Annotated in this window: 48 protein-coding genes, 2 tRNA genes, 1 rRNA gene, 1 pseudogene and 1 other annotated feature (1 of these 53 running past the window's edge); of the genes and pseudogenes, 32 read left to right on the forward strand and 20 right to left on the reverse strand. The window is 38.3% G+C overall.

Going from position 1 to position 57671, the window contains the following annotated elements; genetic code table 11:
* Positions 1 to 144: 144 nt before the first annotated feature.
* The 3 genes from rrf (at position 145) to EDC37_RS08815 (ending at position 479) form a co-directional block, all read left to right on the forward strand.
* Positions 145 to 261, forward strand: a 5S ribosomal RNA gene (gene rrf / locus EDC37_RS08805).
* 61 nt (positions 262 to 322) lie between these two features.
* Positions 323 to 397 (forward strand) — tRNA-Gln (locus EDC37_RS08810).
* A gap of 6 nt (positions 398 to 403) precedes the next feature.
* Positions 404 to 479, forward strand: a tRNA-Lys gene (locus EDC37_RS08815).
* A gap of 917 nt (positions 480 to 1396) precedes the next feature.
* Here EDC37_RS08815 and EDC37_RS08820 read toward each other — a convergent pair.
* The 4 genes from EDC37_RS08820 to alsS all read right to left on the reverse strand — a co-directional run bounded on the left by EDC37_RS08820 (position 1397) and on the right by alsS (position 7907).
* Entirely contained in the window at positions 1397 to 3283 is a 1887-nt protein-coding gene (locus EDC37_RS08820) for a type I glutamate--ammonia ligase (protein ID WP_132550486.1), read from the reverse strand.
* 331 nt (positions 3284 to 3614) lie between these two features.
* Entirely contained in the window at positions 3615 to 4949 is a 1335-nt protein-coding gene (locus tag EDC37_RS08825) for an MATE family efflux transporter (RefSeq protein WP_132550488.1), read from the reverse strand.
* A 387-nt stretch (positions 4950 to 5336) separates the two neighbouring features.
* Complete coding sequence (gene budA / locus EDC37_RS08830) at positions 5337 to 6056, reverse strand: acetolactate decarboxylase (protein WP_132550490.1); 720 nt, start codon at positions 6054 to 6056, stop codon at positions 5337 to 5339.
* Positions 6057 to 6206: 150 nt separating this feature from the next.
* Positions 6207 to 7907: an acetolactate synthase AlsS gene (gene alsS / locus EDC37_RS08835; RefSeq protein WP_132550492.1), complete on the reverse strand. Its 1701-nt coding sequence runs from the start codon at positions 7905 to 7907 to the stop codon at positions 6207 to 6209.
* Between the two features lie 146 nt (positions 7908 to 8053).
* Here alsS and EDC37_RS08840 point away from each other — a divergent pair, with 146 nt between their 5' ends.
* From EDC37_RS08840 to rfbD, 8 genes are all read left to right on the forward strand, one after another.
* Positions 8054 to 8965, forward strand: a complete 912-nt coding sequence (locus EDC37_RS08840; protein ID WP_132550494.1) for a LysR family transcriptional regulator — start codon at positions 8054 to 8056, stop codon at positions 8963 to 8965.
* Positions 8966 to 9068: 103 nt separating this feature from the next.
* Positions 9069 to 10310 carry an ABC transporter substrate-binding protein gene (locus tag EDC37_RS08845; RefSeq protein WP_132550496.1) on the forward strand — a complete coding sequence of 414 codons (1242 nt, stop codon included), beginning with the start codon at positions 9069 to 9071 and terminating at the stop codon, positions 10308 to 10310.
* On the forward strand, positions 10307 to 11008 hold the full coding sequence (locus tag EDC37_RS08850; protein WP_132550498.1) for a GTP-binding protein: 702 nt from the start codon (positions 10307 to 10309) through the stop codon (positions 11006 to 11008). Before EDC37_RS08845 ends, EDC37_RS08850 begins: the two co-directional genes overlap by 4 nt.
* Complete coding sequence (locus EDC37_RS08855) at positions 11005 to 12024, forward strand: ATP-binding cassette domain-containing protein (RefSeq protein ID WP_132550500.1); 1020 nt, start codon at positions 11005 to 11007, stop codon at positions 12022 to 12024. Before EDC37_RS08850 ends, EDC37_RS08855 begins: the two co-directional genes overlap by 4 nt.
* A 14-nt stretch (positions 12025 to 12038) precedes the next feature.
* Positions 12039 to 12731: a Crp/Fnr family transcriptional regulator gene (locus EDC37_RS08860; RefSeq protein ID WP_196589896.1), complete on the forward strand. Its 693-nt coding sequence runs from the start codon at positions 12039 to 12041 to the stop codon at positions 12729 to 12731.
* 102 nt (positions 12732 to 12833) lie between these two features.
* Positions 12834 to 14486 (forward strand): hydroxylamine reductase, encoded by a 1653-nt coding sequence (hcp, locus tag EDC37_RS08865; protein WP_132550502.1) that lies wholly within the window; start codon positions 12834 to 12836, stop codon positions 14484 to 14486.
* A gap of 582 nt (positions 14487 to 15068) precedes the next feature.
* Positions 15069 to 16367, forward strand: a complete 1299-nt coding sequence (locus EDC37_RS08870) for a dicarboxylate/amino acid:cation symporter (protein WP_279388549.1) — start codon at positions 15069 to 15071, stop codon at positions 16365 to 16367.
* A gap of 146 nt (positions 16368 to 16513) precedes the next feature.
* The gene (gene rfbD, locus EDC37_RS08875; protein ID WP_132550603.1) at positions 16514 to 17368 is read left to right on the forward strand and encodes a dTDP-4-dehydrorhamnose reductase; all 855 of its coding nucleotides are present in this window, start codon (positions 16514 to 16516) and stop codon (positions 17366 to 17368) included.
* A 70-nt stretch (positions 17369 to 17438) separates the two neighbouring features.
* On the opposite strand, the gene EDC37_RS08880 is transcribed toward rfbD, so the two are convergent.
* A complete protein-coding gene (locus EDC37_RS08880) occupies positions 17439 to 17771 on the reverse strand; it encodes a winged helix-turn-helix transcriptional regulator (protein WP_132550506.1) in 333 nt (110 codons plus the stop codon).
* Positions 17772 to 18101: 330 nt separating this feature from the next.
* On the opposite strand from EDC37_RS08880, the gene EDC37_RS08885 reads away from it, so the two are divergent.
* Positions 18102 to 18509: a DoxX family protein gene (locus EDC37_RS08885; protein ID WP_132550508.1), complete on the forward strand. Its 408-nt coding sequence runs from the start codon at positions 18102 to 18104 to the stop codon at positions 18507 to 18509.
* 63 nt (positions 18510 to 18572) lie between these two features.
* On the forward strand, positions 18573 to 19340 hold the full coding sequence (ygiD, locus tag EDC37_RS08890) for a 4,5-DOPA-extradiol-dioxygenase (RefSeq protein ID WP_132550510.1): 768 nt from the start codon (positions 18573 to 18575) through the stop codon (positions 19338 to 19340).
* Positions 19341 to 19461: 121 nt separating this feature from the next.
* Here ygiD and EDC37_RS08895 read toward each other — a convergent pair whose 3' ends face one another.
* The 3 genes from EDC37_RS08895 to EDC37_RS08905 form a co-directional block, all read right to left on the reverse strand.
* Positions 19462 to 20145 (reverse strand): NUDIX hydrolase, encoded by a 684-nt coding sequence (locus EDC37_RS08895; protein WP_132550512.1) that lies wholly within the window; start codon positions 20143 to 20145, stop codon positions 19462 to 19464.
* Between the two features lie 20 nt (positions 20146 to 20165).
* Positions 20166 to 21272 carry a metallophosphoesterase gene (locus tag EDC37_RS08900; RefSeq protein ID WP_132550514.1) on the reverse strand — a complete coding sequence of 369 codons (1107 nt, stop codon included), beginning with the start codon at positions 21270 to 21272 and terminating at the stop codon, positions 20166 to 20168.
* 122 nt (positions 21273 to 21394) lie between these two features.
* Positions 21395 to 21736, reverse strand: coding sequence for a cupin domain-containing protein (locus EDC37_RS08905; RefSeq protein ID WP_132550516.1), 342 nt, complete (start codon positions 21734 to 21736; stop codon positions 21395 to 21397).
* 97 nt (positions 21737 to 21833) lie between these two features.
* On the opposite strand from EDC37_RS08905, the gene EDC37_RS08910 reads away from it, so the two are divergent.
* The 6 genes from EDC37_RS08910 (at position 21834) to EDC37_RS08935 (ending at position 29261) form a co-directional block, all read left to right on the forward strand.
* Positions 21834 to 22592, forward strand: coding sequence for a YdcF family protein (locus EDC37_RS08910; RefSeq protein ID WP_132550518.1), 759 nt, complete (start codon positions 21834 to 21836; stop codon positions 22590 to 22592).
* A gap of 31 nt (positions 22593 to 22623) precedes the next feature.
* Entirely contained in the window at positions 22624 to 23961 is a 1338-nt protein-coding gene (locus EDC37_RS08915; protein ID WP_132550520.1) for an MATE family efflux transporter, read from the forward strand.
* A gap of 306 nt (positions 23962 to 24267) precedes the next feature.
* Positions 24268 to 25620: a phosphohexomutase domain-containing protein gene (locus EDC37_RS08920; protein WP_132550604.1), complete on the forward strand. Its 1353-nt coding sequence runs from the start codon at positions 24268 to 24270 to the stop codon at positions 25618 to 25620.
* A 36-nt stretch (positions 25621 to 25656) separates the two neighbouring features.
* On the forward strand, positions 25657 to 26559 hold the full coding sequence (gene galU, locus EDC37_RS08925) for a UTP--glucose-1-phosphate uridylyltransferase GalU (protein ID WP_132550522.1): 903 nt from the start codon (positions 25657 to 25659) through the stop codon (positions 26557 to 26559).
* Between the two features lie 181 nt (positions 26560 to 26740).
* Complete coding sequence (locus EDC37_RS08930) at positions 26741 to 28210, forward strand: glucose-6-phosphate isomerase (RefSeq protein WP_132550524.1); 1470 nt, start codon at positions 26741 to 26743, stop codon at positions 28208 to 28210.
* Positions 28211 to 28313: 103 nt separating this feature from the next.
* Positions 28314 to 29261, forward strand: coding sequence for a D-2-hydroxyacid dehydrogenase (locus EDC37_RS08935; protein WP_132550526.1), 948 nt, complete (start codon positions 28314 to 28316; stop codon positions 29259 to 29261).
* 227 nt (positions 29262 to 29488) lie between these two features.
* On the opposite strand, the gene EDC37_RS08940 is transcribed toward EDC37_RS08935, so the two are convergent.
* Entirely contained in the window at positions 29489 to 29791 is a 303-nt protein-coding gene (locus tag EDC37_RS08940) for a helix-turn-helix domain-containing protein (protein ID WP_132550528.1), read from the reverse strand.
* A gap of 569 nt (positions 29792 to 30360) precedes the next feature.
* Here EDC37_RS08940 and EDC37_RS08945 point away from each other — a divergent pair.
* Positions 30361 to 32082, forward strand: coding sequence for a methyl-accepting chemotaxis protein (locus tag EDC37_RS08945; protein ID WP_132550530.1), 1722 nt, complete (start codon positions 30361 to 30363; stop codon positions 32080 to 32082).
* Between the two features lie 275 nt (positions 32083 to 32357).
* On the opposite strand, the gene uvrA is transcribed toward EDC37_RS08945, so the two are convergent.
* A complete protein-coding gene (uvrA, locus tag EDC37_RS08950; RefSeq protein ID WP_132550532.1) occupies positions 32358 to 35204 on the reverse strand; it encodes an excinuclease ABC subunit UvrA in 2847 nt (948 codons plus the stop codon).
* Between the two features lie 466 nt (positions 35205 to 35670).
* Here uvrA and EDC37_RS08955 point away from each other — a divergent pair, with 466 nt between their 5' ends.
* The 6 genes from EDC37_RS08955 (at position 35671) to srlE (ending at position 40877) form a co-directional block, all read left to right on the forward strand.
* Positions 35671 to 36636 (forward strand): sugar-binding transcriptional regulator, encoded by a 966-nt coding sequence (locus tag EDC37_RS08955; RefSeq protein WP_132550534.1) that lies wholly within the window; start codon positions 35671 to 35673, stop codon positions 36634 to 36636.
* A 4-nt stretch (positions 36637 to 36640) separates the two neighbouring features.
* Positions 36641 to 37039 (forward strand): transcriptional regulator GutM, encoded by a 399-nt coding sequence (locus EDC37_RS08960; RefSeq protein WP_132550536.1) that lies wholly within the window; start codon positions 36641 to 36643, stop codon positions 37037 to 37039.
* Positions 37040 to 37074: 35 nt separating this feature from the next.
* The gene (locus EDC37_RS08965; protein ID WP_132550538.1) at positions 37075 to 37440 is read left to right on the forward strand and encodes a PTS glucitol/sorbitol transporter subunit IIA; all 366 of its coding nucleotides are present in this window, start codon (positions 37075 to 37077) and stop codon (positions 37438 to 37440) included.
* A 44-nt stretch (positions 37441 to 37484) separates the two neighbouring features.
* Positions 37485 to 38792, forward strand: coding sequence for an NAD(P)H-dependent oxidoreductase (locus EDC37_RS12280; protein ID WP_165874490.1), 1308 nt, complete (start codon positions 37485 to 37487; stop codon positions 38790 to 38792).
* Positions 38793 to 39340: 548 nt separating this feature from the next.
* Positions 39341 to 39850, forward strand: coding sequence for a PTS glucitol/sorbitol transporter subunit IIC (gene srlA / locus EDC37_RS08975; protein WP_132550540.1), 510 nt, complete (start codon positions 39341 to 39343; stop codon positions 39848 to 39850).
* A gap of 25 nt (positions 39851 to 39875) precedes the next feature.
* The gene (gene srlE / locus EDC37_RS08980) at positions 39876 to 40877 is read left to right on the forward strand and encodes a PTS glucitol/sorbitol transporter subunit IIB (protein ID WP_132550542.1); all 1002 of its coding nucleotides are present in this window, start codon (positions 39876 to 39878) and stop codon (positions 40875 to 40877) included.
* Between the two features lie 116 nt (positions 40878 to 40993).
* Here srlE and uvrB read toward each other — a convergent pair whose 3' ends face one another.
* From uvrB to EDC37_RS12545, 4 genes and pseudogenes are all read right to left on the reverse strand, one after another.
* Positions 40994 to 43039 carry an excinuclease ABC subunit UvrB gene (gene uvrB / locus EDC37_RS08985; protein ID WP_132550544.1) on the reverse strand — a complete coding sequence of 682 codons (2046 nt, stop codon included), beginning with the start codon at positions 43037 to 43039 and terminating at the stop codon, positions 40994 to 40996.
* A 238-nt stretch (positions 43040 to 43277) separates the two neighbouring features.
* The gene (locus EDC37_RS12540) at positions 43278 to 44132 is read right to left on the reverse strand and encodes a translation factor GTPase family protein (RefSeq protein ID WP_243642179.1); all 855 of its coding nucleotides are present in this window, start codon (positions 44130 to 44132) and stop codon (positions 43278 to 43280) included.
* A gap of 105 nt (positions 44133 to 44237) precedes the next feature.
* A pseudogene (locus EDC37_RS12675) lies at positions 44238 to 44288 on the reverse strand (hypothetical protein); the annotation flags it as partial.
* A gap of 5 nt (positions 44289 to 44293) precedes the next feature.
* Positions 44294 to 45325, reverse strand: coding sequence for a GTP-binding protein (locus EDC37_RS12545; RefSeq protein ID WP_243642180.1), 1032 nt, complete (start codon positions 45323 to 45325; stop codon positions 44294 to 44296).
* A 235-nt stretch (positions 45326 to 45560) separates the two neighbouring features.
* Between EDC37_RS12545 and EDC37_RS08995 the strand changes: the two genes are divergently transcribed.
* The gene (locus tag EDC37_RS08995) at positions 45561 to 47402 is read left to right on the forward strand and encodes an APC family permease (protein WP_132550546.1); all 1842 of its coding nucleotides are present in this window, start codon (positions 45561 to 45563) and stop codon (positions 47400 to 47402) included.
* 135 nt (positions 47403 to 47537) lie between these two features.
* Here EDC37_RS08995 and EDC37_RS09000 read toward each other — a convergent pair whose 3' ends face one another.
* The 6 genes from EDC37_RS09000 to EDC37_RS09025 all read right to left on the reverse strand — a co-directional run bounded on the left by EDC37_RS09000 (position 47538) and on the right by EDC37_RS09025 (position 53108).
* Complete coding sequence (locus tag EDC37_RS09000; protein ID WP_132550548.1) at positions 47538 to 48674, reverse strand: HD-GYP domain-containing protein; 1137 nt, start codon at positions 48672 to 48674, stop codon at positions 47538 to 47540.
* A gap of 104 nt (positions 48675 to 48778) precedes the next feature.
* Positions 48779 to 49300, reverse strand: coding sequence for a hypothetical protein (locus EDC37_RS09005; protein WP_132550550.1), 522 nt, complete (start codon positions 49298 to 49300; stop codon positions 48779 to 48781).
* 1 nt (position 49301) lies between these two features.
* Complete coding sequence (floA, locus tag EDC37_RS09010; protein WP_132550552.1) at positions 49302 to 50297, reverse strand: flotillin-like protein FloA; 996 nt, start codon at positions 50295 to 50297, stop codon at positions 49302 to 49304.
* A gap of 72 nt (positions 50298 to 50369) precedes the next feature.
* Positions 50370 to 51002 (reverse strand): NfeD family protein, encoded by a 633-nt coding sequence (locus tag EDC37_RS09015; protein ID WP_132550554.1) that lies wholly within the window; start codon positions 51000 to 51002, stop codon positions 50370 to 50372.
* Positions 51003 to 51198: 196 nt separating this feature from the next.
* Complete coding sequence (locus EDC37_RS09020; RefSeq protein WP_132550557.1) at positions 51199 to 52533, reverse strand: type II secretion system protein GspD; 1335 nt, start codon at positions 52531 to 52533, stop codon at positions 51199 to 51201.
* 8 nt (positions 52534 to 52541) lie between these two features.
* Positions 52542 to 53108, reverse strand: a complete 567-nt coding sequence (locus tag EDC37_RS09025) for a hypothetical protein (RefSeq protein WP_132550559.1) — start codon at positions 53106 to 53108, stop codon at positions 52542 to 52544.
* A gap of 330 nt (positions 53109 to 53438) precedes the next feature.
* Between EDC37_RS09025 and hpf the strand changes: the two genes are divergently transcribed.
* The 5 genes from hpf to EDC37_RS09050 all read left to right on the forward strand — a co-directional run.
* On the forward strand, positions 53439 to 53990 hold the full coding sequence (hpf, locus tag EDC37_RS09030) for a ribosome hibernation-promoting factor, HPF/YfiA family (RefSeq protein WP_132550561.1): 552 nt from the start codon (positions 53439 to 53441) through the stop codon (positions 53988 to 53990).
* Positions 53991 to 54213: 223 nt separating this feature from the next.
* Positions 54214 to 54445, forward strand: a binding site (T-box leader).
* 72 nt (positions 54446 to 54517) lie between these two features.
* Positions 54518 to 55528, forward strand: coding sequence for a 3-deoxy-7-phosphoheptulonate synthase (gene aroF / locus EDC37_RS09035; RefSeq protein WP_132550563.1), 1011 nt, complete (start codon positions 54518 to 54520; stop codon positions 55526 to 55528).
* A 1-nt stretch (position 55529) separates the two neighbouring features.
* Positions 55530 to 56426, forward strand: a complete 897-nt coding sequence (locus tag EDC37_RS09040) for a prephenate dehydrogenase (protein WP_132550565.1) — start codon at positions 55530 to 55532, stop codon at positions 56424 to 56426.
* Positions 56427 to 56663: 237 nt separating this feature from the next.
* Positions 56664 to 57602, forward strand: coding sequence for a 50S ribosomal protein L11 methyltransferase (prmA, locus tag EDC37_RS09045; RefSeq protein ID WP_132550567.1), 939 nt, complete (start codon positions 56664 to 56666; stop codon positions 57600 to 57602).
* A protein-coding gene (locus EDC37_RS09050; protein ID WP_132550569.1) for a 16S rRNA (uracil(1498)-N(3))-methyltransferase crosses the window boundary here: on the forward strand, positions 57602 to 57671 show its 5' portion. It continues 662 nt past the right edge of the window; only the first 70 of its 732 coding nucleotides appear in the window; its start codon is at positions 57602 to 57604; its stop codon lies off the right edge, out of view. The genes prmA and EDC37_RS09050 overlap by 1 nt, the downstream gene beginning before the upstream one ends.

Consider the following 57671-nt stretch of genomic DNA (forward strand, 5'->3'; position numbering starts at 1 on the left):
CGAGAGCTTAACTTAAAATCATCGAAAAAAAATGTTTGGTCTGAGATTTCTTCTGTGAAGTTTTGAGTGTGCAAGACACTCTGGTTGAAGGGCAGGGAACGTGAGAGCGTAAAACTGCGGACTTTGGCTCAAAGAGTTAAAGCATCTGGTGACGATACCTGGATGGATCCACCTGTTCCCATTCCGAACACAGTAGTTAAGCATCCACAGGCTGAAGGTACTTGGGGGGCGACCCCCTGGGAGAATAGGTTGTTGCCAGTTTGGTTTTATATCAGGTTGTCTTTTGATAACCTGATATTGCTTTTTTATTACATAATGTTATTGGGGTATAGCCAAGCGGTAAGGCACGGGACTTTGACTCCCGCATTCGTTGGTTCGAGTCCAGCTACCCCAGCCATTTTATGGTTCACTAGCTCAGTTGGCAGAGCACCTGACTTTTAATCAGGGTGTCCCGAGTTCGAATCTCGGGTGAGCCACCATTTGTAGATAAGACCTTCTTCCCATTGAAGAAGGTTTTTTTGTTTTATAACGGTTCATCGTCAATGGTTGGGGTTATGAAAAATTTCAAGATAGTACAAGAGCAGTAGGAAAATTATCCTGCTGCTTTTTTACAATTAGCAATAAACATCAATCTATTACGGAATCCTATTACGGAATCTCTTAAAAGTCCTGACAACGAAAAATATTGTCAATATTCTTTCATGAAATCATAGACTTCCTTGTTACTAAGATTAGTCAAGGATTGTCTCAGTATCGCATCCATACAGATGCCTCATATCCATATATGTTAGCGGTTCATTAATCCTATCCAGCAGTTTATCTACCGTTTTCTTCAGTTTATCATATACAGCTTTTTAGCCACGAGTTCGGCCTTTTCTAAAGCAGCGACTTTGTATTCCTGGGCGTGAATTGCTTTGAGCATGCACCCATCTCAATCAAAGCTTCATCTGCACTGCTTTCACAACACCGATAATGCTCAATGATTGTGGTCCCGAAGAATTCCTTTAAGTTTGAGAACTTTCAATGTGGTGTTTACTGAATGTAACCTGCCAATTCCGTGTATAATGACCGAAACGGGTCTGTAAGCTCGATACTTGGCATTGATCAGGGCAAGTAGCCTCCGATCCACCAGTAGGCTGTTTAGAGTCTTATCAACGCTTTACTTAACAAAAAATCCTTAAGTTCGATTTTGATTACTTATTCATTTGATTGTATAATCTGTCAGACATAGATCACGTCTCCTTTGCGGGTTTGGGTAAGCTTGAATTTTTGCTTACCCCAACATTTAGTATAGAACCCAAATAATACCTCGAATCTTTTAGCTATCATCAAACAGCCAAAAGATTCGAGGTATTTGTTTACAGAACTATATAAAACGCTAAAGCATTTAAAAGTCTCAGATCATGTTCATCTTGTAATCGGAATAGAGAGCTTTTAATTCTTCCATCTTATCATACATTTCGATTTGCAGACCGGAGGCAGTAGCAAAATCATTTTCATTGAGAGCTTTAATTAAAAGCGTGAATAATGATTTTTCATCAATACTGTCTTTTGCCAGATAGCAGCGAATACCATTGATCTTATTCCAGTTATAAGCATCCTGATCTGTTACGAACGTTGATTTTATTTCCTGGCAGGAGCTGACAATAACACGATTTTCCGGGATTATGCGGCTGATGATTTCTGTCTTCCAGCGGAGAAGTTCACCAGCAACAAAAGCATCAATGATCTGGTCGCGAAGTGCGCCGCCAGCGGTGATGACATTGCGTTTGCCTGGATAATTTTTGAGAGCCTGCATATTTTCCCATACAGTAGCAGGTGGAACGGAGAAGAGATGGTCGCGTTCTTCCTGTGTATAGTCTTCAAAGACATCATCTTCACTGCGATAAGCACGATCTTTTTCCAGATAACCTGCTGTAACACCAGCGTCTTTGGAGAGTTCAGTAAGCAATTCTGTTGTGGTTTTGTTGATAGCGTATTTTACACCATCAAGAATAGCTGAATAAATAGCCGCTAAAGCTATGTAGGTATTTGTATAAGGATTGCATGCACGTAATTCAAAGCGTGTAGCCATTGGGCTGTTGATGTCACGGACAAGACCAGCAAGAATGGTACGGTTACGTGAAGGAATTTCCGGTTTGTGGCCAAGTGAAGTAACAATACAGATAGGTGCTTCAAAACCAGGTTTCAAACGGTTGAGAGAATCATTTGTGGAAGAAACGATTGGATTAATGACTTCATAATTTTTGAGAAGGCCCATGATAGCACCATAACCGATAGCACTCAGAAAATCTTTGGTCATTTCTTTTGGAGAGAAGAGATTTATAACTTTACCGTTCTTTAATTTTGCAGCCATACCAACATGGGTATGTTCGCCGTTACCAGCAAGACCGATCATTGGCTTTGCCTTAAAGTTTACTTCCAAGCCATTGGCACGGAATACTTCTTTGACAAGAGTACGGACGAATAATTCGTTATCTGCTGCCTGAACAGCATTAGCAAATTTCCAGTCAATTTCGATCTGTTCACATACATGGCTCAGATTACCGGAAGCGTCCATTTGGCCTTTCATGCCGCCAACTTCTTTATGGCCCATTTCTGGATCTAATCCATAAGTCTGCATGGCAAGAACTGTTTGTTCCAAAGCGGAACGAACAGCACCACGGGTACGCTGCCAATACTGTTCCTGCATAACCTGGGAAGCGCTCATTTCAGGAATATCAGCTTCTGCAAGCGGTGTCTTTACCCAAAATTCGAGTTCGGTAGCTGAGGTGAAGATAATATCTTCAACATCACTGCCCTTTATATGTTCCAGACCGGAAACAGTTTCTTTTTTGGCAAATAAACCGAGCAGTTCTTTTTTTACAAATTCCAATGTGTCGGTTAAAACAGCACGTGAATCGACACGTTTGCCTTCATGGATTAAGAAAGAAGGAATACGAAGGGTACCGATAGGCTTTTCGAGTTCTTCGTCAAAATTTTCCATATTGTAATCAACGAACCATTTGACTGAAGGATCAATCGGCATATCAACTTTAGCATTGTTCAAAGTAGCAATATTAGTCAGTACGACAGAAGAACCGTCTGTCTGTACAGCAGAGCCTTCATAGAATTTATCTATATCATCTAAGAAAAGCTGGATAGGAATCTTTTCGTCTGTATCATTGCCCGCTAAATCAATGCCGACCAATGAAACAAACTTGATTTCTGGGTGTTCCTTTAATTTGCTAAGAATGTCCTCTTTTGTAGAATTCGCGGGGATAACGAAAAGTAAATCGTCCATAAGAAAACCACCTTTAAATTTAAAAATTAAGCAATAAAAAAACCATATGAATATATCAATTCCGCACTTCGCGTGAGAAAATGAAATTATCATATGGCACCATTGCCTTGTTAACGACTTTATGGTCATATATTAGCATATATACGCACTTTTGTCTAGTATTTTATAGTGGTTTTTAAAAGTATTTGCTTAAAAAGCATAAAAATATAAGAAAAAAGTCCAGATATATTAATTATCTTAGAAAAATCATCTTAGTATACGTATAAATGTTAAGATAAGCACAGTTTATAAACAGATATTGTGGATCGGCAATACAAGCTTGGTAATTTACTCAGATAAATTGCCGGTTTTTCCATTTGCCACTGCGCCAGCGATAAATAAAAATGAGCCCTCTAATGCATTCATCACAAGCCATGCCTATCCATATGCCGACAAGGCCTAATTGCATGACAATACCCAGAAAATAAGACATGCCGACTGCTATGCTCCACATACACACCATTCCTACTAGGACAGGCGTACGGATATCACCTGCTGCTTGTAGGGAGGCAACCATGACGATGTTGACACCACGCCCCAGTTCGAGAAAAATCTCCACGAGTAAGATAGTGTGTCCTAGGGCAAGAATTTCTGGATTGGTGGTGAAAACGCCCAGTACATAATCACTGCCCAGATAAAATACAGTTGTCATGGATGAACAGATAATGACGGAAAGCATTGCTGTGTGCCAGACCTTTTGGCCTACTTCGTCAGATCTGTTGGCACCTATGAGATAGCCGACAATAATTTGTGCGGCTGAAGATAAAGCAACTGAATAAATATAGCAAAAAGTGGCAAGTATATAGACATAGACCTTGGTATTGATGACAATAAGGCCAAACATGTTTACCATTTTCATAATTGTCATTTGTGATAATTGGTATGAGAACGTTTCCCCGCCGGAAGGAATGCCAATGGAAAGTATCTGTTTGAGAGTTTTCCAGGGAAAAGGGTGCAGATAACACAGTGACATCTTGACGTTGAGGTAACGGCGGAAGATGTAGAATAACAGGATAAGCCCCAGAAATTTGTTACAGTTTGTAGATATGGATACACCGAAAATACCTAAGGCAGGAATTGGCCCTAAGCCAAAAATGAGAATAGAATTACTGATAATATGGAAAATATTTATAAAAAGAGAAACGAGCATCGTCGTTTTTGTCCAAGAGTGGCCGCGAAAACAGGCAACAAGAGAAAAATACAGTCCCTGAAAAACGATACCACCGGCAACTATACTGAAATATAAGTTAGTTTCTTCCATGATGGCCGCGGGTACCTGTAGCCATTGAAAAAGTTGTCTGCGGAAGAGTATTAGGAAAAAACTTGCAGTCAGACTAAAAACACCGTTGAAAAAAAAGGAAACGGTACATACTTCTTCTATTTTTTGTTTATTTTTTGCGCCAAAGTATTGGGCTATAAGAATCGTGGTGGCAGTACTGATGACAGTAAGCAATAAAATAATTACATTCATGACCTGGTTGGCATTAGCTATCGCGGCCACAGCAGATTGGGAATAACGGCTGATCATAAACTGGTCGACGTTGCCAATCATCATTTGTAAAAATACTTCGATAAATATAGGCCAGCTCATTTTTAAAATGGATGGAGCAAAATTTGTTTTTGTCATAAAACCCCTTTTAGATAAGAAATTCTTTTATTATAATTATAAGATTTGAACGGATGAAATGGTAGATAGTTTTATTCACGGGGACAATTCATTAATTTCATATCATAGCTCATTTGCTTTAAAACTTCAATAGTGGTGATTGCTGTCCTTTGCATTGGAATAAAGATAGCCTTTTACCTATGGGAGTGGAGCACTAAATCCTTATCTTGTTCGTTTTTGCTTTAATGTTGGTGGCTGAAATTACGATAGGATAAGAAAGACTTTAATATAAAATTGAAAAAGACTGTCCCGTTATTGCAGCAACCTCGCAAGTTAGATTTAAAAATCTGACTTATGGGGTGCAGCTTAAACGGTACAGTCTTTTCCGGAAGGTAAAAGCTAAACAGCTTAACCTTCGGTTATTTTAATTTCGTTCATAAGATCATCTCTGGAGAGTTTTGCTTCAAGAAATGATTTTGCGTCAGGCGTATATAGATTCATATGTGATTTTTGGTCGATGGAGATATTTACGGAATCAGTCACATAATCAAACACGTGGCCGCCTCTTTTCAGTTCATCGTCAATGAAGTGAAAATGATAACCAGCAACTGCTATACCCTGGGCGTAAAATGGTGTCCAGAAGCCGACGATCTTTCCTTTTACATTTTCAAATTCAATAGTTTGCTGGGCATTTATGGCTTTAGTCATCGGCACGTATTCTTTTTGGTAGCTGACAGTCCGTGTGCTTACTTTTTTGAAGGTACCTTCAATGCAGATTGCATAAAAAAGATTTTCACTCGGTACTAAGTTTTTGAGGATTTTTTCAAAATCGCTTTTAGTAGCCGGCTTATTGTACGAATACTTTATTTGGGGATTAAAATAGGTTACTGTGCAAAAAGGGGTAGTGTCCAGATCTTCCATTGGTGTGGCCAGGCCGTCACGTAAGTGGTAGAAATTACCATCGAAACCGATGAGTTCTCCATCCAAATGGTCGAAAGTGCCTATGCCAAAATTGCCGTGCACTGCCAGTTGTGCATGATTCAACACGCCGTCATAAACGCCATCGAGCAGAGCACTCATTGTTGAAACTTGATATATTTCTCCATATAGTCGAGATTTAGCATTCATAATTAACACCTCATTTATAATTATTGATTGTTTTATTTTAATTGATATATTTAAAGAGCACGGTAAAACAACATGCATATTCCGATGTTTTACCGGAAATTTATTTAGTAAGACTTTCCTGCGTAGTGATTAAGCAATATCACCATAAAATTAATTGAGCTGATTAGGCAGCATTGTTTTACCCAATTCAATATTATCACTGTAGTCTATAGGAATATCTACGACAACCGGGCCGTCATTATAAGCTAACGCTTCTTGGATAACCTTTTGCAAATCTGTGGGTTTATTCACGCGAAGTCCTTTGGCACCAAATGCTTCAGCGTATTTCACAATATCAATGGCACCAAAATCAACACCACTGGTTCGGCCGTATTTCATCATTTGTTGGAAGGCAACCATATCATATGAACCATCCCGCCACACGAAATGGACGATTGGCAATTTTAAACGGACTGCTGTTTCAAGTTCCATTGCGGAGAAAAGAAAACCACCGTCACCGGAAATAGATATAGTCTTAGCACGGTTATTGACAAGGCAAGCGGCTATTGCCCAAGGAAGAGCGACACCGAGTGTCTGCATACCGTTGCTGAAAAGCAGTGTTTTTGGTTCGTAGGTGCGGAAATGGCGAGCCATCCAAATGTAGTGCGAGCCAACATCACAAGTGACAGTTGTATCGTCTGTTATGGCACTGCGCAGTGTATGGATGAAATGCAATGGATGGACAAGATGCGGATTGCGGTTTTCCGGGATGCGGTCGTTGCAGGACAATTCACGGCGCATTTTGTCAAGAAAATGGAGACTGTCTTCAGAGAAGGTAATGGTATCAAGATTTTTTTCTAGTTCATTGACAGTAGTTTCAATATTGCCGATAAGTTCGATATCAGGCTGATAGAAATTGTCGATATCAGGTGAACTTTCATCGAGATGGATAATGACCCGATCCAGATTTTGGTTCCAGAATTTAGGATCATATTCGACAGGATCATAGCCGATTGTCAGCAAAACATCCGCTTTTTCTAGCACTTGGTCACCAGGCTGGTTGCGGAACAAACCTACACGTCCAAGAAAATTCTTTTCTAGGTCTCTGGAAATAAGTCCCGATGCCTGGAAGGTTTCAACTACAGGAATGCTGCATTTTCTTAGCAGGGAACGAACCGCGCGTACTGCGGAGAAACGGTTGGCTCGGATACCGGCGAGGATTACGGGCATCTTGGCATATTTCAGGGCAGCGGCAGCTTTTTTTACAGCGCTGACTGATGCGGTACCAAGTTCCAGTTTAGAAGGATGTCCAACCGAATTTATAGAGGCAGTATCAGCCAGTACATCCTGCGGGAAACTGACTACGGCAGCACCCTGTTTTGAAGATTCAGCGGCTCTGAAGGCATTCATCATTACTTCGGGGACAGTATTGGCGTTTATCACTTCTGCGCTAAATTTTGTTATGGATTTGAATACTGAAACATTGTCCAAGGATTGATGTGTTTGTTTCAATTTATCATCACGGCTGACATTGCCAACTAAAGCAACGACAGGATCATTTTCAACATTTGCGGTAGCAAGGCCGGTGGTCAGATTTGTGGCACCGGGGCCGGAAGTTACCATGCATACTCCGGGTTTGCAGGTTAAACGTCCCACGGCAGCAGCCATAAAAGCAGCATTTTGTTCATGGCGGCAGACTATAAGTTCAGGGCCATGGTCGCGCAGTACATCAAATACGCGGTCAATTTTCGCACCGGGAATGCCAAAGATGTATTTTACACCTTGTTTTTCTAAGTTTCTTACAACTAATTCAGCACCGGTTAATCGTGTATCTTTTTTTGATACTGTTTTTTCTAGTTCTAGTTGTTCCATGGAAGGTTCCTCCTTGTAAAGTTATATTATAAATTTAATTAATGGATTTTACTATTTTCTATAAATATAATATAACATTATAAAAACGATTGTTCAATTAGTATTTTTCGATTATTATAATAGGTATAAACTATGAAGGTGAAAAAATGGAAATTAGAAGGTTACAATATTTTATAGCTGTTTGTAAATATCTTCATTTTACAAAAGCTGCGGAAAGTCTCCATATAGCACAACCTACACTTAGTCAGCAGATACAGATGCTTGAGCAGGAAGTCGATGCCCAGCTTTTTGACAGAGTAGGGAAAAAGGTTATGCTGACTTCGGCCGGCAGGATATTATTCCGCCATAGTATGCGTATATTTGATACTATGGAACAGGCGAAGACAGAAATAAGCCAGCTCAATGGATTAGAACGAGGTCAGATAAAGGTGGCCTGCTTTGGTACTTATTTGGCTATGGAAACGGTCATTGCTTTCCACAAACAATATCCTAAAATACATATAGAGTTGGAACAATTATCAACAGGACAGATTAGGCATAAGCTGCTGCAAAATGAATTGGATTTTGGTGTGGTTTTTTTACCTTTGGCGGATAAGGAGCTGGAGGCTATTCCGCTTTATACGGAGAAAATGATCGTTATGGCTGCGAAAAACCATCCTTTTGCAGCGAAAAAAGGTATTGCTTTTGCACAATTAGGGACGGTACCATTGGTTATGATGTCAGAAGATTTTATTATTAGAAGGATTTTTGACCAGGCCTGCCAGGAAAACGAATTTGCTTTTACACCTATTCTTGAATTAAGCCAAATGGAAGATTTGCGTGAGATGGTTGAACAAAATATAGGTATTAGCGTCTTGCCTTATCTTTATGTGCACAGTATATGCAGCCATTACAATATTTGTATAGTACCATTTACCGATATTTCCATAGAACGCAAAATCGGCATTGTTTACCGTAAGGGGCGGCATATGTCTGCGGCTGCTTTGAAATTGATTGAAAAATTGCGTGTCTTTTTTGCTGAACTTAAATTGGAACAAGCTGTCCATGAAAATAATTAGGATAAATATTCAATTTGTAACATTTGTTACAGATACTAACCTGTAATTTTGTTAGAATGAAGCCATCGGATGAATTGATGAACCATTAACAGGAGGTATTTAAATGAATAAGTATTTTTCTCTTTCAGATAAAGTTTATGATGTGACTGAGCGTTATCCAGAATTACTCGAATGGCTTGTGGCAAATGGTTTTGCAAATTTGCGGAATGATGTTATGCGGAAAACAATTGGTAGGACTATTTCATTGGAAAATGCTTTGCGTAGCAAGCAGCTTTCCCCAGAGCTGTCTGAAAAGCATATGGTTGAAGTTATTGAAACGAATAAGGAAACAGCAGATGAAGCTCTTGAAGAAAGTTCTGCGCAAAAAGTTGACAGTCAGGCAATCAAGGTCGCAGGCGTCTTGCCTTGTCCTATACGTGTCCAGCTATTGGAAAAATTAGATGGCTGGTTAAAACAAGAAAAAATTGACGCGGCATATGACCTGCACGCAGCGAGTATGGGAATTGAATGGCTGCGCGGGCAGATTGCAGAAAGTACGGATGCAGGGGAACTGGCAGATATTTATTTGTCGGCGGGTTTCAGTCTGTTTTTTGATAAAGATTTAATGGGCAGGTATATGGAAGCAGGTGTATTTGCTGATTTGACAGGAGCAGAACGGCTTAACCAGCACTTTGATAATGATGAAATCAGCTTGAGAGACCCTCTGCGTCAATATTCTATAATAGGGGCCGTGCCAGCAATTTTCATGGTCAATACTGAACTTTTAGGTGATCGTCCTTTGCCTAAAAGCTGGGCTGATCTGCTAAAGCCGGAATTTGCAAATACAATTGCATTGCCAATGCAGGACTTGGATTTATTCAATGCAGTGCTTTTAAATGTATATGATAAATATGGCGAAAGTGGCGTGGATAGTTTGGGTAAAAATTTGTTTGCCGGTATGCATCCGGCGCAGATGGTGAAAGCCGCTAAGCAGAAAAAAGCAGAACAAACGCCGCTGATAACTATTATGCCGTATTTCTTTACCTGTATGCTTGATGCCAAAAGTCCTATGCAGGCCATTTGGCCAGAGGATGGGGCTATTATCAGTCCTATATTTTTGGTGACTAAGGCTGCTTCACAAAAAAAGATTCAACCGCTGGTAGATTTTTTCTTTTCCAAAGAATTGGGTGAGTTGTTTTGTTTTAATGGGAAGTTTCCTTCTACACATCCGCAGGTGGACAACCATCTTTTGCCTGGGCAAAAGTTTATGTGGCCGGGCTGGGAATATATCCATACGCACGATATCGGTGCGGTTTTAGAAGGGGCACGTCGTATTTTCACTGATGCAGCAGGAGGAAAGCTATGAATCTGGTAATTTTTTCCGGCCCGCCTTCTTCGGGTAAAACTTCTGTTATTTTAAAGGTAATAGAGTCTTTTAAGAAAAGAGCTGTCGCAGTCGGAGTGGTAAAGTTTGACTGTCTTTATACGGATGATGACAAGCTTTATGAAAAAGCAGGCATTCCTGTAAAAAAAGGGCTTTCCGGCGCCCTGTGCCCAGATCATTTTTTTGCTTCCAATATTGAAGATGTTGTCAAATGGGGAAATAAAGCAGGACTTGATCTTTTGATAACGGAATCAGCGGGTCTATGTAACCGGTGTTCACCATATCTGACGGGGGTAAAAGGAGTCTGCATTATCGATAATCTTTCGGGGATAAATACACCGAAAAAAATTGGACCAATGCTGAAATCGGCTGATATGGTTGCAATAACTAAAGGCGATATCGTTTCACAGGCAGAAAGGGAAGTGTTTGCTTCGAGGGTCAGTGCCGTAAATCCCAAGGCGATGGTCATGCACGTAAATGGGCTTAGCGGCCAAGGTGCATATGAGCTTAGCACAATGCTTTATGATGAAAAGCAAAGCTTGTCTTCTGTACAGGGAATGAAGCTGCGCTTCCCGATGCCGTCGGCAATGTGTTCGTATTGTCTTGGTGAAACCAGAATAGGGGAAAGCTATCAAATGGGTAATACGAAGAAGATGGTATGGGAGGAAAAGGAAAAATGAAAGAGATGACTATTGCGCAGCTTCTGGAAAAATATCCTTTTGTTACTGAATTTTTTCAGCAGAACCGTTTGAATATTACCGGCTTTGAGCAGCTTACGTTTGCGGATTACCTACAGCAATTGGATGAAGATGAGCTGGAGGAAAAAGCTATAGAGTTACAGAAATTACCAGAAGAATTGGCTCTTTATATAGAACAGATGACGGCTTTCTTAGGGTTGAATGAAGATAGTGGGGTTCACTCGTTAACCATATTACCGGGCAAGGATAAGAATGCTGTACCGGAAAAATTTACGAAACTGACGATCTTTCCATCGCAGGTTGTAGCTATAGTGGGGCCAACAGGATCGGGTAAAAGCAGATTGTTGGCGGATATTGAGTGGGCTGCCCAGAATGACACGCCTACGGGCCGTAGTATTTTAATAAATGATGCACTGCCAGATGCCAAATGGCGTTATTCACCCAATAATAAATTGGTGGCGCAGTTATCGCAGAACATGAATTTTGTTATAGATTTAAGTGTCAAGGAGTTTTTGCAGCTGCATGCGCAAAGCCGTATGGCAGAAAATATAAAAGAAATTTCCGGGAAGATATTAGCGGCGGCTAACCGATTAGCTGGTGAGCCTTTTTCGGCAGATACGCCTGTTACGAGTTTGAGCGGCGGCCAATCGCGGGCATTAATGATTGCCGATACAGCTATTTTAAGTGCATCACCGATTGTGCTTATAGATGAAATTGAAAATGCCGGGATAGACAGGCGTAAAGCTTTAGAAGTCTTGTTGTCCCAGGATAAAATAGTTTTGATGGCAACACATGATCCGTTGCTAGCATTGATGGCCGACAGACGTATTGTTATCCGCAATGGTGGCATTCATGCAGTGCTGGAAACGACACAGGAAGAAAAAGCCCTGTTGCAGAAAATGAATAGTCTGGATACGATAATGCAGTCGGCACGACGGGAATTACGTGAAGGAAAAACATTGCATACAAAAGATTTTTTGTCTGATTTTCGCTTATAAGGAAGATTGTATTATTGAGAGAGGCGAAGAAGATGCTGGCAGAATTGAAAAAGAGCATGTTGTTTTTAGGAATGACAGAAACGGAAATAAATGAATGTTTGAAAAAGAGCGGGGCAAAAGTTGTAGAATATAAAAAAGGGGATATAATATTCCACCAAAAGGAAGAACCGCTTAAGTTGATGATGTTAATAGAAGGAACTGTCGTTATCGGCAATAATTCCAGTGATGGCAGGAGAAGTGTAGTGGCTACTTTTAACCAAACGGGAGAGTTGTTCGGTGAAGTTTTTGTGTTTTTGAATAAAAAAAGCTATGACCATTATGCGCAGGCAACTGTTCAAGCCAGAATATTACAAATTCCCAAAGCGTTCATTTATAATGCAGAAGGCAGAAATGACACTTATTATACAAAAATGATTGCCAATGTTTTATCAATTTTGGCGCATAAAGCATATTTTTTGAATCAACGGTTGCAGGTTATGGCTTGTGCGACGCTCCGGCAGAAGTTGGCAAAGATTTTGCTGCAAAATGCTTCTGTTGGGGGAGAAGTCAGATTGGGAATGAATCGAGAGGCTTTAGCTGATTTTTTAAATGTCGCCCGTCCGTCCCTGTCCAGGGAATTAATGAAAATGCAGGAAGATGGCTTACTGCGCATTGAAAAAAAGAATATATATATTAATAAATTGGAAGAGTTAGAAAATCTTTTATAAACAGGAAAATCTGTAACACATGTTACAGATTTCTCCGTTTCCAGCTGTTATTATAGACGTATAGAAGAGTTAAGAAAATATTTTTAGGAGGATATCATTATCATGGAAAAGAAAATGTTTTGTTTTCAATGTCAGGAAACTGCCGGGTGCACCGGTTGTACACAAGTCGGTGTTTGTGGTAAAAAACCGGAAGTAGCTGCAATGCAGGATCTGCTTGTCTATGCGACAAAGGGGATTTCAGCAGTTGCCCAGCAGTTGCGCAAGGAAGGTAAAAAAGTCGATCGGGCCGTAAATCATATGGTAACAACAAACCTTTTCACTACCATAACAAATGCTAATTTCGACAAAGACGTTATTGTTGAACGTATTGTTGCAACGTTAAAGAAAAAAGCGGAGCTTTTGGCGCAGGTGCAGGAAAAAGAAGGTTTACCGGAAGCAGCCAAGTGGACGGCAGACCGTGCTGACTTCCCACAAAAAGCAGCCTCGGCTTCAGTAGGTGTCCTTGCTACTGCAAATGAAGACATCCGCAGCCTTAGAGAGCTTATTACTTATGGTTTAAAAGGACTTTCCGCTTATACTAAACATGCCAATGCGCTTTTACAAGATAACGAAGAAATAGATGCTTTTATTCAAAGTGCTTTAGCCAAAGTGTTGGATGATTCAGTAGGAGCAGATGAATTGGTAGCGCTCACGCTGGAAACGGGTAAGTATGGTGTTGACGGAATGGCTCTTTTAGATAAAGCCAATACCTCTGCTTATGGCAATCCAGAAATAACAAAGGTTAATATCGGCGTAGGCAATCGCCCAGGAATTTTGGTTTCTGGACATGATCTGCGGGATATAGAAATGCTGCTCAAGCAGACTGAAGGAACCGGTGTTGATGTATATACACATTCTGAAATGCTGCCAGCGCATTATTATCCAGCCTTTAAGAAATATCCGCATTTCATTGGTAATTACGGAAATGCATGGTGGAAGCAAAAAGAAGAATTTGAAAGTTTTAACGGACCAATACTCATGACTACGAATTGTATTGTACCGCCTAAGGACAGTTATAAAGATCGTCTTTATACTACTGGCGCTGCTGGTTTTCCCGGGTGTAAGCATATAAGCGGCGGTGTAGGCGAAGAAAAGGATTTTTCCGCGATAATTGAACATGCTAAACGTTGCGCCCCTCCTGTAGAATTGGAACATGGTGAAATAGTGGGCGGTTTTGCCCATAATCAGGTGCTGGCTTTGGCTGATACAGTAGTAAGTGCTGTTAAAAGTGGAGCTATTAAGAAATTTGTTGTCATGGCTGGTTGTGATGGTCGGGCAAAATCAAGAAACTACTATACTGACTTTGCGAAGGCATTGCCGAAAGATACGGTGATTTTAACGGCAGGCTGCGCAAAATATAAATATAATAAGTTGAATCTCGGTGATATCGGCGGTGTACCGCGTGTGCTGGATGCAGGACAGTGTAACGATTCTTATTCACTGGCAGTGATTGCGCTCAAATTAAAAGAAGTTTTTGGCCTTGACGATATCAATGACCTGCCTATTGTCTATAATATTGCTTGGTATGAACAAAAGGCAGTTATTGTTCTGCTAGCGCTTTTATATCTTGGCGTGAAGAATATTCATCTTGGACCTACCTTGCCTGCATTCCTTTCAGCAAATGTAGCAAAGGTTTTAGTAGATAAGTTCGGTATTGCTGGTATTACAACAGTTGAAGAAGATATGAATTTGTTCTTTGGTGACGCTGCTAAATAATATAAAGACCATGCTGCTCTTTATCGTGAAAGGGCAACATGGTTTTTTATTTGGATATACAATAGTGTCTGACCCTGCTTTTTATAATAAGAGAGGGTATATATCATTACTGATACAGACATGATATTTCAACGAAAATAAAATAATAGTTTTAAATAAGAATTTGACTTTTTGATTAAACATATGATATATTAGTAGTACAATATTATTACTTAGGTCACTTTTTTTACTGCCAGTTAATACTGGCAGTCTTTTTTTTATGTAAATATAGAATAGCATAGTGAAAGTGTGCACATTAATAATCCTTAAAAAAATTATCTTATGTATACATTTTTAAGGCAAAATAAACTTTTATTGATAATATATGTATACTTTTGAAGAAAACGTACTTAATTACTACCAAATTAAAGATGAATTTTAATATAAAAAATTATTGCGTGTATGTAAATTAGAGTATGGTGTTTTTCCTTGTTTTGGAGTATAATAACCGAATGTAATAATTGTTATGATAAAAAGGAATTATAGTAAACAGACTATGGATTGCAGTATTTGGAGTATAGCTATGTAATTTGGGAAGGGTGGATGGTTGTTTTGAGCAAGAGTTTTTTTAAATCACTTCATTTTCAGGTATTGGCTGCAATAGTAATAGGAATTTGGTTTGGTTATATGTATCCGACACTTGGTACGGATATGAAACCATTGGGTGATGCATTTATAAAATTAATAAAGATGATTATTGGGCCGATTATATTTTGTACCATAGTCTGCGGTATTGCGGGTATGGGCGATATGAAAAAGGTCGGCAGAGTGGGCGGTAAAGCGTTGCTGTATTTTGAAGCAGTTACAACGTTTTCGCTGTTCTTTGGGATCTTGCTGGTTGAACTGTTGAAACCGGGAAGCGGAATGAATATAGACCCTTCTACACTTGATGCGTCTTCCGTATCTATGTATGCACAGGCTGCCCAGGCACATACGGTAGGGCAATTCCTTATGAATATAATTCCGGATACAGTGGTTGATGCATTTGCAAAAGGCGAAATTCTGCAAATATTGCTATTTTCGGTAATTTTTGGTTGGGCATTGTCTAAAATGGGAGAAAAGGGAAAACCCCTTTTGCAGATACTCAGTGATGTTTCCCATACTTTTTTCAAAATAGTGGATATTATTATGAAGCTTGCCCCTATAGGTACTTTCGGGGCTATGGCGTTTACCATAGGTGCTTATGGAATAGGATCTTTAGAAAGTCTGTTAAAGCTTTTAGGAACATTTTATCTGGCATGTATCTTGTTCCTCGTTTGCGTAATTGCTCCTATATCTAGATGGGCAGGACTGAATTTTTGGCGTTACATATGTTATTTTAAGGATGAATTGCTTATTGTGTTTGGTACGGCGTCTTCAGAAAGCGCATTGCCACGGATGATGGAAAAATTAGAAAGGCTTGGTTGTTCCAAATCAGTCGTCGGGCTTGTTATTCCGACTGGTTATTCGTTTAACCTTGATGGCACATCAATATATCTTACGATCGCGGCTATCTTTTTGGCACAGGCAACAAACACAGATTTGACTTTTATGCAGGAAGCGACCATTATAGCCGTCTTATTGTTAACTTCTAAGGGTGCCTCTGGTGTTACGGGCAGCGGTTTTATAGTGCTTGCAGCAACTTTAACCAGTATTCCGTCTATCCCTGTAGGTGCACTGGCACTCATCTTTGGTGTCGACCGTTTTATGACACAAGGGCGCGCAGTGACAAACTTGATCGGTAATGGTGTGGCTACATTTGTAGTGGCTGAATGGGAAAAGGAACTTGATTATAGTAAGATGCAGGAAATTGCTTGCAGCAGTAAACGTGTTATTAGTAAACAGAAAGTAGCACTGAAATAGTTATTACAGCTAAAGATATCAGTAGCTATTAAAAAAGAGTCCGTGCGGATTTTATTACGCAGGACTCTTTTTTGCTGTCGGGGCAAGCAGGATATGGCGCTGAAACAGCGAATTCAAGTTGGTATACAAACGACTGGGGTGAAAAAATGAAAGTATTGGTTACAGGCTGTACAGGGCAGTTGGGATTTGATGTCTGCCGACAGTTAAAGAAAAGAAATATTGAATATTATGGAGCTGTAAGAACTGACTTCGATTTAAGGGATGAAAGCAGCGTCAAAAATTTTGTGCGAAAAATGAAACCGACTGTAATCATTCACTGTGCAGCATATACGGCAGTGGATAAAGCAGAAGATGAAAAGGAACTTTGCCATTCTATAAATGTAGAAGGGACAAAGGCTCTTGCTGAAGCAGGTAAAGAAGTAAATGCTAAAATGGTTTATATAAGCACCGATTATGTATTTCCCGGCAGGGGCAGCCAATTTTATGAAATCAATGATAATAAAGAAGCTGTCAATGTTTATGGACAATCAAAATTGGCCGGCGAAACGGTTGTGCGCAGTATTCTTGAAAAACATTTTATAGTGCGCATTTCATGGGTTTTTGGTATAAATGGGCATAATTTTGTACGCACTATGTTAAAGTTGGCACAAGACCATGATACACTTAAAATTGTTGATGATCAGATCGGTTCGCCGACATATACGCACGACTTGGCGGTGCTGTTATGCGATATGGTAGCAAGTGCTAAATATGGAACTTATCATGCTACTAATGAAGGCGTATGTTCATGGAAAGATTTTGCCGAAGAAATATTTCGGCAGGCAAAAATGGATATAACAGTTATAGGCCAAAGTTCTGCCAGTTATCCAACGAAGGCAAAGCGTCCCTTAAATTCCCGTTTGAGTAAAAAATCGCTGGACAACGCGGGATTTCAGAGATTGCCGGATTGGCATGATGCCCTATATAGATATATGAAAGAATTAAAATTAGCGAAGGATTAAAGTTGCAGCTATATATAAAATAGAGAGAGAGCCTGCTGGTTTAGCAGGCTCTCTCTCTATTTTTCTGTACTTACACATCTTTTTTCTGATCGATGATTATCCATTTTTCAGCCCAATGCTGTACTTCATCGAGAGCTCTTTGCAGATCTTTCCCTCTGTCTGTCAAACTGTATTCAATTTTGACAGGAATTTCAGGATATACATTACGAACGATAATGCCGTGCTGTTCTAGCTCTTTCATGCGATCAGCAAGTACCTTGGCACTTATATGGGGAATTATATCAGTTAAATCTGAAAAACGTTTTGGTCCGTCCAATAGACACCGTATAATGAGACCCGTCCATTTTTTGCCCAATAGTTCAAAGGCAATCTCATAACGTGGGCACAATGAAAACTTGATCATAATTTTTCATCTCCTTCTTTAAATATATAATAACATATTTACTTGACAAAAGTAAGTATGTATTGTACTATACTAACATAAAGTTATTAAAGAATAATTAATAACAAAAATATAAATAGTGATCTACATACTAAAAGAAGACCAAAAAAATTATATATGGGGGGGGATACTTGTCCCATGATAGGGTTTGAGATCGAAAAAGTCAAGGGATTATTTGAGATCATAGAAGTATTTCTTTCTATATTACCGAAAGTAACATAGAGAGAAAACGTACGAAATAAGAATAATAGGCACAAGAAAATAATTTTTTTATTGAAGGGAAGTTTTTTTATGACATACAGATATTATGAAGTAAGTTTGTTTATATTAAGAATAATTTTAGGAATTATTTTTTTAGCACATGGAATTCAAAAGATATCTAATTTCGATGAGACTATAAAATTTTTTGAATCAATGGGATTGCCCGGCTTTTTACCGTATTTTGCGGCAACAGTTGAAACCGGTGGTGGTATATTATTAATCTTGGGGCTTTTGACAAGATTAGCAGGATTGGGGATCACTGTACTAATGATCGGTGCTATTTTAACAGTAAAGCTACAGGCAGGATTTATAGGCGGTTATGAAATGGAACTGATGTACATGGCAGCAGCCGTAGCACTTATCTTCTCTGGCAGCCATTTATATGCATTTGATAATATCCTGCAAAAATATTGGAATAAGAATAATAGTGATAATTAATTTTTCTAAGCATGTGTAGAACTGATAATTGCAGATGGATTTATTATATAGGAAGGTGTAAAAATGAAGAAAATGCCTGTTCTGTTTATCGGGCATGGTTCGCCAATGAATGCGATTGAAGACAATGTCTTTTCTTTAAGATGGCATTCATTGCCGGAACTTATACCGAAACCAAAAGCTATTTTGGCTATATCTGCACATTGGTATACTGACGGGACGCGAATAAATACGGCTGCTGAACCTAAAGTTATTTATGATATGTACGGTTTTCCAAAGGAACTGTATGAAGTCAAATACCCTGCTCCGGGAGCACCGCGGTTAGCTGAATACACTGCTGGACTGATATCTGCGGATGTAACAGAAGACAACAGCTGGGGGATAGACCACGGAACCTGGTCCATCCTGCATAGGATGTATCCTAAAGCTGATATACCGGTGTATCAGTTGAGTGTTGATAAAGATGCTGCTCCTGAGCAGCACCTGCAAATAGGAAGAGAACTTGCAGCTCTGCGTGAGAAGGAGGTATTGATTATTGCCAGTGGTAACGTTGTGCATAATTTAGCCTTGGTGGATTGGGAAATGCAAGGAGGCCATAGATGGGCTGAAGTATTTGATGCTTTTATAAAGCAAAAAGTTATGGCGAAGGATTATAGGGCTGTTATAGATTATAAACAGGCAGGTGAAAGCGCCAGACTGGCCTTTTTTACACCGGATCATTTTTACCCATTACTTTATGCCATAGGGGCTGCTGGCAATGATGATCGCTTAACTGTGTTTAATGAAGGTTGCACGTTAGGGGCGCTGTCTATGACAAGTTATCTATGGAAATAATAAATCGCGCGGGAATATATAGGGGGCACCGTATTAGTAATTAATGCGGCAGCCCCTTTTTGCCATTGTTTAGGCAGCTATTAACGGCATAGATTTTGTACGTTTACGGGAAAATAAAATATTAGCTTATTTTTATATCATTGTTATCGGAAAATAATTTCGTACAAATATCATGGAGAATACGGGCTGTTAGTCCCCAGATAGTTCCTTCTGGTGTTTTGTAGACAAAAACACGCTGGCAAAAACTGCCCCATGGTTTTTGGTAACGTGTTGGCAGACCAAGTTTCTGCGCAGGTAAGAGCGTTACTACTTCATTATCGGTATTCGTATAAGCAGGATGGTTTTTAATCATTACATGATAGATTTCTGGTGGATGCTTTTGAAAATACGAGATGGGTAGTGTAAACGCATGATCAACTTCTGCGGTGCTGGGTTTTATAGCAGTAAAAGGGAAATCACTTGTAGCGACAAAGGTGTCTATTGTTTTGCCTAGCGGTACGACAAGGGTGTCAAGCTGGCCGAGAATTGATATCCTGGCAGCGGGGATACCAACTTCTTCATAGGTCTCGCGCAAGGCGGTACTTTGCAGAGAGATATCTTTTTGGGGGTCAAATTTACCACCGGGAAAACAAATTTCACCGCCTTGTGAAATCGCAAGGTTTCTTTTTTGGAGTAACAGGTGGTATTCATTGTTGCGGGGGATAAATAAGGCAAGCACAGCAGCGTTCATATATTCTTCTTTTCCTTGAACACCGGGAAATGGGGGAAGTAATTTTTTGAGATTTTCTAATTCTTTATTTTGCATAGAAGATACTCCATCTAAAGTTATTTTTTTTGTAAATGTATCAGTACTATTTCAGGGAGGGGGCCTAGCCTGATGGGAGTACCCCAGAAACCATAACCGTTGGAGACAATAGCAGTCATCTTATTGAAAATTTTGCAGCCGTAATCCAATACATATATTCTTTTGGTTATCAGTCTATCAGGATAAAATTGCCCTGCATGTGTGTGTCCCGCTAAATATAAATCATAGTCGGCGGCAGCTGCTGGTGTGATTTGATACGGCTCATGTTCAAGTAATATATGAAAGAATGCGGCAGTTTCATTTTTGATGGGGGGGACAGGAGTGGGGTTGTATAGATAATCGTCAAGGCCGGTAATTTTTACAGAATTATCAATAAGAGTTGTTTGGTTTTGGAGAAATTCGACGCCAACAGAAGAAAATAACTGCTGTTCCTTGGTGAGATCCCCACCAAAATAATCGTGATTGCCATAAACGGCAAATTTTCCTAAAGGGGCAATAATGTTTTTAAGATTACGGTAGCTGCCTTCTCTTATGACCAGGTCAAGATTACCGTCAATGATATCACCACCAAAAAGGACAATATCAGGTTTTTGCATATTGATTTTTTGGGTTAATTTCTGGGCAAAAGATTTTCCCAGCATGGCACCAAGATGAATATCACTGATAAAAGCGATAGTATAATTTTTGGTTAATGGTTTTGTTGTACGGATGGTAATATGGCGGCAAACATGATGGAAGGCATTCCAATTACCCCATACGATGAGAAAAATAATAACAAAAAAGCCTGCCGATATCAGTTTTGCCGAAAATTCCGGCCAGTATGCACGTAACTGAAAAATACCGGTAAATATATAAGCAAGAGCATAGAGCAAAAGTAAATATAAAGAGTAATAAAAAAATATCAGCCAATAGCCGCCAAGATAGGAAAGGAATTTACTTATTGGCACAGAAAATTGGTTTTTTATTATATTTGGTAAAGTGAAGATAATGGGAAGAAGCAAAAAAGGGATAATAGACCAAGGTATAGCAAAAAAAGCTAAACCTTGTTTATACATGCACCATTGGCCAATGCCGATAAGCATTCCGGCTAAACAAATGAAAATGAAAAACATCGGGCGCTTTTTCATAATAAAAAGAGGTCTCCTTAAAATGTTGGAAGGACGTACCCTTTATCATCCGTCGATAAAAAATACGTCCTTTGTTTATAATATATGTAGTATATATACTCCAAGATAGTCATTGTACTTTATTATTCGTTGATAATCAAGGCCATAAAAACGAGGTCATTGTCGGCGGTATTTTCAATGCCATGATATTCACCTTCAGGACAGAACGTCGTGTCCCCTTCTTTTACAGTGATTTCCCTGCCATTATCATTATATAAGCCGGTGCCGGCTATGATATGGTAAGTTTCATTATTCCCTTTGTGTTGGTGGTAGCCAAGTGAACAACCAGGTTCAAGTGTTACTTTGGCGAACATTTCGCATTTGCCTTTCATTTCGGCGGGAGTCAGTAATTTTTCTATCAGGATATGTCCTTTGCCACCAGCTTTTTTTTCTGCACGGATAACTTCTTGTTTTTTCATCAACATGTTAAAATACCTCTTTTGCTAAATTTGATTAATTTATGGTAATATATAATTATATTTCGATACAGACATAAAATATCCTTTTGGAGGAACATATTGAATGATTTATTTGCTGAAATTCGGGGCAAGTCTTATTTTGCCACCGGGGATTTTTATTGTGTTGATGCTATTGCTGGCGAGAAATTGCTGGAAGACATATAAAAGAAGGACAGCGATAAAAATTTTTGTAATAGCGATTGCGTTATATATTGCCTCAACAGGATGGATGGCGCAAAAAATGGTCAGTGCTTTGGAAAATGAATACAATCCGCCTGTTTATCCGACTGGTGATGCCATTATACTGCTGGGAGGCGGAGCAACTTTGGATACTCCGGATATCAGCGGCACAGGAGAGTTGCGCAGTATACCGGCAAACCGCTTGCTGACTGCAGTAAGGTTGCAGCACAGGCTAGGTGTGCCGATCCTTGTTTCTGGTGGACAGGTTTATGAGGACAGCGGAAAAGAAGCTGTTATAGCAAAGCGTATTTTAATGGATATGGGTGTGCCGGAAGATGAAATATTGGTAGAGGATAAAAGTTTGAATACGAAGCAAAATGCGAAGTTTTCAGCTGATATGCTGCAGGATTATGAACTGTACGAGCCAATTTTAGTAACTTCGGCTTTTCATATGAAACGGGCGGTGCTCAATTTTGAACAGGAAAATGTCCATGTTACGCCTTATCCTGCTGATTATATAGAAAATAAAAAACAGGTTTTTCACTATAATAAATTGGCTCCATCAGCTGATGCCCTGGCAGATACGGAAATGGCACTGCAAGAAAATTTACGGTTTTTAGTGACAAAATATCTGAAATATTAAATTCAATATTAACTGGAATTGGTGGATTTAAATGACGAAGAATTTGACTATAGGCGGTCCGGCCGGACTGATATTTGCTTTCGCAGTGCCTCTTGTTGCTGGTAATGTCTTTCAGCAGATGTATCTTTTGGTAGATACACTTATTGTTGGTAGATTTCTTGGTGTAAGTGCGTTGGCGGCAGTTGGCTGCTGCGGAGGACTGATGTTTTTGATGGTGGGCTTTGTATTGGGGTTCACCAATGGCCTTTCTATTTATACGGGGCAGCAGTTTGGTGCGGGCAATCTTGAGGGTGTGCGCAAAAGCGCGGCAGCCTGCCTTGCGATAAGTGCGGTCATGGCTGTTATTTTAACTGTTGTGGGGATAATAGCGGCAAAGCCAATGCTTGTTTTTATGCAAACACCACCAGATGTGCTGGATATGTCATATTCTTTCATCAGTATCATATACGGTGGTATTGCTGTTACAATAATTTTTAATATGATGATGAATTTTATTAGGGCTTTAGGTGACAGTAAAACGCCGTTGTATTTTCTTGTTTTCAGTACGGTAGCAAATATATTGTTGGAAATATTATTTATACCGGTAATGGGTTGGGGGATTGCTGGTGCGGCTATAGCAACTGTAATCTGCCAGATGATTTCTGCGGGGCTTTGTTTTTTATATATTGTCAAGAAAATGCCTTTACTGCGTATTGGCAGAGCTGATTGGCACTTGTCATGGCATTTTATTTGGCAGCATTTACAGATCGGGTTGCCCATGGGATTCCAATCTTCTATAATAGCTATAGGAGCAATTATTTTACAGATTTCTTTAAATAATTTGGGTGAGGTTGCGATTGCGGCTTATTCCGCTGCGCAAAAAATAGATATGATCGCAGTGATGCCGATGATGTCTTTCGGTATGGCAATGGCTGCATATACGGCACAGAACTACGGTGCTAAGAAGATTGCTAGAATTGATAAAGGCGTAACTAAATGCATGCTGATGTCAGGTGGTTTTGCTATTTTCATTGGATTTATTTTAATCACCTTTGGACCGGTGATGCTTGAACAGTTCGTTGGCAGTGAAGAAGTACAGGTAATTGAATACGGACATTTATATTTGATTGTGAATGGCATTAGTTATGTCATTTTATCATTGCTTTTTATTTACCGTTTTACATTACAAGGACTCGGGCAAAGTATTGTACCTACGATCGCCGGCGTGATGGAACTTTTGATGCGTGGCTTAGTTGCTGTGTTTTTAGTCAATATGTGGGGCTATATCGGTGCTTGCCTTGCCAATCCTTTGGCTTGGATTGGTTCGTGCCTGCCCTTAGCGGTCATGTATTATTATACTCGCCGCAATCTGCATAGAGCATATGATTAGAAAAATAATTTTATGGTGGCTTGGGAAAAGTATTTATTTTTATAAATTAAGAGTATTAGGAGTTGTTGCTAAGCAAAATAGTAAACGTTTAATAAAAAGATATGGCAATGCATTTTGGGAGGTGGTCATTAGAGGAAATTTTTGCATCAGCAACGAATTATATAATTAGGTTCAAATTTTGTTTTGCTGAAAATATTTAATAAAATGATTAATGAAATATTGTATGCTTCAGATCAAATGGCTCATTGTGAAGCAATCGCATCGTGAGCAATCGGTATTAACTTTGAGAAGGGATGATTAATGATTATGGAATTAAAACGTGCAGCTTTTAAGGCTTATGATATTCGTGGTAAATATCCGTCTGAAATAAATGAAGAAATGGCTTATCGTATTGGCAGGGTATATGTTGATCTTTTTAAAAGTAAAAAAGTAGTTGTAGGTCATGATATTCGTTTATCAGGTCCCCAAATAAGGGATGCTTTGGTGCGTGGTTTTACTGAAATGGGTTGTGATGTGGTAGATATAGGGCAATGCGGTACAGAAATGATTTATTTTGCTACGTCCTTTTTGAAGTTGGATGGCGGCATAATGATCACTGCAAGCCATAATCCAAAGGATTATAACGGTATGAAACTCGTGCGGGAAGGGGCACGCCCGATAAGTTCTGATACTGGCCTGAAAGAAATAGAAGAACGGGTTATCGCTGGTAATTTAGGAACTACTGCTGCTGTAAAAGGCACTGTTGTGCAAAAAGATGTCATGACAGATTATGTAACACATATTGTGGGTTATGTTGATAAAAAACTGCTCAAGCCTTTGAAAGTAGTGGTAAATGCAGGTAATGGTTCCGCTGGACCTGTAATTGATGCAATGGAAAAATATCTGCCTTTTAAACTTATAAAAATAAATAATAAACCAGATGGTAACTTCCCGAATGGTGTACCAAATCCATTGCTTGTTGAAAATCGTGAAGCTACAGCCAAGGCAGTGCGTGAAAATAAGGCTGATGTAGGTGTAGCCTGGGATGGCGATTTTGATCGGTGTTTCTTTTTTGATGAAAAAGGTGACATGATAGAAGGTTACTATATAGTGGGCTTGTTGGCAAAATCATTTTTGTTAAAGACACCTGGTGCAAAGATAATCTATGATCCAAGACTTATCTGGAATACCATTGAAATAGTAAAAGAAGCTGGTGGCACGCCTGTCTTGTGTAGGAGTGGGCATACCTTTATAAAAGAAATGATGCGTAAGGTAAATGCAGTCTATGGTGGCGAAATGTCGGCACATAATTATTTCCGTGAATTTACCTTCTGTGACAGTGGCATGCTTACATGTCTTTTAGTATTGGAATTGATTTGCCAGGACAGCCGCCCGCTTTCAGCAATGATGGCAGAACGGATGGAAAGATATCCGATAAGTGGTGAAATGAACAGCACAGTAAAGGATGCTGCGGCTATTATGAAAAAAGTTGAAAAACTTTACGGCAGTAAGGGAAAAATTGATAAGACAGATGGTCTTAGTGTTTCTTATGATAAGTGGCGGTTTAGTTTAAGAATATCCAATACTGAACCTGTGATTAGGCTGAATGTCGAATCACGCGGTGATAAGAAATTGGTAGCAGAAAAAACTAAAGAACTGCTTTCTGTGATAAGAGGATAAGATAAATAGTAAATATTGTATTGGTGGTAATTATTAATGCAGAAAAAAATCAGAAAAGCTATTATTCCAGCGGCAGGACTTGGTACCCGTTTCTTACCGGCAACGAAAGCGCAGCCAAAAGAAATGCTGCCGATAGTTGATAAACCAGCTATTCAGTTTATTATTGAAGAAGCTATTGCATCTGGAATTGAAGAAATTTTAGTCATAACAGGGCGCAATAAACGTTCTATCGAAGATCATTTTGACCGTTCGTTGGAATTAGAATTGCAGCTCAAGGCCAAGGGAAAGTATGAAATGCTGAAGACTATTGAAGAAATTTCCAATATATCTTTGCTTTTTATTCGACAAAAAGAAGCACGTGGGTTGGGCCATGCTGTTTTGTGTGCTAAACAATTTGTGGGAGACGAACCCTTTGCGGTATTGCTCGGGGATGACTTAGTCGATTCAGAAGTACCTTGTCTTGAACAGCTGATAAAAGCTTATGATGATTTGGGAGGCAGTATCTTAGGCGTGCAGCGCGTGCCCCATTCACAGGTATGCAATTATGGGATAATAGATCCTATCCGTGTGAAGGACAATGTCTGGCTCGCTAAAGATCTCGTTGAAAAACCGGCGCTGGAAAAAGCTCCTTCTGATTTGGCAGTATTGGGAAGATATATATTGGAACCTGAGATTTTCACTATATTGGAACATACTGCGCCTGGCAGTGGTAATGAAATCCAACTTACAGATGCTATTTGTGAATTAAGCAGTAGACAAAAAATATTTGCCTTAAATTTTTCCGGTAGACGCTATGATATTGGCGATAAGGAAGGTTTTTTGGAAGCTACGGTAGAGTATGCACTGAAGCGGCCAGAACTGCGTGATCGGTTTATGGCTTATATGCTCAGGACAATAGGACCAATTCTAAAGGCAGAAAAAGGCTTTTCGGAAGAATGACCTTTATCGGTATGGTTTAAGGAAAATATTTAATGGTATGCAGCAGTTAAAATAATAGTTTATTAAAGTAAGAAACTATTGTAAAATCAGGATAGCGGTAGTTACATGCAAGGTAATTGCTGTTGTGTTTATAATATGTATTGAAAATTAGGCGTTATTTATGAAGAGAGGGACTGTGAAGATGAGTTTGAAGTTAAAATCTGGTTTTGTATTTGACTATGACAATCTTTTGAATGAAAAATGTGTTTCTAAGGATGATGTGACTGCTTTATTACCGCGTTTAAAAAAGGCGCATAAAGCGATGGATGTCATGCGGAAAACTGGTGTGATACGCGGACATTTATCAAAAGACGGTACACCGGAAAAAGTATTGTTCAGCCAGCTGCCTTATATAGAAAAAGGAAATTTGAACTCTCCTGAATCAATAGCCCGCATTAAAAAATTTGGCGAATCGGTTAGAAATCGTGTAGATGCAGTAATTTCTCTCGGCATTGGTGGTTCATTCCTCGGCAATAAAGTTTTATTTGATGTGCAATGCGGCAGTTTTTGGAATTTGAAGACGCGCGAAGAAAGAAAAGGTTACCCAAAAGTTTTTTTCAGTGGGAATAATATTGATCCGCGCAGTACGCAGGATTTACTTAATTATATAGACGATGCAGCTGATATGGCCATGCACCATGACAAGAAAAACCCGCGGAAATATAAAGTAATGCTCATATGTATTTCAAAATCAGGTGGCACGCTTGACACTATGTCAAACTTCATGGTCATTTATAATAAATTGCTAAAAAATAAAAATGTTGAAGTCGAAGTCGTTGCTGTTACCGATCCGAATGAAGAAAAGCCAACATTGCTCAAAAAAATGGCGATAGAAAACAAATGGGAAAGTTTTGCCGTACCGGACGGTGTCGGTGGACGTTTCACGATTTTCTGTGAAGTGGGACTGGTTGTGGCAGCCGTCATCGGTTTTGATATTGAAGCCTTTCTTGAAGGTGCCAGACAGATGGATATCGCCTGCCAAAATGATGATATTTGGCAAAACCCGGCAATGCTCAATGCTGCATTGAAATTTATTGCCGCCGAAAAATATGGACGTGATGAAGAAGTAATGATGCCATATGGTGATTATTTGGAATCTGTTTCCATGTGGTATATACAGTTGCTTGCCGAATCTTTAGGCAAACAGTTCAATAAAGAAGGCAAAGAAGTTTGCTATGGCCGGACACCAATTGTAGCGATTGGCACAAGGGATATGCATTCACAGACACAGCAACACCAAGAAGGAAAACTTAATAAAATCGTACAGTTTATACGTATTGAAAATTGGAAAAACGATTTAACTATACCAAACGCATTTCCTGAAGTAAAAAAACTTGCCGAAATCTCTGGTGTCACTATGGGACAAGCGTTGGAAGTTGCCCGTCAGTCCAATGCTGATGCGCTTATATCAAATAAAAGATTTAATGCCCTTTTCAGTTTACCAGAATTAAATGCTTATCATTTAGGTGAATTGCTTTATATGTTGGCTATGTCTATTGCTTATGAAGGTGAGCTTGCCGATGTGGATGCCTTTAATCAGCCGGGAGTAGAAGCTTATAAACGTATTATGGGTCCTAAACTCCAGCAGGTAAAAGCACAGGGAAAGAAATAAGGATTTTATTGCCGAAGATCCATTTCGGAAGAAAATAAGACTACTTTTGCAAAGCAATACGGACTCTGTTTATATTTTGCCGAAAGAATTGGAGTTGAAAGTCATGAATGTTTTGGTTATGATCCCAGTGCAGGAAAAACATAAGATGTTTCTCGAAAGCAAAGGAAAAGGTTGTAAGTTTGTTTATGCGCAGCAGCCGACTGATGGACAGTTGGCGCAGGCTGATGTGATAATAGGCAATCCGTCTTTGCCGCAGCTGGATAAGGCAGCAGCATTGAAATGGCTGCAGTTGAACAGCGCGGGAGCGCAAGCATATTGCCGCGAAGGCGTTCTGCGCAAAGGTGTGTCCTTGACCAATGCTACAGGTGCGTATGGACTCGCTATATCGGAATATATGCTGGCTGTATTATTGGCAATGCAAAAGAAATTATATGCATATCATGACAATCAAAAAAGGCATTTATGGCATGACGAAGGAGCTGTTACTTCTATAGCCGGAGCTTCTGTGCTCGTTTTGGGACTTGGAGATATCGGCAGGAGTTTTGCAAAGAAAGTGAAAGCTTTAGGTGCTTTTGTAATGGGGGTTAAGAGACGGCGTTCAGTGAAACCAGATTACGTTGATGCCTTATTTACAATGGACGACTTAGAGAAATATCTGCCCAAAGCTGATATTGTAGTGAATAGTCTGCCTGGTACAGATGCGACATACCATCTGCTCGATAAAAGTAAGTTTTCTTTGATGAAAAGGGGCGCTTTTTTCATCAATATAGGAAGAGGTACTTCTGTTATAACAGATGATTTGTGTGACGCTGTTTTATGTGGACAACTCGCTGGAGCAGCAGTGGATGTGACCGATCCGGAGCCTTTACCGGAGGATCACATCATGTGGCAGATTAAAAATATCCATATTACACCGCATACGGCTGGCCAGTATCATTTACCAGCTACGCTGGATAATATAATAAGAATTGCCGGCGATAATTTGGAAAGGTTTTTAAAAAATGAAAAATTGGTAAATGAGGTTGATTTTTCTACTGGTTATAAAAAATAAACTTTAAAATTTTTATGCTATGTAAGAATTTATCTGACATAAATTTTTTCTATAAAATGCCTGTTTGTGTTTAAAATCTATATAGATGAGGGAGAGATTTTCCTCATTTATATAGATTTTTTGTTTTTTATAAATAAATTGTTAAATAAATAGGATAGTTAATGCCATAACAGTAAATAAAAATATTATTTGCTGTTATGGCATCAGACAGAATACACGCTTTGATGCTATTTTTTCATTAATTCTAAAAAAGTCTGTAGTGCGTGACGCTGATCAGGTGTGAGTGTTTTTGCTACATTAATGAGAGGTTCAATATCAAAAGGAATATTTACCGATTCATCAGAAAAAAAGTCATGCAGGCTAATGCCAAGACCTTTGCAAATTTTGCGCAGGGAATCTATTGTCGGTTGTTTTTCACCAAGTTCAATTTGGCGGACAAATCCTTGTGACAAATCTGATGAGATAGCGAGCTTGTTAGTGCTGTATCCTTTTAATTTGCGTAATTCTGTAATTCTTTTAGCTACGTTCATTTTGGGCCACCTTAAAAATAATTCTATAGAAATAATTAATACTAATATAACATAGATTATTATAAAATAATTAATTCTATAGTATTGACATCATAAACTTATAGAATTACAATATTTACAGTTCTATAATATATAGAGATTATAATAATCCAATTAGAAGCAGAAGAATATGATATTCAGATGACTGAAAAATATCAGAATTTATTTCGCAAAGGAAATTACCTCGTGGTGAGAATAGGAAACCTTATGTGTGAGAGGTGTACATATGTCGCGGGATTATACTGTATAGCAAAAGGGTAATAAGGGCTATACAGCCGTAAAGATGACAAGAGCAGCTTAATGGATGAGAAAAATGTTATGTTAATGATTATAATTATTTAACTGTAGACAATAAAAAATTTTCCTTTCAATAAAACACAAAAAATACAAAAGCATAACATTATTCTGCGAAGATATATGTTTACATAGACCATGTGGGTATACACTTTTTACAATTCTTTTATTTTGTTATTTAGCCTGCTGTTTATCAAGGATGATTGTGAACTATCTTAAGGAAAGGTGTGCATTGGATGGCTTGGTTGAATAACTTGAAAGTTGTACAAAAATTAGCATTATTGGTAGCAATTCTATTAGCAGCCGTTATTGTGGTTGGTGGTACCGGATATTATTTCTTAGGTAGGGCTAACGATACTTTAGAAAAGATGTATAACGAGAAAATGGCAGCGACTAATTTACTGATTGAGAATAGAAATCATTCAAGAGCTGTCCAAGCTGATACGTTTAATCTTATGCTTACCAGTGATAAGCAGGAAAATGATGCGTTGTTAAAAGATATAGATGAACGAACGAAAGTTTTTAATGATAATTTGACCAAGGTTGCCGCATTGAATTTGGATAATGAACAAAAAACGGGAATTGATAAAGTTAAAGCGGATTTTGAGCAATATCATGCAATACGGGATCAGGTACTTACTTTGGCTGCACAAAATAGGAATGCAGAAGCATATGCCCTTTATACACAGCAGGGCAGACCGTTGATGGAAGTTTTTAATAAAGATCTTTCTGCAATTTCAGAGCAAATGGATAAGGCGGCTGTACAGATGAATCAGGCCAGCGAAAAGGAGTTTGCTTTTGTCAATAGGTTGTTTATCGGTATTATTGTAGTCGCAATTATTTTAGGAGTTTTGCTCGGCTGGCTTATTACACAGCGTATACAAATTCGTTTGAAAGAAATTGTTGAACATTTAAAAATAATAGCCAAAGGTGATTTTTCGCAAGAAGTTTCAGCGGCCAGTTTGGCTGACAAAAGTGAGTTTGGTAGTGTGTCCAGGGCAGTTGCTGCAATGAGTACGAATGTAAAAAAGCTCATTACACATCTTATGGATACAGCGGAGCAGTTGGCTGCTTCCTCGGAACAGTTAACGGCTAGTGCTGAGCAATCAGCGCAGGCATCAAACCAAGTTGCAGGTTCGGTGGCAGAAGTTGCCAGCGGAGCGGAGAAACAGCTGGGGTTTGCTAATAACACCAATAATATAGTAAAACAAATTTCAAGTGCAATACAACAGGTATCGTCAAATACAGAAACCGTATCAGCAGCTTCTGAAAAGACAGCTGTAGCGGCAAACGGTGGAGAAAAGTCCATTGGGCAGGTTGTAGAGCAGATGAATGTAATAGTGCAGAAAACAAATGACACATCTGGTGTAATCGGTGAATTGGCAGAAAAATCAAAACAAATAAGCCAGATCGTAGATGTGATTTCTGCTATAGCCGGCCAGACTAATCTTTTGGCTTTGAATGCGGCCATAGAGGCAGCCAGAGCAGGAGAAGCAGGAAAAGGCTTTGCGGTAGTGGCGGAAGAGGTTAGAAAACTTGCTGAACAGTCACAAAGTGCAGCAAAACAAATAACTGATTTGATTAATGAAGTACAAGCAAGAACTGAAAACGCAGTAAGCTTTATGGAGGATGGAAAGACAGAAGTTGAAGCAGGCACGAAAGTTGTAGCAGATGCAGGAGAAGGGTTTAAACAAATATTATCTATGGTGCGGAATATGACAGGGCAAATTCATGAAATCTCAGCAGCTGTGCAAAAAATGACAGGCAGTGTAGGCCATGTGGTTACTGCTGTGCAGAGCATCAACGATGAAAGCAAGAAGACTTCAGAACAAACTCAGACTATATCAGCAGCCACTGAGGAACAATCTGCATCCGTTGAAGAAATCGCTTCAGCAAGCCAGCATTTGGCAAAAATGGCCGATGGTTTGCAAAATTCGATAAAGGCATTTAAGGTCTAAATATTAATAAACAGTTTGTAACTTACAGCATGAAACACGGTAAGCAGTGTTTTATGCTGTTTTTTATTTGCTAGTAAATAAAATAGCTTGATAAACGGGTACATAATTTTGGGGCTGTGGATAGAAAAAGATTACTAGAATAGGATTTTCTTCATTGTCATATAAAAATAGCTGGAATAAGATTTTAAACCAGCTTATTCCAGCATTTTGGTAATCCATTTAATTTATGCTTTAAAAATAAAACATCAGCGTGGAAAATTTCTTTTTAGATAAATTTATTTAATTCTTTTTGTCAGCTTAATACCTTCCGCTAATACTGGAGCTAAAAATTGTCCAGTATAGGATTCTTTAACCTGCACTATTTGTTCAGGAGTTCCCTTGGCAACGATAGTACCGCCCTTATCACCGCCCTCAGGGCCGAGATCGATTATGTAGTCAGCGGTTTTTATTACGTCGAGATTGTGTTCGATGACGACTACCGTGTCACCATTATCTACTAGTCTTTGTAATACGTCCAGCAGCTTGTGGATATCTGCGGTATGCAGCCCTGTCGTTGGTTCATCTAAGATGTAAAGCGTTCTGCCCGTACTCCTTTTAGCAAGCTCAGTGGCTAATTTTACACGCTGGGCTTCACCGCCGGATAATGTCGTGGCCGGTTGCCCCAATTGTATATAACCGAGGCCGACATCCTGAAGAATTTGCAGTTGGCGATGTAGTCTGGGGATATTTTTGAAAAATTCAACAGCATCGTCTACGACCATTTGTAAAACTTCGGATATGTTTTTTCCTTTATATTTTACTTCGAGGGTTTCACGGTTGTAGCGGGTTCCTTTACATACCTCGCAGGGAACATACACATCTGGTAAAAAATGCATTTCAATTTTTAAAATACCGTCGCCATGGCAGGCCTCGCAACGTCCGCCTTTGACATTGAAGCTAAATCGACCTGGTTTATAACCACGCATTTTAGCTTCATTGGTTTGGCTGAAAACTTCTCTTATCGTATCGAAGACGCTTGTATAGGTGGCAGGATTGGAGCGCGGCGTACGTCCTATTGGCGATTGGTCAATGTTAATAATTTTATCTATATTTTCTATTCCCTTAATAGCTTTGTGTTTACCGGGCTTACCTCTGTTTATATAAAGACTGGCGGCAAGTCCTTTATATAAAATTTCATTTACAAGTGTTGATTTTCCGGAACCCGATACACCAGTGACGAGGGTGAGAGTACCAAGTGGAAATTTTACACGAATGTTTTTTAGATTGTTTTCGGCGGCACCGATGATTTCAACAAATTTTCCATTGCCCTTTCTTCTTTGCAGGGGTACGGGAATAAATTTTTTACGGCTCATATATTGACCAGTAATTGAAGCTGGTATTTTTTTTATTTCTTCAGCGGTTCCTTGGGCAACTACTCTGCCGCCATTGGCACCGGCTTCTGGACCAATATCAATAATGTGGTCAGCCGCATACATGGTATCTTCATCATGTTCCACGACAATAAGGGTATTACCGAGGTCGCGCAGATGTTTCAGTGTAGCTAAGAGGCGATTATTGTCACGCTGGTGCAGACCAATACTGGGTTCATCAAGTATATATAAGACACCGGTCAGGCCTGAACCTATCTGTGTGGCAAGTCTTATGCGCTGGGCTTCACCGCCGGATAATGTTCCAGCAGCCCGACCCAGGGTGAGATAGTCAAGTCCTACATTGAGTAGAAAACCGAGACGGGCATGTATTTCTTTTAAAATTTGTGAAGCAATAAGCTTTTGGCGTTTATCAAGTTTAAGTTCGCGGAAAAACTTATCTGCTTCAGCGATTGTCATATTTGTGACTTCATTTATATTTTTGTCGCCTATTGTTATGGCCAGAGCTTCTGGTTTTAGGCGCGCCCCACCGCACAACGGGCATGGAGTAGTGCTCATATAAGCTTCGTAACCTTCACGCATCACGTCAGAATTAGTTTCTTTATAACGGCGAGCTAGAAGAGGCATGACACCTTCAAAGGGTATATCGTAATTTTTTATTTCACCAAACATATTTTCGTAAGTAAAGGAAAAAGATTCTTCAGTAGTACCGTAGAGAATGATTTTTTGTACGTCCTTTTTTACGGCAGACCATGGAGTATCAAGGGTATAGCCGTATGTCTTAAGAATGGCAGCAATTTGGCACATCGCATATGAGGCAGGATTTTTGGACAAAGGAGCAAATAAACCTTCTGCGAAGGTCAGATTTTTGTTTGGCATAACAAGATCAAGGTCAAATTCCTGGTGACTGCCAAGACCGTCACATTTTGGACAGGCACCATAAGGACTATTAAAGGAAAAAAGACGTGGTGCTATTTCCGGCAGGCTTATACCGCAGTCTATACAGGCAAAGTTCTGGCTGTACATTAAAAGTTCACCATCAACTATTTGTACATAAACTATATCACTGCCGAGCTTGAGGGCAGTTTCCAATGAATCTGCAAGGCGGGATTCTATGCCTTTCCGTACAGTTAATCTGTCAACGATTACTTCAATAGTATGTTTCTTGTTTTTTTCTAGGGTTATTTCGTCATTAATATCAAGAATTTCATTGTCTACACGAACACGTACATAACCTTGTTTGCGTATATTTTCAAGCAGTTTCCGGTGTGCGCCCTTTTTGCCGCGTACTACTTGTGCCATTATCAGGAGTTTTGTTTTTTCGGGCAGGTTCATAATATTATCGAGAATTTGATCAACTGTTTGCTGTGTTATCGGTTTGCCGCAGTTAGGACAATGGGGCTTCCCAGCCCGGGCAAACAACAACCGCAGGTAGTCATATATTTCTGTAACAGTACCGACGGTGGAACGAGGGTTCCTGCTAGTCGTTTTCTGGTCTATAGAGATAGCGGGTGAAAGACCTTCTATGTAATCAACGTCTGGTTTATCCATCTGGCCAAGAAATTGTCTGGCGTAAGAGGAGAGAGATTCCACATAACGTCTCTGACCTTCAGCATAGATCGTATCAAAGGCTAGTGAAGATTTTCCTGACCCAGACAGGCCGGTTATTACGACAAGTTTATCCCGAGGAATGGAGAGACTGATATTTTTTAAATTATGGGCACGAGCGCCCTTTATTTTTATTGAATCGGGCAAATTTGTCAACTCCTGTATCTATTAAAAGTTTTAGTCATCCATAAAAAAACTACTATAAAACAGTATATAGTAAAAATCATTTTTTTTCCAGAACTTATTCATAAAAACCGAATATATAAATTCAATTTGCCGAATTAATTATATAGAGTTAGCTGAGAACTATTTTATTTAATGATGATTAAAGTGATTGTATGTGCCGGATAAATGGTAGGTATTATTTTACAAAAGTTATTACTATAGAACAAATGTAAATAAGATATATTGATTATGTTACTTTTACATTTGTTCTGATTCGAATATATTGAAAACATAAATCCTTTAGTGTAATATAATTATCAGAAAAAAGATAAAAGTCATAAATGATAGTTTATATTATTTGATATTTATATTAAGCAATATATAAAATACCTTTAAAGATAGAAAGATTAAGTAATTATTATATATTGTGGAAATTGTGGAGTTAAGTGTGAAAAAAATAGTTGATGATATAAGATTAATTTTTAAATGTTGTAGTTTGTATTATGATGATGGATTAAATCAACAAGAGATTTCTGATATATTACAAATTTCCCGCCCATCGGTGGCAAGAATGATAAAAAGTGGGCATGAGAATGGAATTGTTAAAATTGAGGTCATAAATCCTGATAACGTGGCATTTGGTAATCTTGAAAGAGAAATAGAAAAAAAATTTGGTCTATCAGAAGTTATAATTGCTGCTTCTGGAAATGCAGCACTTACGGATGCTATAAATGAAGATATTGCTAAAGAGACATTCAAATTTCTTTCACGCGTAATTGAAGATAAAGATTTTGTAGGAGTTACGATGGGACGTACCTTACTCAACTTATTACAGGGACATTACGCAGTTGAATCGAAAAAATGCACATTTGTCCCAATTATGGGGGGGATGGATGAAAATAGGTATGACATTCATTCTAATTATGTAGCGATGTCATTTGCCAAAGTATTTCATGCGGATTGTCTTCAATTTTTTGCCCCGTTAGTTTTTTCAAAACCTGATATGCTTAAACAATTTTTAGAAGAATATTCTATGCAGCGTATTGTAAAAGCTTTTAAAAAAATATCGATTGTGGTTATGGGGATTGGTGTGTCGGCAAAAGAAACTTCTACTTTGGTTAAGGCTGGATATATTAGTGAAGAATTGTTTGATAAGTTTATTGAGTTAGGTATGGTAGGAGATGCTGCTGCACAATTTTATGATAGAAATGGTTCAACTGAACAATTCGCGTCATTTAATCATCTGATTGCAGCTATGCCGATAGATGATTTAAAAAAAGTACGCTGCAGAGTAGGAATTGCAGCAGGAAAAAATAAATTAGAAAGTTTGTTAGGGGCAATAAAGGGAAAGATAATAAACGTTTTGATAACTGATTCTGAATCAGCTGAGGATTTATTAAATTATAAGGAGTAAAGATATGGATATTACTATTTTGGGAATCTGTTTATTGATTTTTATGGTAATACAGGCGATTGGGACATATTTTCAAGTACGCTTATATAAGAAATCAATACGACGGCTTCATAAAAAGGGAAATATTGGTATTGGCGGTAAAAGATCATTTTTCTCGGGGAATATTGTGATAATCGCTTGCGATAAAAATGGAAATATAGTAGACGGAGAAATTTTATCTGGGTTTACCATTTTTAATAGATTTAAAAAAATAAAGGAACTTATTAATGAAAATATTTTTATGATAAAAGCTGAATATAAACTCCTCAACAAAAGGCAAAGGAAGAAAATGCAAGGACATATTCAAGCTATTGATGCCTTATGTGAACGGTTACAAAAAGAAAAAGCAATGCTGAGCATATAGAAAATATTACTTTTACATGAAGGGAGATGATAAAAATGAAGTATAGCAGTAATATAACTGGGTGGGGAATGGAAGCAATAGGTTTTTTGAAAGAATTGAATTACTTAATTGTTTTTGATGATAATGCACCACCAGAACTAGCTGAAATATCTGTTTTACATGAAAAATCTAAATTAAATGGTTGGATTAAAAAAGGGGATACTTTGATAATTGGTAAAAAAGCTTTCGATATAACTGCTGTTGGGGAAGAAGCTCAAAATACATTTAGACAAATGGGACACGCAACTTTAAATTTCTCAGGTGGAGAAGTACCTTTTTTACCAGGACATATAATGCTTTGTGGACAGGAAGTATTGACTGAGAAGGATATACAAAAGGGTGTCAATATAAGTATCTATTAATATGCTGTTTCAAAACTTAATATAAATTTGGAGTGTGAATAACTATGTTAAACATGGATCAAAAGCTTTTAAAAAGAGAAGAAGAAGGTAAGATTATTCGTACCGGTATAGTCGGTGCAGGTCAAATGGGAAGAGGTATGGTAACCCAGATGGCAATCATGAAGGGAATATCACCAGCAATTGTATCTAATATAAAGCTGGAAAATGTTATAAATGCTTTTCATTATGCAGGAATAACTGATGATCAAATAGTTGTTGCTAAAACGTTGGAAGAAGCTAATAAATATATGGAAATGGGGAAATATGTTGCTACCGAAAATTCAGAACTAATATCCCAAGCCAATTTGGTGGAATGTGCTATTGATGTAACAGGTGTCCCGGAAGTCGGTGTAAAAATAGCAATAGATTCTATGAATAACGGTAAACATGTTGTAATGATGGACGTAGAAACAGATGTAGTAATAGGACCCTATTTGAAGAAATTGGGCGAAAAAAATAATGTTATATATACTGGCTCGGCGGGAGATGAACCAGGTACTGTTATGGAGCTTTACTCATTTGCTAAAGCTATGGGGATGCAGGTTAAGGTTATGGGTAAAGGTAAAAATAATAAATTGGATTATGCGTGCAATCCAGATACAGTACTTCCAGAAGCAACTCGTCGGAAAATGAGTCCAAGAATGCTATGCGCATTTAAGGACGGGACTAAAACAATGGTAGAGATGACAGCAATGTCAAATGCAACAGGCCTGATTCCTGATATTATTGGTGGACATGGACCTTCTGCTTCACCGGCGGAAAGATGTAAGGAATTAAATAGTATTTTCCGGTTGAAAAAAGATGGTGGGATACTTAATAAGCATGGTGTAGTAGAATATGTCAATGGTATAGCTCCAGGGGTTTTTGTTACAATAGCTACAGAAAATGCAGAAATTGCTTATCAGATGCAATATCATAGTATGGGACCAGGTCCATTGTGGACGTTATATCGGCCATATCATTTGTGCAATCTTGAAACACCACTTACGGTTGCTAAAGCTGTAATAGATAGGGAACCAACAATTATCCCTATTGACGGGCCTGTAAGCGAATGTATAACAGTGGCTAAAAAGGATTTAAAAGCAGGTGAATATATAGATGGTATTGGTGGATACACTACTTATGGTTCTATTGCTACTGCTGAAGAAACCCGTGCTAATGGATATGTTGTCTATGGTTTGATAAATAAGAAAAGTAAGATGAAAAAAGATGTCAAAAAAGGGCAATTGCTTACTTTAAGCGATGTAGAACTTGATACAAGTACACAGCTTTATAATGTTCGAAAAGAACAGGATGATATGTATAGAAAGTAATTGAGGAGTGAGTCTTTATGTGTTGTATAAATAAAAAACCACTGCAAAACGGCAATTTTACAGTGGTAAGTATGGTTATTATCTTTGGCTGATATCTAACCAATACAAGAATACGATAACATAAAGTTCCTGTCAATAAATAAGTAATTATTTCAGATGGAATTTTATTCCATCTGAAATTTTATATCTAAAAATTGATCATTAATATTTTCCTTCTGTAAATATTGATATTTGTAGGGACTATGCCATAATTTATCTGACAAAGTACATATTTAAAGATATTGCTGAAATCAGTATATATGTTTTTATTATAAACATGTACAGTAATTTAGAAAATAAAACGAAAATTTTGCAGAATAAACTGTTAAAAGAAGTTTTATAGGAAAATATTTTATGGTTAATATTATAATGGCTTTTGCTTGTAATAGATTTGATATAGAAACAGAAAATAGAGTTAGATTCTTGGTTCCTGTTTTTAATTTTAGTAAGTTAATAGTAATTATAAGAAATATGTGAAAAATTATTTTTATGAGAAAAGAAGGGGTATTATGGAAATTATTGCAGCTTTAGCAAATAGCTTTATTGAATTATTTAAAGCGGGGGCAGCAACTTTTGTTTCTTGGGTCACCGGAATTATTCCTCTAGTAATAGTATTAATGACTGCAGTGAGTGCCGTTATTAAATTAATAGGGGAAGATAAGGTTTATAGCATGGCTAAAACAGCTACAAAATATACAATAACGCGTTATACGATCGTTCCTATTTTGGCTGTTATATTTTTGGCTAATCCTATGTGTTACTCTTTTGGCCGTTTTGTTGAAGAAAAATATAAACCGGCTTTTTATGATGCAACTGTAAGTTTTCTACATCCTGTAACGGGCTTGTTTCCCCATGCTAATGGTGGTGAATTATTTGTGTATATGGGGATTGCTACAGGAATAAGTAATCTTGGTCTCCCATTAGGTGATCTAGCTGTTCGATATTTTTTTGTAGGAATAGTAGTAATTTTAATTCGCGGTGTAGTAACGGAAAAAATATATACTATGATGAAAAAATAGATTGAAAGTAAAGGAGATAGATTTGATGTATAAATCGGTTACTATAAAAAGAGGTAAAGCTGGATGGGGTGGACCTTTGACAATAACACCAACAGACAGTCGTAATAAAATATTATGTGTGACAGGTGGTGGAATACATCCTGTAGCTCAAAAAATAGCAGAAATGACAGGTGGCATACCTGTTGATGGATTTAGTACAGGGATTCCCGACGAAGAAGTAATGGTTGCAGTTGTTAACTGTGGTGGAACTGCACGTTGTGGTGTCTACCCTAAGAAGAAAATATTTACTGTTAATTTAACAGCTGTAGGAAAATCAGGGCCTTTAGCGCAATTTATGACAGAAGACATTTATGTTTCAGATGTGACGGAAGATTGTATAACTTTTGCTGATGTCGAAGCAGTTACTGCCTCAGTAAAGCAAGTGGAGACGATAGCTTCTCAAGCAAAAACAAAAGCGCAGGCAAGAGAAGAATTAGCAAAAATGAACGCGGGGAAGAAAAAAAATATTATTACGCGAATAGGTATCGGCGTCGGTTCTGTCGTTAATAAATTTTATCAGGCCGGACGTGAAACTATTGATATGGTAATAAAAAATATTTTACCTTTTATGGCCTTTGTGAGTATGATTTTAGGAATAATCAGTGCGTCTGGTATAGGGAATATTATAGCTAAAACATTGTCACCATTGGCTAGCACGTTGCCAGGAATGATAGGAATATCCATCGTTTGTGCGTTGCCTTTTATTTCACCGGTGCTTGGTCCGGGGGCAGTAATAGCCCAGGTGGTAGGCAGCCTGCTTGGCGTTGAAATTGGGTTAGGTCATATTCCTCCTCAATACGCTTTACCCGCTTTGTTTGCAATTAATGCCCAAGTCGGAGCTGACTTTGTTCCAGTAGGCTTGAGTCTGGGAGAAGCAGAACCTGAAACAATAGAACTTGGTGTGCCAGCAGTACTTTATTCTAGGCTGATTACAGGACCGGTAGCTGTAATCATAGCATATATATCCAGTATGGGACTTTATTCGTAAAATAATATGTAAAAATTGACTTTGAATAGACAAAAAGCAGAGTCCCCATAATAAAATATGGCTGACTCTGTTTTTATATTAATGCGAATAGTTTTGTCATGAATGCTAGCAATTAATTATTTCCTGTGTTTAGAAACTTTAGTATTGGCTTTATTTTGCAATTCGAATATTACATCACGCAATTCGGCGGCTTTTTCAAATTCAAGGGCCCGTGATGCCGCTTGCATTTCTTTTGTGAGTGTGCCAATTAGTTTTTGCCGTTCTTTAGCAGTCATTTTTAGCTTCTTTTTAGAGGTTTTATATTCTGTGGTATTTTCAGCTACCATCGTAGTTTCAATAAGATTTTTAACCTTTTTTTCAATTGTTTTAGGGATAATACCGTGTTTTTTATTATAATCATCCTGAACTTTACGCCTACGGTCGGTTTCGTCGATAGCTTTTTTCATGGAATCTGTCATCCGATCGGCATATAATATTACTTTCCCATGGGCATTGCGGGCAGCTCTTCCCATTGTTTGGATTAGTGACGTTTCTGAGCGGAGAAAGCCTTCTTTGTCGGCATCAAGAATTGCTACCAGAGATACTTCTGGCATATCAAGGCCTTCTCGTAAAAGGTTTATGCCTACCAATACATCAAAGACGCCCAGCCGCAAATCACGGATTATTTCTGCCCGTTCTATTGTGGCTATATCAGAGTGAAGATAACGGACTTTTATCCCCATTTCTTTTAAATAGTCAGTCAAATTTTCTGCCATTTTTTTGGTTAAAGTAGTGATAAGGACACGTTCGTGTTTATCCATGCGGAGGTGAATTTCGTTTAAAAGATCATCCATTTGGTTTTGTAAAGGACGTATTTCTATCTCGGGGTCGAGAAGGCCGGTAGGTCTAATGACTTGTTCCACTATTTGGCTGGCTTGTGCAAGTTCATACGGTGCAGGTGTGGCAGAAACATAAATTATTTGGTTAATTCTAGCAACAAATTCTTCAAAACGCAGTGGGCGGTTATCAAATGCAGAAGGCAGCCGAAACCCGTTATCTACAAGTGATACCTTACGCGAACGGTCGCCTGCGTACATAGCACGCAGTTGCGGCAGGGTAACATGGGATTCGTCTATTACGATGAGAAAATCGTCTGGAAAATAATCCAGTAAGGTATAGGGGGAATCACCTTTTTTTCGCCCGGTCAGATGGCGCGAATAGTTTTCGATACCGGAACAATAGCCCATTTCCTGCATTATTTCCAAGTCATAATTAGTACGTTGTTTAAGCCTTTGTGCTTCTAGCAGTTTGCCTTCACCTTTTAGGTATTGGAGTTGTTCATTGAGTTCAACTTCGATGGATTTTATGGCTTTATCCATCTTTTCCGGTGAAGTGACATAATGGGAAGCAGGAAAAACAGTGACACTTTTTCGTTCACTGAGTATTTCTCCGGTGAGCGGGTCAAATTCACTGATACGGTCCACTTCATCACCAAAAAGTTCTATTCTTACGGCACGGTCTTGATAGCCGGCAGGATAAACTTCAATAATATCACCATGGACGCGAAATTTACCACGTACGAAATTGATGTCGTTTCGTTCATATTGTATTTGTACTAATTTTTTTAGAATGGCATCGCGGGGATATTCTTCACCGCGGCGTACTGATAAAACTAATTCGTAGTAATCTTCCGGGGAACCTAAGCCATATATACATGACACACTTGCTACGATAATGACGTCACGTCTTTCGAATAATGAGCATGTAGCGGAATGGCGCAGTTTATCAATTTCATCATTGATGGAGGAATCTTTTTCTATGTATGTATCTGTCTGGGCAATATAGGCTTCTGGTTGATAATAGTCATAGTAACTGACAAAATATTCAACTGCATTATTGGGGAAAAATTCTTTGAATTCGCTGGCAAGCTGTGCTGCCAGTGTTTTATTATGTGCTATTACTAAAGTTGGTTTTTGTACTTTCTCAATCACTTTAGCTATAGTAAATGTTTTTCCTGTTCCTGTGGCACCAAGCAGTACTTGGGCCGTTTGTCCGTTTTCGATGCCGGCGGACAGGTCTTTGATTGCTTTTTTTTGATCACCCATTGGTTCAAAAGGGGCAACAACTTTAAAAGGAGTTTTTTCCGATAAGTGAAGTGTGTTTAGTTTCGGTACAGTAGCCATATTAACTCCTCCTTATGAGTAAGTAGTTCATTATTTACCAAAATTATTTTAGTGGAATTTTAAAAATTGTTTAGGGAAGAACAGTTTCTGTCTTTGCTTTAAACTGACAAGGCTGGAAATAAAAAAAATCCGCACTAAATAAAGTATAGCTTAATAGTACGGATTTGTGAACTGTTCATTATGAATAAAATGAATAAAAAATTTATAACTAAAATTTATAACTCAGGTTTAGTGGTGCTTATTTTGTTAAAAGTGTATCACGGATTTTGGCAGGAATTTCTTCGTAATGAGAAAATTTCAAGGCATAGCTGCCGCGTCCTTGTGTTTGCGAACGTAGCTCAATTGCGTATTTTGTAAGTTCCGCTTCGGGCACCTGCGCTTGTATTTTGCTGATAGATAAAGACGGACTGGTCGTGCTCATAATGCGCCCCCTATGTGCGGTCAAGCCGTTTATAACAGTCCCCATAAAATAATTAGGGGTAACTATGTCAACTAGATAATAAGGTTCTAAAATGATGGGGTTCGCTTCAGGAACGGCTTTTTTTAAAGCAAGTGATGCTGCTGCTTTAAAAGCCTGTTCTGATGAATCGACAGTATGGTAAGACCCGTCATAAAGATTGACTTTGATATCAGTCATAGGATAGCCGGCGATAAGGCCTTTGGCTAGTGTTTCTTTTACTCCTTTTTCAACTGCGGGAATATATTGACGGGGAACAGCACCACCAAATATGGATTCGGTGAATATAATGCCGCTGCTGCGGTCTAAAGGTGAAATTTCTAACCAGACATCGCCATATTGGCCGTGACCACCGCTTTGTTTTTTGTATTTGCCCTCTGCCTTAGCATTTTTCTTTATGGTTTCCATGTAAGCGATAGATGGTTCTTGCAGACAGGCTGTTACACCAAATTTGCGCTTTAGTTTTTCAAGTGCTATCGTGAGGTGAAGTTCACCTACGCCGCTGATACATAATTCATTTGTTTGTTCATCTCTGGTAATTTTTATACTAGGTTCTTCATCAGTAAGTCGGCAAAGAGCAGTCCCCAACCTATCTTCATCTGCTTTATCTTTGGCTGTTATAGCCATTTTATACATGGGTTCAGCATAATTTAGTTTTTCATAAAGGATAGGAAGTTTTTCTACACATAATGTATCATTTGTTTTACTGTACTGTAATTTATTGATAATAATAATATCACCAGCGGCAGCCTGCTTAATGTTTTTTTGATTTTTCCCGCAGGCTGTATATATGGAACCTAATCGTTCAGCTTTTTTTCGTTCGGGTTGTAAAGCGTACTGTTTTCTGTTATACTGCCTGATAATATTTTTACATAGCTTGTTCTGCCGATGAACTGGTCGACTACTGTTTTAAAAATAAATGAAGAAAAAGCATCCTCTGTGGAACGCTCTTCTATTTCTTGCGTAAGAGGATTGACACCGACAGATGTTTTAAAGTAAGGAGTGGGCATGTATTCTACAATACTGTTTAAAAGCTGTCTAAAACCGACACATTTTTCAGCTGAGCCGCATAATACAGGAAAAATTTTTGCATTTACTATACCTTCAATAAGGGCAGCAGCAGTTTCTGTTTCAGTTATTTCTTTTCCGTCCAAATATTTTTCAAGCAGTTCGTCATTAAATTCTGCTATGGATTCAAGCAGCATATGACGGGCGGTGTCTACAGCGGATTTCATATAATCGGGAATGTCATATATCTGTGTTTTGTTTTTTATTAACACTTTAGTGTTCATCGTTATGAGATCGGCTACCCCATGAAAACTGTTTGCCTGTCCTATAGGAATTTGGATAGGAACTACACCTTTACCAAAAGTTGCGCGCAGTTCATCTATTGTTTTATTAAAATCTACATATTCGCGATCGAGTTTATTTATAAAAATAGCCCGTGGAAGAGATAGCTTTTGGGCATAATGCCAAGCTTTAGTGGTGCTCACTTCGACACCTGAAGAGGCTGATACTACTATGAGAGCTGCTTCAGATACGGACATAGCCGCTTGGACTTCACTAGTGAAATCAGGATAGCCAGGAGTATCGAGTAAATTTATTTTATAGCCCTGCCATTCGCAGGCACCAAGAGAAGTATTAATACTCATTTTTCTTTTTATTTCTTCAGGTTCGTAATCAAGTGCAGAGGTTCCTTCCCGCGTTTTACCTAAGCGGCCTATGCTGCCCGACTTATATAAACACGCTTCGGCGATGGATGTTTTTCCGCATTTACTGTGGCCTACTATTGCGATGTTCCTTATATTTGTGCTGTTGTATGTTGTCATGATATCAGCCTCCTTTAATAAATGTATTATTATAATTATTCTGTATTAAGAGAAAATTACCTTTTAATGTTTTATTATTTCAATCAGTATGGCAGTGTATTATGGATTTTAGAAAAATTTTTCAATAGCTGATATAAAAAATTTAAGAGTATTACTGGTGGTTTTATTTATATTGCATAAAGCGGAAAATTGTATTATATTATAGGGACTAAAATTATTGCAGGGGGAGTTGGATTTGTTTACCAGAATAAAGAGATTGCTGATAGGGCGTCCCTTAAAAAATGATGAGGCCTTTTATCAGCGCTTACCGAAGTGGAAGGCACTGGCTATATTCTCTTCGGATGCATTGTCTTCAGTGAGTTATGGACCTGAGCAGATTGCTGTTGTTTTAGCGCTATCTGGTTTTATCACATATGGATATTATCTTTATTCATTGATCCCTATTATTGTTTTGCTTGCAATAGTGACTATTTCCTATGCACAAGTTGCCAGAGCTAATCCGGGTGGCGGTGGGTCGTATTCTGTAGCAAGAGAAAATCTTGGCGAAAAACCGGCGCTGGTAGCGGGAGCAGCTCTTTTTACGGATTATATACTCACTGTAGCTGTTAGTATCACGACTGGTACTGCGGCACTTATCTCGGCATTTCCCTTCATAGGCGAATATAAACTATTTCTTGATTTAGCTGTTTTGTTTTGTGTACTAACCATTATTAATTTACGTGGCGTAAGTGAGTCGGCTAAATTTTTTGTTTTGCCGACATATCTTTTTGTCGGTGGGATTTTGGCGCTGATAGTTATGGGGGTTTTTCAAGTACTTACAGGAACAGACCCAGTTTTTGCAGAGGCTTCCATGCAAAAGCAACCGATGGATATGATGATATTCTTTCTTATCTTACGTGCTTTTGCCAATGGCTGTAGTTCAATGACGGGCTTAGAAGCAATAGCTAATGGCGTGCCCATGTTTAAGAAACCTGAATATAAAAATGCTATTCATACAACTTATTATATGTCAGGACTTTTGGCAATTATGTTGCTGGGCATATCGTTTTTAATGCTGCATTATCATATTATGCCTGAATATAATGTGACTATGATATCACAAATTGCTGAAAGAATTGTCGGACGTGGTTATTTTTATTATTTCTTCCAGTTAGTGACAATGTTGATATTGTTTTTGGCGGCCAATACAGCTTATAATGGGTTACCACCGCTTTTATCAATCATAGCAAAAGATGGTTACCTGCCGCGTTATCTTGGGCAGCGGGGTGAACGTCTAAGCTTTTCTAATGGTATCCTATTGCTCAGCTTGGCGACTGCATTACTGCTGATTATTTTTGACGGCGATGTAGAACATTTGATTTCTTTATATGCCATAGGTGTTTTTCTTTCCTTTACTATTGCGCAATCTGGTATGGTTGTGCATTGGCTGCATAATAAGAGTAAATGTTGGCAGTGGCGTGTTTTTGTCAACGCGCTTGGTGCTTTTATAACAGGCATAATAGTATTAATTATTATTGTTACAAAATTCTTTTACGGTGCATGGATCATTCTTATTTTTATACCGGTAGTAGTATATTGTTTCAAAAAAATAAAAACTCATTATACTGGTATGGGTAGGGAGCTTGCGCTTAAACCCGGTGAAAAATTTAGCTATATTAGTTCACCGATAATGAAAAATTATGTAATCTTACCTATATCATATCCTACGCGAAGTGTTATAGAAGCAATGCGTTATGCACGAAAAATAGGCGATGAGGTAATTGCTGTGCACATTGCTACTGACGACAAAAATGCCGATTATGTAAAAAAGGTATGGCATGTACAGGATCCGGAAATTAGCATTGTTACGATACAATCCCCTTACCGGATGGTTATACAGCCGTTGCTTGATTTTGTAAAAAAAGTAGCAGCTAGTAAAAGACCAGAAGATTATATAACAGTGCTTATTCCTGAAATACAAACGACAAAATGGTGGCATAAACTATTGCATAATCAGACGGGCTTGATTTTGCGTACGTTATTGATTTTTAAAGAAAATGTAATTGTAGTGACGATTCCATTCCGTGTGAAAGGTTAGATAAAACTAGGATAAGAAAAAGTTTTCGCGTGGAAATGAAATAAAATTGTATCGACATGCATAGAAAGCACCCTCATCTTTGGCATAGCTGCTGTAGATGAGGGTGTTTTATTTGTGAGCGCTATTAAGCTTTTTTTATTCTTCAGTGTCGCTTAGCAGACTGGCAGGATCAAAATGTATTGCCTGTACAAGGCTAAGAATTTCATAATCGTCATATACACTTTCAATAGTACAGCTATTGTCCTGGGACATATCAACTAATATAGGAGTTTTAAAAAGCACATTGTTACCATCGGCAAAAATATAGATAATAGGGGTTAATACTTTACCTAAAAAGGATTCTTTGACTATGGCAATGCCACGGTTAGTCTTTAAAATTGTACCATTTGGATAAAGCGCGACATGGTCAAAAAATTTTTGTAACAAATTCGTATCAAATTGCCCTTTTGAATGAGAAGTCATAATGGTAAAAGAAATATGCGGTTTATAAGCTTTTTTATACGGGCGTACACTTGTAAGTGCATCATAAACATCGGCTATGGCGGCTATCTTAGCAAAAAGATGTATTTGGTTACCACGCAAACCATAAGGGTATCCTGTTCCGTCTATCTTTTCGTGATGCTGTCCAGCAATGTCGATGATATTAGCATTAAAACAGCCGCCTTCATGTAATTTCTGTACTGAAAATACAGGATGTTTTTTCATAAAGATGAACTCATCCTGCGTGAGCGGTGTTTTTTTATTGAGGAGCTCTATAGGGATAGCTATTTTCCCAATGTCATGCAAGATAGCGCCGAGCGTTAAATCTTCCATTTCTTCGTGGGTGAGATTCAATAAAGAACCAATTAAAGCTGATAATATGGAAACATTGACAGAATGGACTAAAGTATAACTGTCATACATGCGGATATCATTTAATTGGACAAGAGCTTGTTTATTGCTGGTGACTTCCCTTATTATAGCTGAAATGGAACTTTGTAGCTTATCAAGCAGGAGAATCCCTTTTTTTTCTAAATGGTCTATTGTGTTTGAAAGATTCTTTATCGCAGCAATGCGGGTTGTTTCGCAGACAATGTCTTCCGAAAGGGGATAATTGGCATAAGCGTTAGTGGAGGCTACAGCAATTTCTTTGATACCAGCCCGTTTTAGTTTAAAAATATAAAAGCTACTCAGCTTTGTACCGCGACGCAGCAGAAAAAGCCCTTTATCATCGAAGACACTTTGACAAATTGTCATCCCAGGGCGCAGCCTAGCCACGGGTAATATGATCATAATGTATCGCCACCTTGCAATTAGAGAATATTCATTTCATGCGTTAAATCATGCTTGGGAAAATAAATTAAGCTGCGTTTTAAAGTTAAAAAAGTATTTGTATATTATTTTATAGGAAATCTTTTTATGCCGTAACGTTCAAGATATTTTAAGGACTTTGGTGGATTGAGCACCTCCGCATAGGTAATGGCGCATAAGATATTTTTTTTATCGATGTTTAGTGGTGTTACCACGGAATTGTCCTTTTTTTCTAAAGATGGCATAGCTTTAGTGACTGCCTGCTGGAATAAAATATTAGCAGGTACTTCGCGCGGTGTTGGTGGGGATGAAAAAGCAGGTACTGGTTTTTGTTCATCCTGTTTATGCGGAAGGGGTTCTGCTTTTTCAGAAGTCTTTATTTCAGTAGGGATGGGCTGTTTTGGCTGCTCGGGTAATGGTGCTGTATTTTCATTTTGGGGGCGCTTCATCATGTAGTCAAGAGTTTTTTTACCAGGATCAGCGCTTTTTGTTGCTTGTGGTCGCCTGATTGGTGGCAGGCGGCGCTGGGATGAAGTAGTTTTCTTCTTTTTACCGGCAAGGGAAACTATCCAAAGGAAAATTGCCGCAATTATAATAAGTGTATTCATTTTATTTCACCGGTGGCGTAATAGTTGCTTCTTCTGTTCCTGTTTTACCTATAGTTTCACGCATTTTTGTGTCAGCATTAATATTATTTAAATTATAGTAATCCATAACACCCATTTTTCCTTCGCGTAAAGCTGTAGCGAGGGCATGGGGAACTTCTGATTGCGCTTCTACAACGCGAGCCTGCATTTCTTGCGTATAGGCTTTCATTTCCTGTTCTTTAGCCACTGCCATTGCGCGTCTTTCTTCTGCTTTGGCCTGTGCTATGCGTTTATCGGCTTCGGCCTGGTCTGTCTGGAGTTGTGCACCTATATTTCTGCCGACGTCTACGTCCGCAATATCTATTGACAGTATTTCAAATGCTGTACCGGCATCAAGCCCTTTATCAAGAACTGTTTTCGAGATGTCGTCTGGATTGGAGAGGACGTCTGTATGATTGGCGGAAGAACCAACAGTGGTGACAATGCCTTCACCAACACGGGCAATTATCGTCGGTTCCCCAGCACCGCCGACTAAGCGGTCAATGTTGGCACGGACGGTGACACGAGCCTTGATTTTTAGTTCGATACCATTTTTGGCTACGGCGGAAACAATAGGTGTTTCTATTACTTTCGGGTTTACGCTCATTTGGACGGCTTCTAAAACATCGCGACCAGCAAGGTCTATCGCGGCAGAACGTTCGAAAGGAAGTGGTATCTGGGCACGATGGGCAGCAATCAGCGCATCGATTACTTTGTCTACATTGCCTCCTGCTAAATAATGGGCTTCCAATTGGTTGGAATTGACAGTTAGGCCTGCTTTATTAGCTTTTATCAGTGGCAGAATGATTCGTTGCGGTATTACGCGGCGCATTCTCATGCCGATCAATGTAAATATACCTACCTGAACATTAGCAGCTAGGGCTGATATCCATAAGCCGAGTGGTACAAAGTACAGAAACAACATGACAACGATGACTGCAAGTACCAGAAAAAAACCTGAAATAAGTAATGGTTCCATAGAATGACCTCCAAATAAATAAGTTAGCAATTAATAAAAATAAACTTTGTAGAAATATAGAAGGTCGATTGATTACACTTCCCTGACAATTATGCGGTTGCCTTCTATCTTGATAATACGGATTTTTTTCCCTTTATCTATATAGGCACCTTCTGAGATAGCATCAATTGGTGAACCATCTATTAAAATAGTACCAGCAGGACGAAGCTCCGTTAGGACGGTCCCTTCCTTGTGCAGCAGGCTTGAATTGTCGGTGCTGCTGGTGTAGCCCCTGTCTTCAGTAGAAGAATCCTTTAGGATTACTTTTTGCCAAAGTCTGCTTGAAGGTAATTTTTTCACAATAAACGCGAATAGTACTATAGCTATGACTAAGGCACCAATTAGCATATAAACGGCATCAATATTTCCACCCAACCCTAAAATGATACTATAAAGCATCATCACAATACCCAAAGCGGCAAATATGCCAGTAGCTGGTGTGACTAATTCTATTATAATGAAAAGTATACCACCGAGAAAAAGCGCGATGTGATATATATTTACGAGCCCTTTTATATAGCCGCTACCCCAAAATACAGCAGCTGCTATTATTCCCAAAAACGCACCGAGACCTGTTCCACCAGTTTTTATTTCTATCAGTACAGATAAAAATATTATTGCAATTAAAAGCATTTTCAATGCTGGTAAATCCACAATGATATCCATTTTAAGCTCCTTTTAAATATTGGTATAGTTTTTTGGTGTATGAAAAATATAGTTTATATTTTAAATGGTTATCATAGAAAAATACTATTATATAATTCAATGTAAAATTAGAAAATACCTTTTAATTGGCAATTATAATTACTATTTTATAAAAACGTAAAGAATTTATAGGCAATATAGTAAAATTTTTATTGTTTTAAAATGAAGCAGTAGAATTTTTTATATGGGCGGTAAGAAATATAATTATCTCACTATCTGTTTTGCTCTTTTTTACACTGCGGAAAAAATTCCCTAAGATAGGAATATCGCCTAAAAAGGGAATTTTACTCATACTATTTGATTCTTCACTACCAATAAGTCCACCTATAATCATAGTTTCACCATCTTTAAGACGAATCACAGTATCCGCTGATCTTGTTTGGAAACGGTAAGCTTTTAAATCTGCCACGTATAAAGGACTGCTCACCTCTGTATGCACGGTGGCTGTTATGTCGCCGTTGTCATTTATTGTAGGTGTATACCGTAAAATTATACCGGTATCATGATACTCGTAAGCTGTTGTCGTAGTTGAATCAGTGGTGCTCGTTTTGGGAATGGGGACGCTGCCGCCAATACGTATAACAGCTTCATGGTTGTTGAGTGTCATGATATTGGGTTTGGCTAAAATACTAGCTTTTCCGTCAGTTATAAGGGCATTTAAGGTAGCACCATAGTAAAATTCAAAAGGAATCCCGGCAGGCCCTCTGCCAAATTGTATTATTCCGGGAGTGGAGTCGAATTCACTTGTTTTTCTATTAATTTTTGTGCTGGGAATATTTTCACTGACAGATACATAATTGCCATCGTCATTTTGGACAATCCGTTTTACTGTCTCATATGAATTTTCATAGTCGGGATATTGAGGTAATTGCGACCAATTCCACTCTATACCCAGTTTTTCAGATGCGTCTTTTTGAATGGCAATAACCTTAGCTTCCAGCATGACTTGTTTACTCGGTACATCAAAGCGTTTAATGAAATCGGCTACTCTTTCAGCTTCACTATCGGTACCATAAAATAATAAGGAATTGTTTTCTTTGTCCACGAGAACGATTTCCGTGTCATTGGCAGAAGTATTTTCCTTGGTGGGTCGCATGTTGAAAGAAATACGTACAGCATCAGCTAGAATAGCAGGATCATAATATTGTATCTTAAAAATATGAAGTTTACCATAATTATAATGTATATTTTTTTTATCACTTATAAAAAAGACATTATCGTCTTCTTCAATAGCAAGACCTTTGATCCGTCCTATGATTTTCATTGCGGCAATAGGAGAAATATCGTCAAGGTTTACAGAAACCGTTCCGGTCACGTTGTCATCAATGACAATATTTATATTATTGGTAGCGGCAAGTGCTGTTAAAACATAGCGCACATCTGCGTCAACCAAATGCAGGCTCATTGCTGCTGCGTGGGAAAAATGTCCCCAAATAAGAAATACAGTAATAAGTAGTGGAACAAGGTTCTGGTGAATAAATTTTGTCCGCATGTTATGTATTAAAACCCCTTTAAACGACACATAAGCAGCTGTCCATAGCTGTTTTTTAAGTATATACTGGCTGTATCAATGGATATGACCTCATAGTCAGCAAAATGGCTGCCGGTAGTTACCGTATAATATTCGTTGTTATGGATAATGATGGCAGAGGCTGTGTCATTGAGAAAAATACCTACTAATTTTGGTGGTGGTTCCGCACTTTTGCTTTTTACAACAGGATTAGGCATCTCGTTTGCAGGACGGGCAGGTTCAACAGATTGGACGGTATTATTGATAACAGTGTGATTCTCAGGTGGAGAAACCTTATTATTATATTCCTGCGGATGAGCTGCTGAAAAAGGATCCCGCAGCGGTTTTACGGGATGGATGAAATAATTATAAGTGGTGCTGGTGTTAACATCATCATCTTTTTTATCTGTTGGCAATGTTTCTGAGGATGATGTGGGGGCAGTTTTTCCGACAATGAAATAAATGATGAAAATGACTATGAAAAAAATAATAAGGAGTGATTTATTTTTTCTCTTGATGAATGAATAAAATTGGTTAATCTTTTGAATAGTCTGCATAGTTGTTTACCACAAAGATATAAATTATAAAAAATAGCTGCAATCATTTTTCAGTATATGAATTTTTATTGTAAAAGTCAATTTTTTATGACTTTTCTAATAAAATAAATATTGTTATAAATACGTGAAGGTATTATTTAGATAATAAATTTTTAAAGAGTAATGTAATTTTTAAGAGGAAAAAGTTGTAAAGAGAAAAAATTATTTATAAATTTACTATTTATTCGTTAAAAAATATTTGGAAAATATTATTTTTTGCAGGTTTTTAGATACTATCAGAGAATATATTATATATAGATCCACGAATCATAAGAAAGGTGTTGAAGATATATGGCAACATTCACTATCAGAGGAAAAAACATTGAAATCACTCCAGCTTTGCACGATTACGTGGAAAAAAAGGTCGGCAAGGTAACTAAATATTTTGATACTGTGGGTGAAATAACGGTTTTGCTTACGGTAACAAAAGGTCAGCATATTGTAGAAGTTACAGTTCCTGTACAGGGAATACTGTTGCGCGGTGAAGAATCGACAATGGATATGTACACTTCTATAGATTTAGTCATAGAAAAATTAGAGCGGCAAATACGTAAACAGAAAACTAAATTGGAACGTCGTTTTAGAAGCGGCAGCTTTAAGATGGAAGCAGTTGCAGCTGCCAATGCATCAGCAAGAGACGAAGCAGAAGATAAAGATGATGAGTATCCAGTTGTAAAAACAAAACGTTTTGCAGTAAAACCTATGGATGTGCAAGAAGCTATTATGCAGATGAATCTCATAAATCATGAATTTTTCGTATTCCGTGATGCAAAGACGGAAGATGTAAATGTAGTATATCGGCGCAGAGATGGCAATTATGGGTTGATTGAACCTAGCCGTTGATGAATAAAGTACGGTGAAAAGAGCAGTAAGATGATTTGTTTTCCGAAAGTTAAACCGAAAAATTAATTTTCGTGAAACAAATTAGATTCTGCTCTTTTTATATTGTCCTGATAGCGACGTTAGCGTATATTTGGCTGAATAAAGATGACATTACCTGATAGACAAATTTACAAAAGATGTCTTGACAAATATGCGAAATGTTGATATATTGCTCTATACAAGATGAAATGCAGTGAGCAGGAAAAGTATATTGGATAGCGTTTTACAGAGAGTCATGGGACGGTGGAACATGATAAATGCGTCAATAGAAATACACTTGTGAGCAGTAAGCTGAATTTGTAGTAGGCTGTGCCGGATTGCCTCCGTTACCTTGGGCTAGGATATGTTAGTATCTGAAATTAAGTGGCTTGCATAAGCAAGTAGGGTGGTACCACGGGTAAATGCTCGTCCCTTTTGGGGACGGGTTTTTTTGTTTGCATTTATTGCGGCAATTGTGTTCTTTTTGATGATTTTTGGGAGGAATAAAGATGATTATTGTAATGAGACCTGACGCTTTACAGGAGGATTTGAACAAGGTGGAAGAAAAAATTAAGTCGGAAGGTTTGTCTTATCATTTATCAAAAGGTTCTATCAGGACTATTGTGGGTGTTATAGGCGATAAAAAAATTATTTCTGGGCTTCAAATGAATGCGTTTGCAGGAGTGGAAAAAACGGTTCATATTACAGAAAAATATAAATTAGTTAGCCGCGAATTCCGTCCCGAAGATACGATTGTCGATGTTAATGGTGCAAAAGTGGGCGGAAAGCATTTGGCTGTTATGGCAGGACCATGTGCGGTGGAAAGCAGAGAACAGCTTATGGAAGCTGCTGAATGCGTAAAAAAAGGCGGAGCCACTTTTTTAAGAGGCGGTGCTTTTAAACCACGCACTTCTCCTTATGATTTTCAAGGTCTGGCAGAAAAAGGACTGGCTATGTTAAAAGAAGCTGGTGAAAAATTTGATTTAAGAGTGGTTACGGAAGTCGTAAACCAGAACGATATAGATATGATAAGCAATTATGCTGATGTTTTGCAGATAGGCGCACGCAATATGCAAAACTTCCAATTGTTAAAAGAAGTAGGCAAAACCCATAAGCCGGTTTTATTAAAAAGAGGTTTGTCAGCTACTATTAGTGAATGGCTTAATGCTGCGGAATACATAGCTAATGAAGGCAATTATAATATCATATTATGTGAACGTGGTATCAGAACATATGAAACGTTTACAAGAAATACTCTGGATTTGAGTGCTGTTGCTGCTGTTAAGGAACTTTCGCACTTACCTGTTATTGCTGATCCAAGCCATGGAACAGGTAGATGGCAGATGGTTAGACCGATGGCAAGGGCCGCAGTGGCAGCGGGAGCTGACGGACTGATAATAGAAGTCCATCCACATCCGGAATGCGCATTGAGCGATGGTGACCAATCGTTAACCCCGAAAAATTTTGAAGCTACTATGGCAGAAGTCAAAAAAATAGCTGCTATAATGGGAAAAGAATAATATGGTAAAGATAAGATTGGCAATTTTAGGAGTAGGACTTATCGGCGGATCCTTTGGCTTAGCAGTAAAGGATAAGCTGGGAGAAAAAATTTATATAACAGGTGCCACACGCACAGAAGAATCCCGTAAAAGTGCCGAGAAGATGAAGGCAGTAGATAAATGTTATCTTAGTAATATAGAAGCAGCAAAGGATGCAGATATAATTTATCTGAGTACACCTGTATTGCAAATGGTACCGATTATTAAACAAATACTTCCTTATTTGAAACAAGGCGCGATAATAACTGATGCGGGAAGTACCAAACAATATATTGCCAATGCTTTGCACAAACTTTTACCCAAGTCTATTTATTATGTACCAGCACATCCTATGGCTGGAAGAGAAAAAAATGGTGTAGTCGCTGCGTCAAAGGATTTGTTTAAAAATAAATGCTATGTGCTTATAAGGGATAAGACTATGTTGACACCAGAACCGGCCATGCAAAAAATTCGTGGGCTTATCGAGTTGACAGGAGCGAATATCATGGAGTTGGATCTTGCCAGACATGATCGCTGTGCTTCACTTATAAGCCATATACCGCACATTACTGCGGCGGCTTTAGTAGGGCTTTTGAATCGTAATTATGGCGATATCGACGATTGTATAAAATTGGCTGGCGGTGGATTCAAGGATACGACTAGAATTGCTTCTTCCAATGCGGATATGTGGGCAGATATATGTTTGTCAAATGCTACGGCTATTATTAATAATTTACAAATTTTACAGGAAATATTAGGTGAGGTAACTGCTGCCATAGAAAGCAAAGATAGAGAAAAATTACATGCTTATTTTGTTAATGCGAAAGAAACCAGGGACCATATACTGCAAGAAACACAAAATATTTACGAAATAGAATGATCTGTTTTCTTCCAAATGTTTTAAAGGATAAATTAATGTTAGGCAAAGAAGGGACGGCAGGTGCAATAGCTGCTGAGTCTCTTCTTTTTTTGTATTACAGAGTATAGAAAATAGATGCGCTTAAATGACAATCGTAATACAATCCGTTATAATAAATGAGGTTAAGTAGTTTAAAAGCAAGATAATTGTATAAATAAATATATATATTAGTTGTTATAAAATTCGAGGAGAAATATTATGGATTGGTTACAGATTTCTATTAGGACTTCACATGAGGCCATGGATTTGATTGCATCTATCTTTGATGATCTTGGGGCAAATGGTGTTGCAATGGAAGATCCTGCTATCGTAAATGATTATATAAATTCGAAGCTGTGGGATTATACGGATATTCCCGTACAAAAAAATACTGAAGTGGTGGTAGTAAATGCATGGCTGCCTAAGGACCATCTGCTTGATTCCAGACTCAAGGCATTGAACGGGCGGATTGAAAAATTATCACAAACGGTAAATACGGCACCATGCGAAACGATGTTTTCTGATATCAAGGAAGAGGATTGGGCTAATAGCTGGAAAAAATATTTTCATCCTTCGAAAATTGGTAAAAGAATAGTAGTGAAACCTTCATGGGAAGAATATACCAAAAAGGAAAATGAAATTGTAGTCGAATTGGACCCCGGTTGTGCTTTTGGCACAGGTACACACCCGACTACGACTATGTGCATACAATTCATGGAAGAATATTTAAAACCGCAGACAAGGTTGTTTGATGTTGGTACTGGTTCGGGGATTTTGGCAATATGTGCCGCTAAACTTGGTGTAAAAAATATACAGGCGGCAGATTATGATAATGTGGCAGTCAAAGTTGCTAAGGCAAATATAGAAGAAAATAATGTAGAAAATGTAATTAAATGTTTTCAAAGTGATTTACTAAAAAATTTTACAGGGAAAGCTGATTTTATATCGGCTAATATTATTGCCGATATAGTACTTCGTTTATTTGCTGATTTGTCAAAAAAACTTACTAAGAATGGTATATTTTTAGCGAGTGGCATCATTAAAGAACGTTTAGACGATATAAAGGCAGCTGCTGCAAAGCATAATATGCAAATCGTCGATATGAAAGAAAAGGGCGGTTGGGTGGCTTTAATAATAAAATATAGGGAAGATAGCTGATGCGTCGTTTATTCATCGAAGGCGAATTAACTAAACACATCGTGATTAAAGGAAAGGATGCACTCCATT

The sequence above is a fragment of the Pectinatus cerevisiiphilus genome (genome assembly GCF_004341685.1).
GTDB lineage: Bacteria > Bacillota > Negativicutes > Selenomonadales > Selenomonadaceae > Pectinatus > Pectinatus cerevisiiphilus.

Bases quoted from the DNA above. Each gene is read 5' to 3' on its own strand.
- galU (WP_132550522.1), top strand. From the start codon at position 25,657: ATGCAGAAAAAAATCAGAAAAGCTATTATTCCAGCGGCAGGACTTGGT.
- alsS (WP_132550492.1), bottom strand. From the start codon at position 7,907: ATGGAACAACTAGAACTAGAAAAAACAGTATCAAAAAAAGATACACGA.
- EDC37_RS08905 (WP_132550516.1), bottom strand. From the start codon at position 21,736: ATGTTGATGAAAAAACAAGAAGTTATCCGTGCAGAAAAAAAAGCTGGT.
- EDC37_RS08945 (WP_132550530.1), top strand. From the start codon at position 30,361: ATGGCTTGGTTGAATAACTTGAAAGTTGTACAAAAATTAGCATTATTG.
- uvrB (WP_132550544.1), bottom strand. From the start codon at position 43,039: ATGGCTACTGTACCGAAACTAAACACACTTCACTTATCGGAAAAAACT.
- aroF (WP_132550563.1), top strand. From the start codon at position 54,518: ATGATTATTGTAATGAGACCTGACGCTTTACAGGAGGATTTGAACAAG.
- EDC37_RS08910 (WP_132550518.1), top strand. From the start codon at position 21,834: ATGATTTATTTGCTGAAATTCGGGGCAAGTCTTATTTTGCCACCGGGG.
- EDC37_RS09015 (WP_132550554.1), bottom strand. From the start codon at position 51,002: ATGGATATCATTGTGGATTTACCAGCATTGAAAATGCTTTTAATTGCA.
- EDC37_RS08915 (WP_132550520.1), top strand. From the start codon at position 22,624: ATGACGAAGAATTTGACTATAGGCGGTCCGGCCGGACTGATATTTGCT.
- EDC37_RS09020 (WP_132550557.1), bottom strand. From the start codon at position 52,533: ATGCGGACAAAATTTATTCACCAGAACCTTGTTCCACTACTTATTACT.
- EDC37_RS08960 (WP_132550536.1), top strand. From the start codon at position 36,641: ATGGATATTACTATTTTGGGAATCTGTTTATTGATTTTTATGGTAATA.
- hpf (WP_132550561.1), top strand. From the start codon at position 53,439: ATGGCAACATTCACTATCAGAGGAAAAAACATTGAAATCACTCCAGCT.
- srlE (WP_132550542.1), top strand. From the start codon at position 39,876: ATGTATAAATCGGTTACTATAAAAAGAGGTAAAGCTGGATGGGGTGGA.
- EDC37_RS08900 (WP_132550514.1), bottom strand. From the start codon at position 21,272: ATGAAAAAGCGCCCGATGTTTTTCATTTTCATTTGTTTAGCCGGAATG.
- EDC37_RS08895 (WP_132550512.1), bottom strand. From the start codon at position 20,145: ATGCAAAATAAAGAATTAGAAAATCTCAAAAAATTACTTCCCCCATTT.
- floA (WP_132550552.1), bottom strand. From the start codon at position 50,297: ATGGAACCATTACTTATTTCAGGTTTTTTTCTGGTACTTGCAGTCATC.
- EDC37_RS08825 (WP_132550488.1), bottom strand. From the start codon at position 4,949: ATGACAAAAACAAATTTTGCTCCATCCATTTTAAAAATGAGCTGGCCT.
- hcp (WP_132550502.1), top strand. From the start codon at position 12,834: ATGGAAAAGAAAATGTTTTGTTTTCAATGTCAGGAAACTGCCGGGTGC.
- budA (WP_132550490.1), bottom strand. From the start codon at position 6,056: ATGAATGCTAAATCTCGACTATATGGAGAAATATATCAAGTTTCAACA.
- EDC37_RS08935 (WP_132550526.1), top strand. From the start codon at position 28,314: ATGAATGTTTTGGTTATGATCCCAGTGCAGGAAAAACATAAGATGTTT.
- prmA (WP_132550567.1), top strand. From the start codon at position 56,664: ATGGATTGGTTACAGATTTCTATTAGGACTTCACATGAGGCCATGGAT.
- EDC37_RS08930 (WP_132550524.1), top strand. From the start codon at position 26,741: ATGAGTTTGAAGTTAAAATCTGGTTTTGTATTTGACTATGACAATCTT.
- EDC37_RS12545 (WP_243642180.1), bottom strand. From the start codon at position 45,325: ATGACAACATACAACAGCACAAATATAAGGAACATCGCAATAGTAGGC.
- EDC37_RS08850 (WP_132550498.1), top strand. From the start codon at position 10,307: ATGAATCTGGTAATTTTTTCCGGCCCGCCTTCTTCGGGTAAAACTTCT.
- rfbD (WP_132550603.1), top strand. From the start codon at position 16,514: ATGAAAGTATTGGTTACAGGCTGTACAGGGCAGTTGGGATTTGATGTC.
- EDC37_RS08855 (WP_132550500.1), top strand. From the start codon at position 11,005: ATGAAAGAGATGACTATTGCGCAGCTTCTGGAAAAATATCCTTTTGTT.
- EDC37_RS12280 (WP_165874490.1), top strand. From the start codon at position 37,485: ATGTTAAACATGGATCAAAAGCTTTTAAAAAGAGAAGAAGAAGGTAAG.
- EDC37_RS08870 (WP_279388549.1), top strand. From the start codon at position 15,069: ATGGTTGTTTTGAGCAAGAGTTTTTTTAAATCACTTCATTTTCAGGTA.
- ygiD (WP_132550510.1), top strand. From the start codon at position 18,573: ATGAAGAAAATGCCTGTTCTGTTTATCGGGCATGGTTCGCCAATGAAT.
- EDC37_RS08920 (WP_132550604.1), top strand. From the start codon at position 24,268: ATGGAATTAAAACGTGCAGCTTTTAAGGCTTATGATATTCGTGGTAAA.
- EDC37_RS09040 (WP_132550565.1), top strand. From the start codon at position 55,530: ATGGTAAAGATAAGATTGGCAATTTTAGGAGTAGGACTTATCGGCGGA.
- EDC37_RS08940 (WP_132550528.1), bottom strand. From the start codon at position 29,791: ATGAACGTAGCTAAAAGAATTACAGAATTACGCAAATTAAAAGGATAC.
- EDC37_RS08840 (WP_132550494.1), top strand. From the start codon at position 8,054: ATGGAAATTAGAAGGTTACAATATTTTATAGCTGTTTGTAAATATCTT.
- EDC37_RS12540 (WP_243642179.1), bottom strand. From the start codon at position 44,132: ATGTATAAAATGGCTATAACAGCCAAAGATAAAGCAGATGAAGATAGG.
- EDC37_RS08885 (WP_132550508.1), top strand. From the start codon at position 18,102: ATGACATACAGATATTATGAAGTAAGTTTGTTTATATTAAGAATAATT.
- EDC37_RS09005 (WP_132550550.1), bottom strand. From the start codon at position 49,300: ATGAATACACTTATTATAATTGCGGCAATTTTCCTTTGGATAGTTTCC.
- EDC37_RS09000 (WP_132550548.1), bottom strand. From the start codon at position 48,674: ATGATCATATTACCCGTGGCTAGGCTGCGCCCTGGGATGACAATTTGT.
- EDC37_RS08965 (WP_132550538.1), top strand. From the start codon at position 37,075: ATGAAGTATAGCAGTAATATAACTGGGTGGGGAATGGAAGCAATAGGT.
- EDC37_RS08845 (WP_132550496.1), top strand. From the start codon at position 9,069: ATGAATAAGTATTTTTCTCTTTCAGATAAAGTTTATGATGTGACTGAG.
- EDC37_RS08820 (WP_132550486.1), bottom strand. From the start codon at position 3,283: ATGGACGATTTACTTTTCGTTATCCCCGCGAATTCTACAAAAGAGGAC.
- EDC37_RS09025 (WP_132550559.1), bottom strand. From the start codon at position 53,108: ATGCAGACTATTCAAAAGATTAACCAATTTTATTCATTCATCAAGAGA.
- srlA (WP_132550540.1), top strand. From the start codon at position 39,341: ATGGAAATTATTGCAGCTTTAGCAAATAGCTTTATTGAATTATTTAAA.
- EDC37_RS08880 (WP_132550506.1), bottom strand. From the start codon at position 17,771: ATGATCAAGTTTTCATTGTGCCCACGTTATGAGATTGCCTTTGAACTA.